Genomic DNA, 54838 nt, shown 5'->3' with positions numbered 1-54838 from the left:
CACTGATACCGAGAAGCAGATCAACGAGTACAACGCTGCTGCCAATCACAATGTCGAGCGATATCAGAAGTACGCTGACCAGGCTAAGACCAATGGTCAGGGGCTGAATAGCAATTACGGTCAGGTTTCCGGGTTCGACGGGCAGAACCTCAAGATCGACTCCGGGGAAGATCGCGGCAAGGGCAAGACCGGGTCGCACGAGAAGGTCTATCGAAAAGGTGGGCAGGATTCTGGTGGGCCTGGGAGTGGGCCGGGGGCCGTTGGCGGGCCCGGGAATGGGCCAGGGACCAGCGGGCCAGGGACCAGTGGGCCGGGAACCAGTGGGCCGGGAACCAGTGGGCCGGGAACCAGTGGGCCTGGGGGTAGTGGGTCTGGGGTTACTGGCGGACCTGGTGGGGTGTCGTACCCGCCTGGAGGTGTCACGGTGCCGCCGGGGTATCGGCCGGGGGATGGTGATGGGACTTCGACAGCTGGGTGGACTCCGCCGTCGGTTGATCGGGGTGGTGGGTCGAGTTGGACTCCGTCGACGCCGACTTCCTGGGGCAACGGCAACGGCAGCGGCACTAGCACCGGCGCCGGCAACAGCGGCGGTAGTACCTGGACGCCGGGCGGGTTTGGGCCGTTCGGTGGAGCAGGCGAAACCGCGGGGCGCAGTGGCGGGATCGCGGCTCGGCTTGGCGGCGGTGCGGGTGCGGGCACAGGCACAGGCGTAGGAGCCGGAGCCGGGGTCGGCGCGGGTGAAGAAGGTGCGGTCCGCGGAGGGGCCGGAGCGGCGGGCAAGGGCGCGGCTGGAGCCAAGGGCGCACCCGGAATGGGTGGCATGGCCGGCGCAGGAAAAGGCAAAGGCGAGGAAGACAAGGAACACCAACGCAAGTACGGAATCGACGACGACTCGGCCTTCTCGCTCGTTGACGAGAACGGCGAGCGGACCCTCGACCCCCGGACCGGGCTGCCTCCTACGCCTCCGACGATTGGTGGTTGAGGGGCTCGATGACGATCATCGACAGACCGCTGCGGATGCCGCGGTCGGTGTTTTTGGCGCTGTGGCACGAGGAAAACCTCGGGAAAGCGCCGGTGGTAGTTGAGGACACCCCGATGTACCTCACCGAGGAGGGCGCGGCCGAGCGGGCGAAGCGGACGCGGGGGCTTCTCGAAGACCTTGGGGAGACGGCGGATGCGTTGCGCGGCACGCTCAAGCTGCTCGCGACGGCGCGGCATGAGGTGTACGGGTGGACTGACTTCGGCACCCATCAAGAGGACAACGGGGCGATTCTCGTCGCGGCGACCAAACCCGACGCCGTTCGGTTGATTACCGACGCGGAGTTCGTTCAGCTGGATCCGGTGTCGCCGGACGAGCTGGCGGCTTGTTTGGTCATGGCGATGCCGGAATGTCCGCCGGCCTCCGTGCGGGCGATGCGGGTCAGCCGGGAGTACTACGAGAACGGGGGAGCGGACCCGCTGGCTGAGGAGGGTGGCGAGGCGGACGAGTTGCGGTATCTGATGCGGGCGCCGCGCGACGCGGTGCATCAGTTGCATGCCGCGGTCCGGGACGGGCGGGGCGAGCGGAGGTACAGCTCGCCGCTCTCGGTGCTTGATCTCAGTGGGCGCGGGCGGGTGTTGAGCTTCCAGACCACCAACGGTGGCGAGGCGCAGATTAGCGTCTACCCGGGAAATCGGGCCTCCTTGATCGATGCGGTGAACCGGGCACTCGTCAGTTTGCGATAAAAACTAGTAACCGCGTTTCCCTTTCTCGTGTTCCGCGTTAACCAAGGCGTCGGGTTCACAGAGAGGTGAAACGGAATGGGCGTACGCGCGTTCGGACGGGGCATGGTCCTCCTGGCAGCGGCGGTGGTCGCGCTCGGCGGGGGCACCGCGGTGGCAGCGACCGGGAAAGAACCGACCGGTCCGGTGCAGCCGAACATCATCGCCGCGGCGATCTACTCGGCCGGGCAGCCGACGATCGCGCCGCCGGGGGCCAACGACTGGAACTGCAAACCTTCCGCGGAGCATCCGAACCCGGTGCTGCTGTCCAACGGCACCACGGCCAACGCGTACGAGAACTGGGCGAACCTCTCCCAGCGGCTCGCCGACGAGGGGTACTGCGTGTTCGCGGGGAACTTCGGCGGGTCGCCGGGGGCGTTCCTGCAGACGGTCGGTCCGGTGGCGGGGACGGCGGGCCAGCTCGCGACCTTCGGGGACAAGATCCTGCAGGCCACGGGGGCCTCGAAGCTCGACGTCGTCGGGCATTCGCAGGGCGGGATGAACCCGCGCTACTGGATCAAGTACCTCGGCGGCGCGAGCAAGATCGGCAAGCTGATCGGGCTGTCTCCGTCCAACTACGGCACCAGCCTGTTCGGCCTGCTCACCGCGATCCAGGCGATCCCGCCCGCGCGCGATCTCGTCGGCGTGGCTTGTGCGGCTTGCAATGAGCAGTCGACCGGGTCGGCGTTCCTCAAGGACCTCAACGCGGGCGGCGACACGGTTCCGGGCGTCGACTACACCGTCATCCAGACCAGGTATGACGACGTTGTCACCCCGTACACCAACGCGTTCCTCAAGCCCGCGCCCAACGTGAAGAACCTCGTCCTCCAGGACGTCTGCGGGCTCGACTACACCGACCACCTCGGCATCACCTACGACCCGATCGCGCAGCGCGAGGTGCTCAACGCGCTCGACCCGCAGCACGCGAAAGAGCCCAACTGCGTGTTCGTGCCCCCGGTGATCAGCTGAGATACCCCCGCCCCGGGGTATAAACGCGAACACTTTCGCCGACTTGGTTGTGCGGACTCCGGCCCCGGTGTCACAGTCGGTGACATGTTCTGGCTGCTCCCCGACACCTGGACGCCGCACGACGAGGCCGAGCTGGTCGCCGGATGGCGGCTCTGGCTCGAGCTGAGCGACCGCGCGTGGCCCACCGCGTCGTGGGACGGCACCCCGTCCGGCGCGGTGGGTCCGTTGCGCGAACTGCTCGACGCGTGCGACGAAATCGAGAGCACGTGCCGGGAAACGGCCGAGCCGTCAGCGGAGTTCGCGGACATCGTTCAGCCGCTGGTGCTGTGCGCGAGCGCGGTCATCTGTCTCTGGTGGGACGACCACGCCCCGCTCGACTCCACCCGCGCGAAGGCGCTCCACGAGGACCTGCGCCGGTTTTCGGCCCTCGCGGAGCGCGTTCTCACGCTGTTGTCCGCCCACGGCGGCTGGACGGAACTCGACCTGGCCCGCCGCCACCCGGCTTGAGCCGGTACTCGGCGAAACTGGTGACCAACGTGCCCTCGCCTTGGGTGAGCGCGGGCAGTGCTTGTTCCAGTTCGTGCGCTGAGACGGCGGGGAGATGACCGTCCACAGTGCACCGGTCGTCGGTGATCACTGGTTCGCCGGGGACTGCGCGTAGCTCGATTAGCTTGCGCAGTACGGCGCTGATCGCGGAAGCCGGAGCCTCCAGTTCGAACGCGTGGACTGGTTCGTACACGCGGGTTCCGGCTTGGCGAAGGGCCTCCTGCAGTACCAACCGTGTCATGCCGCGGAAATCGCCGGCGGTGCTGGCTGGTGGGTAGAACGCGGTGTCGGTGAGGGTGACCACGCAGTCGATCACTTCCCGGCCGTGCAAACCCTCGTGCAGGACCTCGTGGACAGTGTCCTCAATGGCCGTGTGGAAGGAAAGCGGCAGCGAGCCTAGTTCGACTTCCAGCCGGTAGTCGGTACCGGAGCCAGGCGGGCCGGGTTCGACGCGGAGTCCGACGGTTGCCCAGAAGAACACTCGCTCGTCCGGGGCCGGGCGGCGCACGCGATGTCCAGTCCCGTGTAGACGTTCGACCAGCAACGGTCGCGATTCCTCGAATTCGGCGGCGATGCCGAACTCTTCGGCAAGGGTCGTCCGGATGACTTCCTTCTGCACCTCGCCGTACAGGCGGACGGTGATTTCCTGGTCCTGTCGGCGGATGCTGATCAGCGGGTCCTGTTCGGACAGTCGGGTCAGCGCGGTGTACAGCGCACTGGTCTGCTCTGGATCGACCGGGTACACCAGCGTTTCCAGGCTCGGCGGGGCGAAGAACCGGTCCTGAGACAGGTCGGCGCTGTCGCCTAATCGGTCGCCGATCCGGATCTCCGGCAAGCCCCAGACGCGTGCGACATCTCCGGCCAGCGCCTCGCCGGACACGGGGGTCGCGCCGTGCTCGAATACTCGTACTGCGGACGGGCGGCCGACGCCTTCCGCGCCTACGCGGCGGAAGGGTACCGGTCGACGTGCTGCCAGCGTGCCGGAAAACATTCGCACGTAAGCGATTTTCTCGCCCGAGCGGCCGCGTTCGATTTTGAAGACGGTGGCGTCGAGCGGTCCGTCGCCGCGGCGTTCGCGAGATGGCAGCAATTCGTAAACCCCGGCGATGAAGTCGGCGACGCCAGCGCCGGTGGCTGCGGAGCCGAAGAAGACTGGATACACCGAGGCGGTGGATACCTGGCGCACCAATGCTTTTCGGTAATCCACAGGAGACGCTGTACCGGCTACATAGGACTCAAGGAAGACGTCGTCTCCGGCGAGAGCGTCGGCGAGCCGTTCGTCGAGGGGCAGCGGCACTGGGTGTGCGTTAGCGGTGCCGAGCTCTTTTACCGTGCTCATTGCGACACAATGCGGAGAAAGCTTGGTACGCAAGGATTCCAGCAGCGACGCTTCCTGTGCGCCGGTGCGGTCGATCTTGTTCACGAATACCAGCACCGGAATGCCGAGCCGGACGAGCGTGCGCATCAGCACGCGGGTCTGGGCTTGCACTCCTTCCACCGCGGACACCACGAGCACCGCGCCGTCGAGCACGCCGACGGCGCGTTCGACCTCCGCGATGAAATCGGGGTGGCCGGGGGTGTCCACGAGGCTGAGCCGGTGGCCAGGCGTGCTGACCGCCACGACGGCGGACTTGATGGTGATGCCGCGCCTGCGTTCGAGGTCGAGCGAATCGGTCTGGGTGTCGCCGTCGTCGACGCGACCGGCGTGGTCGATCACGCCGGTCTCGAAGAGCAGACGTTCGGTGAGGCTGGTTTTACCTGCGTCGATGTGCGCCAGGATGCCGATGGTCAGTGTTTTCATGCGTGCGGAAGTCCTCAGCTGCGGGAGACAGGCCGAACTGGGGTCGATCGGACTGTCGGCGCATCGGGACTCCTCGCAGGTGGCGAACAACAGCGAACAACACGGCCGCGAGCAGCACACACCCGCGGTTATCGGCACGGTAGCGCCGGGCCGGGCGCGGTGTACAGCGAGTTTTCGGTGCCTGTCGGTTTCCTGTCGATCACTGGCTGACACCCCCGCGGCGGTGTTCAGTGCCCTACCGTGGGCCTGGTCAGTTGAATTTTCACCTATCGGGAGCTGTCTCCATGTTGACTCGAGTCAAGGACGTCGCGCTGCTGCTCGGCCGGATCGGCATCGCGGTGGTGTTCTTCGCCCACGGCCTGCAGAAATGGGACAGCGGCGTCGGGGCGACCGCCGACATGTTCAGCCAGATCGGCATCCCGCTGCCGAGCGTCTCCGCGTTCCTCGTGATCGTGCTCGAACTGCTCGGCTCGATCGCGTTCGTCGTCGGCTTCCTGCTGCCGGTGGTCGCCATCGGCTACGCGATCAACATGGCCGGCGCGCTGATCTCGGTGCACGCGGCGCACGGTCTCACCGGCGAAGGCGGCTACGAACTGGTGCTGGTGCTCGGCCTCACCGCGCTGGCGCTGGGCTTCAACGGCGGACGGCTGTCCCTGGACCACGTGCTGTTCCGGCGTCGCCGCGAAGGGGCGCACGAGCTGCAGAGCGCCTGAGCGCGTCGTGAGTGCTGGTGCCGGTTAGAACCGGCGCCAGCGCTCACGAGGGCAGGTCGGCGGTGGTGCGTTCGGCCTCGCGGCGGGCGGACAGTTTCGCCGGGTCGGCGTTCGTCACCTGGACCAGGTGCGCGCTGGCGGCGAGCGGAACGAGCAGGCCGTCGAGTACGCCGTCCGGCACCGTCCAGTCCATCGTGGACAACACTCGGTCTGCCGCGGTCAGGCCGAGTGTTGCCGCGCGCGCAGTGGCTTCCGCCCACACTTCGTCCACTGTGGAGGAACCGAGCGCGGGGGTGTCGCCGGGCGTCGGCTGCGCCGGGAAGAACTGGTCGCCGGACATCCGGGCCTCGCTGAGGTAGTCGAGCGCTCCGCCGGACGGCGGGGTCGACAGGCCGCGGCCCATCGGGTCGAGCGACACGATCGCGACGGCCGGGGCGTCGATCTCCTCGTCCGGGGTGGTGAACACGACCCGCGCGCCGTCGGGTTCCGCGACCACGCGGGCTCCGCACCACCACGCGCCGAGCAGCACGCCCGCGGTCTGCCAGTGCGCGGGCAGCCGCACCGCGACGGCGTCGCCCTGCTCCACGTCGAACTCGTCGACCAGCCAGTTCGCCGTTTTCGCGGCCCAGTTCTGCATCGTCGCCACGGACAGCTCGACCCGGCTGCCGACCCGGTCGTCGTAGTGCGTGATCAGCGGTTTCGCCGGCGAGGACAGAAGCGGCCGCAGCAGCTGCTCGGTGAGGCTCATGCGCCCGCCTCGCTAGCGCTCGGCGCGGCATGAGCCGAAGGCGCAGTGTTGGATGATTCGCTCGCAAGCTCGCTCATGTCTTCAGGCTAGTCGCGGCGTCAGTCGACGCAGGGCACGCCCGGGATTCCGGAGTCGAGGCTCTGCGAAACCGCACCGGCCGCCGCACCACCGCCCCCGGTGCCGCCGGTGCTGGTGCGTCCGGCCAGTCCCGCGACGAACTTCCGCACCGCCGCCGGATCGACCTCGACGATGCTCTGCCCGTCCTCGCTGCGGCCGTTCGTGGTGATGACCGGGATCGTCGCGAAGGTCAGGTCGCCGGACGCGATGCCCTTGACCTGCTGGGCGAACTCGAGCACGTCGAGGCTGTCGTCGAGGACGAACGACCGGTGCACCGCGTCCATCAGGCTGTTCAGCGTGCCCGGATTGGCGAGCGTGCCCGCGGACAGCACCTTGCGCAGCGCCGAGGACAGGAACGCCTGCTGCCGCTTGATCCGGTCGAGGTCGCCGTTCGGCAGGTTCTTGCGCTGGCGCACGAAGGACAGCGCCTCGCCGCCGCTCACCGTCTGCACGCCGCGGCGGAAGTTCGCGCCGGAGTCCTTGTCCGAGGTCGCGTGGTTGAGGCACACCGGCACGCCGCCGACGGCCTCGGTGATCAGGTAAAACCCGAGCAGGTTGATCTCGGCGTAGTGGTCGATGCGCGCTTGGGTGAGGTCCTGCACGGTCTGCACCAGCGCCCGCCGCCCGGCGGCGTCCGAATCGCGGGCGATCTTCGCCTGGTCGCGCTCGCCCTGCGCGCGTTCCTCCTGTTCGGCGTGCGCCTTGGCGACGCCGTACGCGGAGTTGATCTTCGCCTTGCCGCGGCCGGGCACGTCGACCCAGCTGTCGCGCGGGATCGACACCGCGGACGCCTTGCCGCCGTTCTTCGGGATCCGCAGCAGGATGACGGTGTCGGTGTTGATGCCGGCCTTGTCCTCGGTGCGCAACGACTTCAGCATGCTGGGCGGCAGCGGGTTGCCCTGCTGGTCGGTGCGCGCGTCGCTGCCGACGAGCAGGATGTCCGTGCCGCCGTCGTCGGCGGGCGGGGCCGGGGGCTCGCCCGCGCGCGGGGTGAGGACGTCGGCGGTCGCGACGTTGTCCTGCAGTTTGTCCTTGGTGACGTATGCGTAGCCCGTGCCGCTCAGCGCGAGCAGCGAGACCAGGCCGATCGCGACGCGACGGGTGATCCGGGTGGCCCGGCCCGAGCGGCGCTGCGGTTCCGGCGGCGCTGGGTTCGACGGCTGGGGGAGTTCGACGCGCGGGTGCGGCGAGGGTTTCCACTCGGAAGCGGCAGCGGTGCCCTCGGCGACCGGCTTGGTTTCGTCCTCGGCAGCGTCCTCGGCAGCGGGCTCAGCGGCCACAGACTCTTCGGCAGCTGGCTCAGTGGACGCAGATTCCTCGGCAGCAGGCTCGGCGACCGCGTGCTTCGGCTCCGGCGTTCCGTCGGATCCGCGGTCCGAGGCGTCGGAAACCGCCGGACTGTCGGCGGAATCCGCCGTCCGGTCCGGTTTGTCCTGGTTTTCGCTCACCCCGGTTACCTCCCCGCTCACCAGCGTACGGCCTGCGGCGCACCGGCACGCTGGGTGCTCGACTCTAGTTGACGCAGGGAACATCGCCCGCCGTGATAAGCGGCGCGGGTGAGTTCGACGGGCTGGACGGAGGGGCTCCGGACGGCGTGGACGCGGGCGGTGCCGCAGGAGGTGCCGAGGACGTCGTGGCCGGCGCGCCGGCGGTGTCGCGCGCGTCCTTGCCGAGGATCACCCGGACGTGCCCGGCGGCGACGTCGGCGTCCGGCTCGGCCTGAGCGTTGCTGCCGAGAGCTTGGCGGACCAGATCGGCGGCGGCCTCGTCCGACGGGTGGTAGCGCAACACGGTCGTCGCGCGGGTGGACAGTTTCGTGCTGGTGCCGAGCTGGAAACCCTTGCCCTGCAACAGAGTCTGCACCTGATCGGCGGCGCCCGAGCCGGAGCCGTCGAACAGTTCGACGGTGGTCTGCGCGGCCCCGGGCAACGGCGCGTTGCTGGGGGTCGGGGTGCTGCCGTCGGAGGTCAGCCGGTCGATCTCGGCGCGGACCTTCACCGGATCGACGCGCAGCACGTCAGCGCCGCCCATGACCGCGTTGCCCTCGGTGGGAATGGTGTGGAATTCGACGTTTCCGCCGGTCAGCCCGCGCATCTGGGCGGCGAACTCGGACAGGTCCCAGCCGGCGGACAGCACCACGGACTTCTTCACCGCCTCGATGAGCTGCGCGATCCGCACCGGGTTCGCGAGCACCTCGGACGAGAGCACCTTGCTCGCGAGCCCGGACAGGAACGCCTGCTGGCGCGCGATCCGGTCGAGGTCGCCGTTCTGCAGGCCGTAGCGCTGGCGGACGAACGCGAGCGCCTGGACGCCCTCGATGGTCTGCTTGCCCGCGGGCAGGTCGACGCCCGACTTCTTTTCCTTCACCGGGTTCTTGAGGCACACCTGCACGCCGCCGATGGCCTTCGTGACCTCGTAGAAGCTGGCCAGGTTCACCTCGGCGTAGCGGTCGATCATGCCCGGTTTGCCGATGAACTTCTCGAGCGTCGCGACGAGGTTCTTGCGTCCGGCGAGCTTGGCTTTCTCGTCGACGTCCTTGAGGTCGGCGTTGCCCTTGGCCTGCAGCGTCTTGGCGGTGTCGTTGTAGGCGTAGACGTACGCGCTGTTCAGCTTGTGCTTGCCGAAGCCGCCGGTGATCTCGACGTAGGAGTCGCGCGGGAAGGAGATGGCGATCGCGTGCTCCCCGTTCTGCGGGATGTGCACGAGGATCATCGTGTCGGTCTGCTTTTCGCCGTCGGACTCGCCCGCGTGCAGCATGTCGAGCACCTCGCGGGGCAGCGGATTGCCCTGCGCGTCGGTGCGGCTGTCCTGGCCGACCAGGAGGATGTCGATCGCGCCGTCGAGCGGTTTCGCGTGCGGCTGCTGTTCGCCGAAGATCGCCGTGGTGGAGAAGCCGGACCGCGGGTCGCCGATGAACTGCCAGCCGTACCAGGTCACCGCCAGCACGACCACGGACACGACGGACAGCAGGATCTTCCCGCTTCGCCGCAGCACGACAAGCACGCCGCGACCGCGGTGCGCCGGCAGCGGCGTCCCCGGCCATTCGGCCACTGTTCCTCCCCAGGATGCCCAGCGCTTTTCGCGCTTTGCCGAACTCTACCGAGTCTCAGGTGAGCCACCCGTAGGCTGGTGGCGAGAGTGCCCGGTCGGGCGGAAGGGGTGGATGAGGATGCGGGTCCTGGTCACGGGCGGTGCTGGGTTCATCGGTTCGCATTACGTGCGGCAGGTGCTGTCGGGGGCGTATCCGACACTGTCCGACGCCGAGGTCGTGGTGCTCGACAAGCTCACCTACGCGGGCAGCGAGGCGAACCTCGCCCCGGTCGCCGACAGCCTGCGGCTGCGCTTCGTGCGCGGCGACATCTGCGACACCGCGCAGGTCGCCGAGCTGATGAACGGCATCGACCTGGTCGTGCACTTCGCTGCGGAGTCCCATGTGGACCGCTCGATCCTCGGCTCGGCGGACTTCGTGCTCACCAACGTGCTCGGCACGCAGACCTTGTTGCAGGCGGCGCTGGAGGCGCAGGTCGGGAAGTTCGTGCACGTCTCGACCGACGAGGTGTACGGGTCCATCCAGGACGGTTCGTGGTCGGAAGACCACGTACTGGAGCCGAATTCGCCGTACTCCGCCTCGAAGGCCTCGTCGGATCTGATCGCCCGCTCGTACTTCCGGACGCACGGTTTGCCGGTGTGCGTCACGCGGTGCTCGAACAACTACGGCCCGTACCAGTTCCCGGAAAAGGTCATCCCGCTGTTCGCGACGAACCTGCTGGACGGCAAGAAGGTCCCGCTGTACGGCGACGGCCTGAACGTCCGCGACTGGCTGCACGTGGACGACCACTGTCACGGAATCCAGCTGGTCGCCGACGGCGGCCGTCCCGGCGAGATCTACAACATCGGCGGCGGCACCGAACTGACCAACCGGGACCTGACCGAACGCCTGCTCGCCGCGGTCGGCGTCGGCTGGGAAATGGTCGAACCGGTGGCCGACCGCAAGGGCCACGACCGGCGGTACTCGGTCGACATCGCGAAGATCAGCGGCGAACTCGGTTACGCTCCGCGGGTGTCGTTCGAGGACGGTTTGGCGGAGACGGTGCGCTGGTATGCCGACAACCGCGCGTGGTGGGAGCCGCTGAAGGCCCGCGCCGCGCTCGGCACGTCCTGAAACCCTTTTCGCAGTAGGAGGTACGCCGGTGCGGCTGGCAGTGCTCGTGCCCGGCGGTTCTGGCCAGCTAGGCCGGGACCTGGTGAATTCCGCGGGCCCGGAAACGGAGGTGCTGGCGCCTTCGTCGGCGGAGCTGGACATCACGGCAACCGGCCAGGTGATCGCCGCCGTGGGAGAACTGGCAGAGCGCGCTTCGGCGGCAGGTGCGGTGCCGGTCGTGATCAACGCCGCGGCTTACACGGCGGTTGACGCAGCGGAGTCGGATGAGGCTAGAGCGTTCGCGGTGAACGTCGACGGACCACGGGTACTGGCAGCGGCTTGCACTTCACGGCGAGTGCCGTTGATTCACATCTCTACGGATTATGTATTCCCTGGGGATGGAGATCGGCCGTACGAGGTGGATGACGCTTTGGGGCCCAAGAATGCCTATGGACGGACTAAGGCCGCAGGGGAGGACGCCGTACTCGGGTCAGGAGCGTCGGCCTGGGTAGTGCGGACGAGCTGGGTTTATGGGAAGACCGGAGCCAACTTCGTAGAGACAATCCGGCGGCTGGAATCGGAACGAGACCAGCTGTCGGTGGTAGATGACCAGGTAGGCGCACCGACCTGGTCAGCTGATCTCGCCCAGGGCCTCTGGGAACTGGCAGGAGCGATCGCCGAGGGACGCGGACCTGAAGGAAAGGTCCTGCACTGCACCGGCAGCGGAGAGACGTCGTGGTACGGATTCGCCAGGGCGATCTTCGAAGAAATCGGAGCGAACCCCGAACGAGTAAAGCCGTGCACCACCGAAGAATTCCCCCGCCCAGCACCCCGCCCCGCTTATTCTTTGCTCTCCAACGCGTCTTGGCGAGACGCAGGACTTACCCCACTGAGGGATTGGCGCGAGGCTTTAAACAGCTACATCCACGCCTAAAGAGGAGAAAGGCCCAGCCCCCTCCCTGCGCCCCGAACCGTCAGCACAATTGGGCTTCGGGGCCTTTCTCCGGGCGGGTTTTCTTTTCCGGCTTCGCCGGTTCTTTTTCACCGGCTTCGCCGGTTCTTCCCGGCTTCGCCGGATTCTCGGCTTGTGGCCCCCCACCCCGATCCTTTAATTGTCACTACGGTCTGAGGTGCTTGTCAAGGCTGGAAAGAGTACCTTGACAAGCACCTCAGACCGCGTGCTTGGCGGGGATCGGGGATGCGGGGGTCTGGGTGGTGCCCCTGTTATGCGTTGATGCTGCGGTTTAAAGCTTTTACGCTTCGGTTGCCTGGCGGTATGCGTTTAAGGTGCGTAGTGCGGTGTTGTGCCAGGTGAAGCTTGCCGCGTGAGTTCTGCGGGCGGTGGAGGTGGCTAGGCCGTGGGGGTCTGTTACGGCTTGGCGCAAGGCTTCTGCGAGGCCGTCTACGTCGTCGTACGGGACTAGGGTTGCGCAGTCTCCTGCTACCTCGCGCAGGGCCGGGATGTCGGTGCAGACGACTGGGACATCCGAGGCCATTGCTTCCAGGACCGGCAAGCCGAAGCCTTCATCCCTCGACGGGAGAACCAATGCTGCGGCGCCAGCCACGACCGTGCGGAGGTCCACATCGGACAGATAGCCGGTCTGTCCTGACCTCGGCAACCTGGGGAATGGGCCGGGGCCAGCGAAGACCAGCGGTGGCAGGTCTGGGGCGGCGGCGTGGGCGGCGGCTAGCCAGTCGAGACCCTTGCGTGGTCCGGCGGCGCCGGCGAACAGCAAATACTTCTCTGGCAACCGTAGCTTCGCTCGCACTCCGTCGTCCGGCGGGCGGGCGGTGAACCAGGCTGGGTTCACGCCTAGCGGGGTGGCGATGATCTTCGATCGATCGACATCCAGTTTCTCCGCGACGGAATCCGCGACGGCCTCGGTGGGGGTGCAGATGACATTCGCCCGGTGGGCGCCGCGTCGGACCAATTCCGGGAGGGTTCGGTCGGAGTGGGCGAGTTCCTGGGGGGCGTCGATGAAAGCCAGGTCGTGGATCGTCAGTACTGCTGCGGCACGGAGGCGGCCGGGGAGGACGAAGTTCGTGCCGTGGACTACATCGGTTGGTCCGGCGAAAAGTTCGACGGGGGGTAGCTGGGTGCGTAGCCAGGTGGCTCGCAGCAGCCTTGCGGAGACTGGCATTCCGCGTGCCTGAACGCCGTGCGGCAAGACATGCCGCAGTTTCCGCCAGCCCCGCAGAGTGAACGCGACTGCACGAAGGTCCACTTCGGACATCGAAGCGAGCTCTTCGCTCAACGCGGCGGTATACCGGCCAATGCCCGTCCGGGAACCGAGCAGGGGGGTGCCGTCTAGCAGGACACGCAGCGGACGGTCAGCCACGGCGCAACCGCTCCCGCGCTACCTTCGTGACCCGTCCTGCTGCTCGCTTCGCCAGTTCGCTCGGGCCGCCAGCGGCGAGATATTCCCGTACCAGAGCCAAATCCCGCCGTACCATCGCGGTGCCGCGGACCGGGTCGCTGACGGTGAGGTCGGCGCCGCCGGGCAACCGGTCCGCGGCGGGGCGCGGGTTGCGGCAGAACTCCACCAGGGGTTTCAGCGCTTCCGGCCAGGCGTAGCGCTGCGCGACTACTCGGATCCGTTCGACGCACGCGTCGGCGAATTCCCGGTCGTACAACGACTTTTCCAGAGCGTCTGCCAACGCGCCCGCGTCTTCGGCGGGGACGACGACGCCGAGACCCTCCGCGCGGACGAGGTCGGCGAATGCGTCACCGTCGGTCGTCACGATCGGCAAACCGGCCCACAGGTAGTCGAGAACCCGGGTGCGGAAAGCGAAAGTCGTCTCGACGTGTTCGTAATGCGTGGTGACACCGCAATCGGCGTCGAGAAGCCAGTTCTGGCGGTCCGAATACGGGACCCATTGTTCGTTGAAGAAAACGTTCTTGTCCGTGAGGCCCAGCGAATCCGCCAACCGCACGGTCCGCGCGCCGATGTCCATTTCGGCGACCTCGGGGTTCGGGTGCTTCATGCCGAGGAACACCAGACGGGCGTCGTCGCGGCGGTGGCGGAGGAGGCCGAAGGCGCGGATCAGGGTCAGCGGGTCGAACCAGCTGTAGACGCCGCCTGCCCACAAAACGACCCGGTCGGATTCGCCGATGCCGAGAGCGGAACGCAGACCCGGGCCGGTGCGCGTCGGGGCTTGCGGGGAGAGCCCGAACGGGACGACGGCGAGCAGGGACTGGGTGGTCGGGTCGGCGTCGTAGAGGCGCGGGGACAGGCGGCCGAGCGCGGCGAGGTGGCCCAGCCAGAAGTGGCGCTGGCGTTCGGAGGCGCAGAGGAAGAAATCGGCGCGTTCGAGCTGGGCGTCGAGGACGCGGGTGACGCCGGCCAGGTCGAGCGCGCGCTGGTCGTCGGGAGCGTCCTTGCCCTGTTCCAGCAGCTCCAGGTGCATCGGGTCGTACACGTCGGCGACCACGATCTTGTGCTCGTGCTGCTTCTTCAGCGACGGCGCCAGCTCCAGCACGTGCCCCTGAAGGATCACGACGTCCGCCCATTCGATCGGGCCGTCGAGGTCGCGGTGCTTGCCCGAGCTGACCTGGAAGGCCGCCGGCGGGGGCGAGACCAGCGGGTTGGTGGTCATGAGGTGCACGTCGTGCTCGGCGGACAGCGTCGAGGCGATGTTCCACGCCCGGATCGCCGGGCCGGCCATGCGCTCGGTGATCGAATCGCCGGTCAGCACGAGGATCTTGCGGCGCTGGCCGAACACGTCCTTGATGCCGAACGCTTCGACGAGGATTTCGTGTGCGCGAAGGTAATCCGGCAGCGGGTACGCGGGCTCAAGTGCCTTGCGCAGCAACGGAAGCAGGTCCGCGTCGGTACGCACGCGCGCGGCCTGCTCGACTGCGCGGGACTCCGCCAGCGACGGCATCATCTCCACGAATCGGTCCACTGCCAGCACTCCGGCGAGCGTGGTGCGTGGGACCGCGACCTCCGAGGTGTCGACGGGGCCGACGCCCTTTTCCAGATCAAGCTGGTCCGGGTTGATGCCGCCGCGTGCGGTCGCCCGGCGGACGGCCAGCGCGAGGGCCGCGGGAAGAGCGCGAGCCAGGGATTCGTCGGAGAGGTTCTTGTACAGCGCGGCCAGTGCGTTGCGTTCCAGCAGGAACGTCTCGCGGCCGGTGTCGGGCGCGTCGACGGCTGCCATGGTGCCGTGGTGGCGGTGGTAGGTGAGCGATTCCGGCACGTAGCGGACGCGCCAGCCGCGCAGGTTGAGCCGCCAGCCGAGGTCGACATCCTCGTAGAACATGAAGAAACGCTCGTCGAAACCGCCGAGTTCGGCGAACACCGACGCGCGCACGAACAGCGCCGAGCCGGTGCCGAAGAGGACGTCCTTGGCGACGTCGTGCTCGGCCTCGGGCACGTCCGCGATCGGGCTGCCGGCGTGGCGCTTGTAGCCCATGCCGAACCAAGTCAGACCCGCGTCCACGAAGTCGGTGCCGGTGCCGTCCCAGTCGAGGACCTTGCTCGCCACCGCGGCGACGGTCGGCTGCGCGCGCAGTTCGGCGACGGCCGCGGAGACCCACGCCGGAGCGGGGCGGGCGTCGTTGTTGAGGAAGCCGAGGACGGTGCCGTTCGCGTGCTTCGCGCCCAGATTGCAGCCGCCGGCGAACCCGGTGTTGACCGGCGATTCGATGAGCCGCACGTCGGGCACCTCGGCGCGGATGCGGGCCGCGTCGTCGCCGCCGGAAGCGTTGTCGACGCAGATCAGCTCGACATTCGCGTAATCCAGGTCGGTTCGCAGCGCCCGCAGGCAGGTGATGGTGTCGTCGGCGCCGCGGTAATTCACCACGATCACCGAGACGAGCGGTTGCGGGTCCCCCACTGCCAAGACGAGCTCCTCCGTCGAATTTCCGCCCAGCTTAAAGGCCAGCCCAGGCATCCCAGATCGCGCCTCGGCCCAGCGCCGAGATCCGGCTGACGCGACCGCGTTCCCGCAGCGTGCGGGGGAGCCGGAAGACGATCTCCGCCAGTACCCGCAGCCGCAGCGCGGGGTCGAAGTTCGCCGCGTCCGGACGGCGCCGGCGCAGCGGAAGCAGCGCGGTGATCGCGGCGAAGCGGGCCAATTCCCGGATCGCGACTTTCGTAGGGGCGCAGCGCAGCAGCATGAGCAGGCGGTTGCGTTCGTTCCAGCGGTGAAATTGCGGTGAACCGGGCTTCGTGCTGGCTCCGTGCAGGTGCTGGACCCGCGCTTTCGGCGCGGCGACGACGTGCCAGCCGGCCAGCCGCAGCCGCCACGCGGTGTCGGTGTCCTCGTAGTAACAGAAGAAGCTCGCCGGGACGCCGCCGACCGCGCGCACGGCGTCGGTGCGCAGCAGCGCGGCGCCGCCGCAGAAGCCGAAGACCTCGTCGCTGGGCTCGGTGAGGTCGGCGCCGTGGCCGTCGGCGGTGAGCCGGACGCCGGTCGACTGGGTGCTGCCGTCGGTCAGTTCGAGCCGGGACGTGACGGCGGCGGCGAGCGGCTGGCTGTCGAGGGTGTCTTCGAGGTTGGCGAGCCAGTCCGGTTCAGGGGCGGCGTCGTCGTTGAGCCAGGCGACGCGAGGGGTGCCGATGCGGTCGAGCGCGTGGGCCATCGCACCGGCGTAACCGGTGTTGCGACGCAGCCGGAGGACCTCCGGACGGCTCGGGTGCTCGGCCAGAATCGTTGCGGTGCCGTCGGTTGAGGCGTTGTCCACCACGAGTGTCCGATGTGGACGGTCCTGGGCGGCGAGCGCGTCGAGGCACGCGGCGAGGTGGGCTTCCCCACGCCAGGTCACCACGACGACGGTGGTGCCGGATTCCGCGCTGGTCACCTGGGAGAGAATAGCGGCGTGCCCGAACTGGTCGTGATCGCCGAGCAACTGCTCGCCCCCGTTCCGGGTGGCACCGGCCGGTACACCGCCGAACTGCTGCCCGCGCTCGCCCGCACCGCGCCGCCCGGCTGGACCGTGTCCAGCGTGGTCGCGCGGCACGCGGACGTCTCCGCGGCGCAGGTCGAGGGGGTCGAGGGACCGCGCGTGCTGCCGCTGCCGCCGAGGGCGCTGGTCGCGCTGTGGCAACTGGGCCTGCGCTGGTGGCCGGGCGGTGACGCGGTGCACGCGCCGACCCCGTTCGCGCCGCCCCGTGCCCCGGCTGGGCGAACGCTGACCGTCACCGTGCATGACACGGTGCCGTGGACGCATCCGGAGACCCTGACCGCACGCGGCGTCAGCTGGCACCGGTCGATGATCGCGCGGGCGGCGCGGCGGTCGTCCGGGCTGATCGTGCCGACCCGGGCGGTTGCCGACGAGCTGGCGGTGCTGCTGGACGTGGACGTCCCGGTGCGGGTCGTGCCGCACGGGGTGACCGTGCCGGAGGGGTCCGCCCAGCTTGACCTGCCGTCGCGGTACGTGCTGGCGGTCGGGACGATCGAACCGCGCAAGGGCATGGACGTGCTGGTCGACGCGGTGGCGCAACTCGACGGCACGGACGAGGTCGGCGACGTCGGCCTGGTGCTCGCCGGCCAGCCCGGCTGGGGCGGCATCGACCCGGTGCGGCTGGCGGCCGACCGCGGCCTGAAATCGGTGCGGGTCCTGGGGAAGGTGACCGACGCCCAGTTGGCGACCGCGATGCGCGGCGCGAGCGTGCTGGCGATGCCGAGCCTCGCCGAAGGCTTCGGACTGCCGCTGCTGGAAGCGATGGCGATCGGGGTCCCGGTGGTGCACACGGACGTCCCGGCCCTGGTAGAGGTCTCCGGCGGGGCCGGGCTGGTGGTGCCGCGCGGGGATGCGGACGCGCTGGCGTGGGCGCTGAAAGAGGTGCTGCTGTCGCCGGACAAGGCTGCGGAGCTGTCGAAGCTGGGGCGGGAGCGGGCCCGGACGTTCACTTGGCGAGCGGCGGCTGAGGCGGTGTGGGCGGCTCATCGGCGGGCTAGCTGACGGCTGGTTTGTAGCGGGGTGGCGAGTGCGGCTGCGGCGGGCTGGCTGACGGCTGGTTTGTAGCGGGGTGGCGAGTGCGGCTGCGGCGGGCTGGCTGACGGCTGGTTTGTAGCGGGGTGGCGAGTGCGGCTGCGGCGGGCTGGCTGACGGCTGGTTTGTAGCGGGGTGGCGAGTGCGGCTGCGGCGGCTGGCTGCGGTCGGCGGCGAGTGGGTTCTGACGGCTGCGTCGGCGGTCGGGCTGGCTGACGGCTGGCGGGCTTGCGGCGGGTCGGCAATTGGGCTTTGGCGACTGCGGCGGCGAGCGGCTGGTTTGTAGCGGGAGCGGCGACTGCGGTTGCGTCGGCGGGCGGGCTGCTGTCGGGCTGCTGTGGGGGCTTTGGTGGGCGGGTTGCGGTCGGGGCTTCGGCGGCTGCACCGGCGGCCGTTTGGGTAGCGGCTGGGCAATGGTGGCTGTAGCAGCGGCTTGGCGGGCTGGGCATCGGCGGCCGGGCAGATGGGGCGGGCTGCGGTTGGGCTCAGGGTTGCGGTCGGGCATTGGCGGTTTGGCGGGCCGGGCAGATCGGGCAGGCTGCGGTCGGGTTCGGGTAGCGGCTGGGCATCGGCGGCCGGACTGGCGGCGCGCTCGTCAGCGGAGTCGGCTGTCGGGCTTTGGCGGCTGCACCGGCGGTCGGGGCTGGCCTCTGGCGGCCGGGCTGAGGGGTTCGGGAGGCGGTCGGGTGCTCGCGAAGGTTCCGGTGCTGGTCGAACCGGGGCGGTCGGGCTGGCAGCGCCGCGGCTGCCGAGGGGCGGCGGGGCTGTCGAAGCTCGGCAGGGAGCAGGCGCAGGTGTTCGCGGGGCGCTGCGGCGTCGGCAGTCGTCAGGCTGCCATCGGCCTAACACGGTCGGGTGAACCCGGACGGGTGAGTGCAGGTGGGCGAGGGTGGTGGCGCCTGGAGTCGGCGGCAGTTTGCCGGTTCCTGACCTGTGCGGTGGGTGATCGCCGTACGCTGCACTCGTGACCGGTGATCCCCGTGTGCTGATCGACGCGACCGCGGTGCCCGCGGATCGGGGTGGGGTCGGCCGATACGTGGACTCGCTCGTCGGTGCGCTCGATCAGGACGGGGCGCGGCTGACGGTGGTCTGCCAGCCTCGTGACCTGCCGCTTTACAGTCAGCTCGCGCCTGGTTCCCGGATTGTCGCCGCGTCGCCCGCGACCTCTACGCGCACTGCCCGGCTGACCTGGGAGCAAGCCACCTTGCCCCGGCTCGTGCGCCGGCTCGCTGCGGACGTCGTGCACTCTCCGCACTACACGATGCCGCTCGCCAGCGGGGCCGCTTCGGTGGTCACGCTGCACGACGCGACGTTCTTCACCGACGCGGTCCTCCACTCGTCGGTCAAGGCCCGGTTCTTCCGTGCATGGACCGCTACCGCGCTGCGGCGGGCGACACTCTGCGTAGTTCCCAGTCACGCGACAGCGGTAGAGCTGGCGCGGGTGAGCCCGGTTCGGCACGCGGAGTTGGAGATCATCCATCACGGCGTCGACAGCGAACGGTTCCACCCGCCGTCCCCGGAGGAGATCGCGGCGGCGCGGAAGGCGGTCGGGCTCGGCTCGACGCCGTACATCGCGTTCCTCGGGGCGCTCGAACCGCGGAAAAACGTGCCCGCGCTGATCCGCGGTTACGCCCGCGCGGTCGCTGGGCAGCGAGACGCGCCGGCGCTCGTGCTCGCCGGGCAGCCTGGCTGGGACACCCAGGTGGAGCGCGCGCTGGACGCGGTGCCGCACCGGCTTCGGGTGATCCGCGCGGGGTATCTGCCGTTCGGGACGCTCGCCGGATTCCTCGGCGGCGCGGAACTCGTGGCGTACCCGAGCCTCGGCGAAGGCTTCGGGCTTCCGGTGCTCGAAGCGATGGCCTGCGGAGCCGCGGTACTGACCACGCGCCGCCTCTCCCTGCCGGAAGTCGGCGGCGACGCGGTCGCGTACTGCGGTGTCGGTGCGGGCGATGTCGCCGCGGCGTTGACGGAATTGCTGGCCGATCCGTCGCGTCGCTCAGTACTCGCTTCCGCGGCGCAGCGGCGCGCCAAGGAATTCTCGTGGACGACAACGGCGGATCGGCACCGCGAGGCTTACGGAAAAGCCTGGCATCAGCATTTGCGCAATCGTTAACGGAGACCGTAAAGGGCTTCCGCGTTGGCGTGCGCGATCTTTTCCCGGTCTTCCTCGTCGGGTAAATTCTGCAGGAATTCCGCGACAGCTGTGGATTGGACCCGGTGGAATGGATAATCGCCGGAAAGCAAGATCCGATCGGTGCCGGTGTATTCGAGAGCATTGCGCAGCATTCGCGGGACGAGCATTCCGCTGGTCGCCAGGTGAATGTTGGTGCGGAAATACTCGGAGACGCGACGTTCGAGATGCGTGGCCGTGTGCGACAGGCTGTCGATGCGGTCCAGTGCGAACAGGACCACCTCGCCCCAGTGGCCGAGGACGACTTGGAGATCCGGGTGGCGGTCGAAGGTTCCGCGCAGGATCAGCCGGATGACGGCGAGCCCGGCCTCGTAGTGCCAGCCGAGGCCGTACGTGGCCAGTCCGAGGTCGAGTTCCGGGCCGAAACCGCTGTAGGAAGCCTGGCGGACGGACTCCACCGGGATCTGCGGGTGGACGAAAACCGGCCTGCCGAGCGCGGCGGCCGCGCCGAGCAGTTCGTCGTACGCGGGATCGTCGAGCGGGCGGTCGCCGCTGCGGCCGTACGACATGATCCCGACGTGCGCCGGATCCTTCGCGGTCCGCTGCAGTTCGGCGAGTGCTGCGTCCGGATCGGACATCGGCAGCGTCGTCATGGCGCGGAAGCGGTCGGGATGCTTCGCGACGGCCTCGCTGATCAGGTCGTTCGCCTCGCGGCTCAGCTCGATGCCCTGCGGGGCCGGGCATCCGTGCGTTCCCGGCGGCGCGATCGAGAGGAGCTGGACGTCGATGCCCGCCTCGTCCATCCACGCGACGCGCTGGTCGCCGATGTCGAGCAGGCGCTCGGCGAGATCGCCGCGGTCGTTGTGCGCGATGCTCGGGTCGCCGGATTCGGTGCGCAGCATCCGGTCGATGCCGGAGGTGGTCCAGTGCTCCTCGATGGCGACGGTTTTCATCGGCCCCCTCTTTACGGCTGGTGGTTTCGAGGTTACCAGTTTCAGTTAACGGCACCGGGGCGTTTGCGGACGTGGTGGGCGATGGCGACCGCGACTCCGCTCGCGACGAAGAATGCCGTGACCGCCGGATTCATCGATTTAGACAAACTCGGCGCGCTTTCCGGACTTAACGCCCAAAGTGCGAGCACTCCGAGATAGACCGCGGCCAATCCGGCGGACCACCAGCGCAGCGCGCGCGGCTGGGAATTGCGCAGGCTGGAGACGAGAAGCGCGATCAACGGAATACCGGAGAGCAACGCGAACTGCCCGAGGACGAGAGCCGGGACGGACCAGGCGGTGATCAGGACAGGCAGCGAGGCGCGGGACACGGGCATGACGATTCTCCTTCGCGGGTAAGGGTTCAGCGGTGGCAGTGAGCTTCGGCGGCGGTCTTCAGATCGGCGAGCCAGAGGTCCAGTCCCGGAGCCAGGTACTTGATCGCGGTGGCCGGGTCGGCCTCGATCTGCTGGCCGGTCCAGCTTTCTTCGGTGCGGACGAGGACTCCGCCGCGCACCGGGACGAAGTTCCAGACGTGCGTGCCCTTGTCGATCCGCAGGCCCTGGCCGATCGCCGGGCCGGACCAGCGGATGCACTGGCCGGGTTTGACCTGGTGGACGGTCGACGTGATGACCAGCGTGGTGGCCGGGGTCGACGGCGTGGGCGGAGCGGGTGTGGTCCAGCGGAACCGCGAACCGGGGTGCAGGCGGCCGGGGTCGAGGCGCTTCATGCTCATGACCGGCTTTTGCCAGCGCGGCCAGCTTTCGACGCTGGTGTGCAGTCGCCACACGGTGCTCAGCGGGGCCTTGATGAAGGTCTCCGCGCGGTGGTGGAGGTGGGCGGTCGGGTCGATGCCTTTTCCTTGGCAGGTCAGGGAACTCGGGTGCGGGGCGGCGGCTTGGGCGGGTGCGGCGCCGAGCAGTCCAGCGGCGATCGGAAGGGCCAGCAGTGCGGCGCGCAGGCGCGGCTTGAGGTTCGACAAGGTGAACTCCATTAGTGAGAGTTAATAGACTTAACTTCAGTTAAGACCGTACAAGCTCGCAACCGTGAACGTCAATAGCGGGCGTGAAGGGGCTTAACTACACTGAGCGGAGAGGAACGAAGGGGAACAGCCGATGGCCGAACAGGCACCACGGGAGCGCTACCGCGAACAGGTGCGCGAGGAGATCAAGCAGCACGCGCGGCAGCAGATCGCCGAGGCGGGGCTGCCCGCGCTGTCGCTGACCGCGATCGCCAAGCAGATGGGCATGACCGTGCCCGCGCTGTACCGGTACTACCGCGGCCGGGACGAGCTGATCACCGCGCTGATCCGGGACGCGTTCCGGAGCCTCGCCGACACCGTCCGCGCGGCGGCGGATTCCGGGGCGGACCTGCTGGCACTGGCGCACGTCATCCGGGACTGGGCCAAGGCCGATCCGCAGCGCTACTTCCTCATCTACGGCACGCCGGTGCCCGGCTACCACGCGCCGCCGGACACGACGGCGATCTCCAACGAGGTCATGGAAGTCCTGATCGAGGCGAACGCGGCACTGGGCGAACCGGAGTCGGCGACGACGTTCCACGTGCACCTCGAAACCCATCGCGAGTGGGTGGACAGCGACACCGCCGGCACCGGCGCGGTGCGGCGCGCGCTGTCCTTCTGGACCCGCCTGCACGGGGTCCTGTCGCTCGAACTGGCCGGCCACTTCACCGGGATGAAATTCGACCCGGGCCTGCTGATCGACGACGAACTGGCGGAGCTGAAAGGCGGTCCGGGGAATCACTGCGGGTGACCGGGTCGGTGGGCTGACGTAGCCGTCCGTGAGCAGTGGACAATGGCGCCGTGACTGAGCAGCGCACGTATGGTGACCGCGTCGGCGTCGTGACCGTGACCTACTTCTCCGGCGAAACGCTCGAGAAGTTCCTCGACACGCTCGACAAGGCGACGGACCGCGAAGTGCACGTCGTGGTCGCCGACAACGCGTCCACCGACGGCGCTCCGGAAAAGGCCGCCGAGCGCGAGAACGTGACGCTCGTCAGCATCGGCGAGAACGTCGGCTACGGAACGGCCGCCAACCGCGGCGTCGCGGCGCTCGACGACAGCTACGGCTGGGTCGTCGTGGTCAACCCGGACCTCGAATGGGAGCCGGGCTCGCTCGACGCGCTGATCGAGGTCGCTGGGCGCTGGCCGCGCGGGGCCGCGTTCGGGCCGTTGATCCACGACCTCGACGGAACCGTCTACCCGTCCGCGCGGCTGCTGCCGTCGTTCGGACGCGGGATCGGGCACGCGGTGTTCGGCAAGGTCTGGCCGGGCAACCCGTGGACTCGCGAATACCGCCAGGAAAACGCCGCGCCGGTCGAGCGCACGTCCGGCTGGCTGTCCGGCTCCTGCCAGCTCTTCCGGCGCGAGGCGTTCGACTCCGTCGGCGGCTTCGACACCCGCTACTTCATGTACTTCGAGGACGTCGACCTCGGCGACCGGCTCGCGAAGGCGGGCTGGCAGAACGTCTACGCGCCGTCGTCGAGCGTGATGCACATCGGCGGCCACTCGACCGCGCGCGCGTCGGCGAAGATGCTGCGCGCCCACCACGCGAGCGCCTACCGCTACCTCGCCGACCGGCACCAGGGGCTGCTGTGGAAGCCGGTGCTGGCCGCGGTGAAGCTCGGGCTGGCGCTGCGGGTGAAGCTGGAGACCCGGAAGGGCTGACGGTCCGCAAAGGACGCCCGGGCAACCGGCGTGCCCCCGGGATCGTCCAGATGCTCAGCCGCCGCAACACTTTGCGGTCGTAAAGATCGCTCGCGGGAGACGCGACCTCCCGAACGGGAAGTCTCCCCGGGCAATCCGGGCAGCCCGGGCCCGGGGAGACCCCGCGAGGATCACAGCCCGTCGAGCCGCCGGGACAGGTTGGACCGTCCGCTGTTCTGCTTGATCGTGGGGACCAGGCCGGTCATTTCCTCCTCGGCCGGATCCTTCAGCGGGCTCGCCACCGGCTTCGCCTGCGGGCGCGGGACCAGCGGCGTCGTCTGCGGAGCGGCCGGGCTCGGCACCGTCGGCTGCGGAGCGGTGTTCTGCGCGCCGGGGATTTCGAGCGGCCGCGTCGGCGTCGGCTGGGCCAGCGGATGCGGCGACGGCTGGGTGCGCGTGCCCGCTGCCAGCGGATGGTCGTTCTCTTCGATCAGCGACGCGGGCAGCTGCGTCGTCGTGTCGGGATCCAGCCCGGAGACCACCGCGGCGGAGATCTGCTGAGTGCTGGAGGAATCCATCGGAGACGTCATGTTGTCCGGCGTCACCACGAAGGCGCCGCGGGATCGTGCGCGTGCGAGCAATGCGTCCGCGCGATCGCGGGGGTCCATTCCCCTCGGCCTCCCGACTGACCCGGGGCCTCTAGGGAAAGGCCCGCCTGTTTCCTGTCTAGGGTAGGCCCTCGGGGCCCGCGCCGCCCACGTTTCCCGCGGCTTGTCGCTCAGCGGTGCGTGATACAAAGGAGATTTCTGTGACGTCCGAGGTCGAGGTCGACGCCGTCGTACTGGTCGGCGGCCAGGGCACGCGGCTGCGCCCGCTCACGCTGTCCGCGCCGAAGCCGATGCTGCCGACGGCGGGCACGCCCTATCTGAGCCACCTGTTCTCCCGCATCCGCGCGGCCGGGATCCGGCATGTGGTGCTCGGCACGTCGTACCGGGCCGAGGTGTTCGAGGAGTACTTCGGCGACGGGTCCGCGCACGGTCTGGAGATCGAGTACGTGGTGGAGGAGGAGCCGCTCGACACCGGCGGCGCCATCCGCAACGTCTACGACCGGCTGCGCGCCGACCACGCGATCGTCTTCAACGGCGACATCCTCTCCGGCGCCGACCTGCACGCCCAGCTGCGCACCCACCTCGACTCCGGCGCGGACGTGACCCTGCACCTCCAGCGCGTCCCGGACCCGAGCCGCTTCGGTTCGGTGCCGACCGACTCCGACGGCCGGGTCACCGCCTTCCTGGAGAAGACGCCGAACCCGCCGACCGACCAGATCAACGCCGGCTGCTACGTCTTCCGCCGTCCGGTGATCGAGACCATCCCGGCCGGGCGGCGGGTGTCGGTCGAACGCGAGACGTTCCCCGGGCTCCTCGAAAATGGAGCGCATCTGCACGGATTTGTTGATTCTTCGTACTGGCTCGACGTCGGTACTCCCGAAGCGTTCGTGCGCGGCAGCGCCGATCTGGTCCGCGGCGTCGCGCCGACTTCCGCGCTGGCCGGGCCGACCGGCGATTTTCTGGCGCTGGACGGGGCTTCTGTCTTTACCGGAGCGAAGCTCACCGACGGCACGACGATCGGCGCGCGGGCTGTCGTCGGGAAGGGCGCGACGGTGTCCGGTTCGGTCGTGTTCGACGACGCGGTGATCGGCCCGGACGCGATTGTCGAGAACTCGGTGCTGGGCCGCGGAGCGCAGGTCGGCGAGGGCGCGGTGCTGCGCGGCGTGGTGCTCGGCGACGGCGCGTCGGTGGGGGCTCGCTGCGAACTGCTTGACGGCGTGCGGATCTGGCCCGGCGTTTCGGTGCCGGACGGCGGCATCCGGTTTTCGAGCGACGCGTGATGGAGTGGCGTCCGGGGTTTCCGGTGGATCTGGCGCAGGTGCTGGGTCCGCTGAGCCGTGGGCGCGGGTCGCTGAACTTCCGGCGCGACCGCGGCGTCTGGTGGCTGGCCGCGAACACGCCCGGCGGCAAGGGAACGCTCGCGCTGCTGCACCGGCCGGACGGCGTCGTCGAGGCCGAGGCTTGGGGCGAGGGCGCGGATTTCCTGCTCGCCGGCGTGCCCGCGCTGCTCGGCGCGGACGATGACGACACCGGATTCGTCGCGCACCACGACGTGATCGCCGCCGCCCGCCGCGACACGCCCGGGCTGCGGCTCGGCTCGACCGGGCGGGTGTGGGACGCGCTGGTGCTGGCGATCCTCGAGCAGAAGGTGAGCGGCAAGGAAGCGATCCGGTCGTGGGCGGAGCTGTGCCGATGGTTCGGCACGCGCGCCCCCGGCCCCGGCCCGGACTTCCTGCGGGTGCCGCCGGACCCGGTCGCCATTCGGTCCATTGTGGACTGGAACTGGCACAAGATCGGGGTGGATGTGAAGCGCCGCTCGGCCTTGATCGAGGCGGCCCGGGTCGCTCCGCGGCTCGAAGAAGCGGTGCAGTTGCGCGGGGTTGAGGGACGCGCGTGGCTGCGGAAGGTGCGGGGCATCGGAGTGTGGACGGCGGCGGAGATCGCCCAGCGCGCGTGGGGCGACCCGGACGCGGTCAGCTTCGGCGACTACAACATCCCGGCGGTGGTCGGGCACACGCTGCTCGGGCGGGAGATCGACGACGAGGAGATGGCGCAGGTGCTCGCCCCGTACGCGCCGCAGCGACAGCGGGCGATCCGGTATCTGGGAGCGGCCGGAGCTCGGCGGCCGCGGTTCGGGCCGCGGATTGAGCTGCGGGATTACCGGGCGATGTGAGTGCCTGACCGGCGTGCCGCGGTCTACTGACCGGGGCTTTGCGGCGGGTACGGATACTGCGGGTTCTGCGGCGGGACACCGGGCTGCGGCGGGTACTGGGCGCCGGGCTGCGGCGGATACTGCGGGCCGGGCTGCGGATAGCCGGGGTAGTTCTGGACGGGGTAGCCCTGCTGCGGTCCCGGCGGGGGATAGCTCTGGCCGGGTGGCGGATAGCCCTGCTGCGGCGGGAAGTAGCCCGGCGGCGGGCCTTGCTTCTTTTTGGCCGAAGCGCGCACGATCGCGAATACCACGCCTGCTATCAGCAGCAGGATGATGAGATGCCACGGTTGTACAGCCATGAAGACCCTCCCCTGGTCAAGGCTTTGCCGCAGGACGAAGCGGGTCAGCCCTGCGGATTCTGCGGCGGATATTGCTGCGGCGGGTACTGCTGCGGAGGACCAGGCTGCGGCGGGTACTGGCCCTGCGGCTGCTGACCATACGGCGCACCGGGCCCCTGCTGTCCCGGGTACTGCCCAGGCCCGGCCTGCGGCGGCTGCTTAGGCCGTCCCACCGCGAATTTCAAGACCAGGATGAGGATCAGCAGCAGGATCAGCACGACCGGCAGGACGAATTTCAGCATGAGGTTCCCATCGGGTCGGGCAAGGACAAAACCAGATGCTAATTCCTCGCCGCGATCAACGCAGGGCCGCCGCCGCGATCGCCACGCCTTGTTCGGCCGACAAGCCCAACCCTCGGATCACCTCGGCGTACGTGGCCGCGGCGGCTTGGGCTCGGGACAGCGTCTCGTCGCCGGTCGCGCCGACGAAAGTGCCTGCCCTGCCTCGGGTTTCCAGCAGACCGGCTTCCTCGAGTTCCCGGTACGCACGCGCGACAGTGTTCGGCGCGATGCCCAGTTCCGCGGCCAACCCGCGCACCGTCGGGAGCTTGGTGCCGACCGCCAGGGTGCCGTCGTTGATCTGGTTCGCCAGCGAGGTCCGGACCTGTTCGAACGGCGGGACAGCCGAGGCCGGGTCGTAGCTGATGCTCATTGTTGCCGCCGTTTCCGTCGGATGCTGACCACAATGCCCAGCGCCAGCAGCGCGAACGCTACCGCGAAGCCGATCAGCACCACCCATCCGCTGATGGCCGCGCCGGTGTCGCCCGGGTGCAGGTGCGGTCGCGCCAGGTCCATGCGTCCAGGTTAACGGGCCGCGGCGATCAATTCGGCCAGATCTTCCGAACCCGCGGGCAGTGCGTCGACCGGCCACCAGCGCAGGTCGTCGGATTCCTCGCTGCGCACGGGTTCCGCGCCGGGCGGGGCGTGCACGACGTACCGGACGTCGAAATGCCGGGTCGGGACGCCAAGCGAGCAGGTGATCGGGTGGACGTCCAGGTGCACCGGCGTTTCCCCGATCACCAGGCCGCTCATGCCGGATTCCTCGGTCGCCTCGCGCAGCGCGGCTTCGGCCAGCGACGCGTCGGACGGTTCGCAATGCCCGCCGAGTTGCAGCCAGCGGCCGACGCGCGGGTGCAGGGTCAGCAGGACCTGCGTGCCGGTCGAGTCGAGGACCACCGCGGACGCGGTCAGGTGCCCGGCTTCGCAGGAGCGCTGGCAAGTGTCCGAACGCGACGCCAGGAAACCGAGAAACGCTTGCCGCAGCGACTCTTGTGCCGGTTCGGAGGGCTTCCATTCGGTCAGCGCGGCGACCGCGGAGTCGTGCAGGGTCATCGTTCGATCAGCCAATCGCCGGTGGAAAGCGGTCCGCGCGGGGGAGCGGGTTCGGCCGGGTGCCCGATGGCGACCGCGCCGAGCGGGTGCCACTGGTCGGTCAGGTCCAAAGTGGACCGGACCAGGTCGGCGGCGAAAATGGTCGAGCCGATCCAGCACGAGCCGAGGTCTTCGGCGGCCAGCGCGACCAGCAGGCCCTGCACCGCGGCACCGGCGGCGACGGTGAACATGGTGCGCTCGTGGCGGTTTCGCCGGTCGTCGCGGTAAGTGTGCGCGCCTTCGGGCAGCAGGAACGGGATCACCAGTTCCGGCGCGCGATAAAGAATGTCGCCGCGGGAAAGGCGTTTCGCGATCTGCTCGGGCGTGAAGCCGTCGCTGGTCAGGTCGGCTTCCCAGGACGCGCGCATCGCGTCGAGGAGTTCGCGGCGCAGGCCTTCGTCGCGCAGCCAGATGAACCGCACAGGGTGCGTGTGGTGCGGCGCGGGCGCGGTGAGCGCGGACGCGACCGCGCGACGCATGGCTTCGGGGTCGACCGGCTCGTCGCTGAAGTGCCGGACGGAACGCCGGTGCGGTACCGCTTCCCGGCGGCCCTGCGCGATGGATTCGTTGGTGCCCAAGCGAAAGAGGTCGGTTTCGCCCGGGCGGATCAGGTCCCGCGCGGTGGATCCGTCGTCGTGGATCTGCAGACCGCGTACGACCGCGACCGGCAATCCGCCGAGCTTGCCCTTCACCAGGTCCGCCGCGGCGGCGATCTCGTCCGCGATCGCGATTTCCGTAACGGCCAGCTCGTTTCCCTGCGAATCGACCTGACCGGCGTACCCGTGCAGCACGCGCAGGCCGGACGCGCCGATCGCGGCGTCGGTCTGGCCGACTCGCCAGGCCCGGCCCATGGTGTCGGTGACGACCACGGCCACCTCCACGCCCAGCCGCTCGCGCAAACCGTTGCGCAGAGCCAAAGCGGACGCGTCCGGGTCCGCGGGCAGCAACGCCACCTCGTCGCCGCGCACGTTCGACGCGTCGATCCCGGACGCCGCCTGCACGATGCCCAGGTTGTTCTCGGTGATCAGCGTGCGCGCGATCCGGGCGACCACCCGCACCGATTCTTCCTCGATCAGCTTCCGCCGGGCCGCGTCGCGCGCCTCGGGGTCGCTCGGCACGCGCACCAAGCGGCCCTCGATCTTCGAGAACGCCTTGCTGGTCACCACGACCACGTCGCCGGACCGCAGCCACGGCGCGGCGGACACGATCGCGCCGGTCAGGTCGTCGCCGGGACGGAACTCCGGCAGCCCGGGAACCGGCAGGATCTCGATCTTCTGGGAAGCGTGGTCAAGCTGTGTTGCATCAGACACTGGAGACTCCAGCCACGTCGAGCGCCGCGCGGACCATGTCCGCCGTCGCGTCCACATCGGACATCAGCAGCGGCACCGCGCGCACGTCCACGCCGGGCACCGTGGCCTCGTGATCCTCCGGCGCGACGAGCCAGCCGTCGAGCACGCCGCCTTCCGAACGCGCTCCGTAGTGGCGGCCGACCGCCTCCGCGGAGGTCTCCACGCCGATCGCGGTGAGGCACGCGTCGGCCATGCCGCGCAACGCTTTCCCGCCGATGATCGGCGACACCCCGACGACCTTGGCGCGAGTTTTCCGCAGTGCGTCGCGCACGCCGGGCACCCCGAGCGTCGTGCCGACCGACACGACCGGGTTCGACGGCGCGAACAGCACGACGTCCGCCTCGGCCAGCGCTTCGAGCACCCCCGGACCGGGCTTCGCCTCGTCATTGCCGACCGCCACGATCGAATGTGCGGGCACGCCGGCCCGGTAACGCACCCACCACTCCTGGAAGTGCACGGCCTTCTGCTGCTCCGGCTGGTCCGGATCGTCGATCACGACGTGCGTTTCGACCCGGTCGTCCGACATCGGCAGCAGGCGCACGCCGGGCTGCCAGCGATCGCACAGCGCCTCGGTGACCTGGGACAGCGGATAGCCCGCGCGCAGCATCCGCGACCGGATGAGGTGGGTCGCGATGTCCTTGTCGCCGAGCCCGAACCAGGTCGGCTCCGCGCCGTAGGCGGCGAGTTCCTCCTTCACCGTCCAGGTCTCGCCCGCGTGGCCCCAGCCGCGTTCGGTGTCGATGCCGCCGCCGAGGGTGTACATGCAGGTGTCGAGATCCGGGCAGATGCGCAGGCCGTGCATCCACACGTCGTCGCCGGTGTTCACCAGCGCGGTGATCTCGTGCGGGGACTCGCCCGCGCCGATCGCGGGAAGTCCGAGTGCGGTTTTGACCCCGAGCAGGAAGCGGGCGCCGCCCACCCCGCCTACCAGTACGACGATCTTCACGACTGGCGATCCTCGCACGTCCGCGGCGCCGGGCCCCAGTACCGGTACCTGTGGTGCTCCGAACAGCCCAGCGCGGAATACAACGCGAGCGCGCCGGCGTTGCCCACCGCCACTTGCAGGACCCACTTGTCGGCGCCGTGCGCGCGGCCCCAGTCGGCGAGCGCGTGCAGCACCGTGGTGGCCAGACCGCGGCGGCGAAACTCCGGAGCGACCGCGAGACGGGCGACGTGGAGCCAGTCGTCGACGACGGCCCCGCGCACCGCCCCGGCGGTGACCCCGTCGGCCAGCACGACGCCGTAACCGACCTTTCCGGTGGTCACGACGTGCCGCTGGGCGGAACCCGGCTCGGTGGTGTTCTCGGCCAATTCCCACCATTCCGGCGTCGCCTGGTCGAGGACCTCAGCGTCGGGCGAAGGACCGGACGGCAGCGGACCGGTGAGCACCGACACCCGGTACCCGGCGGCGTGCTCGACCTGCTCGCGCCAGCCCGCGGCGGCCACCGCGCGCTCCAGTTCGCTGTCTTCCAGCACCTGAACCGCGGGCGGAATGCCGCGAGCGTGGGCGAAGTCACATACGGCCGCGAGCGCGTCCGGGACCGGGCAGCCGGGGTCGCCGACCGCGAGTGTGCTGTTCGCGCGCCCGGTGAAGCCGTCCGCCCAGCGCAGAGTCCATTCTCCGAGCGGCTCCTCGACCACCGCCTGCCACGCTTTCGCACACACGATTTCGAGCTTTTCCCGGGAGTTCACGGTTAGATTGTGACGGAGAGAGCTGTCCCGTTCCGCAGGAGAACCCCATGAGTTACGCGCGCAAGGACGACCGGCACAACGATGAGCTTGTCGACGAGATCGCCGACGGGTTCAAGCGGACTCTCGAGGAGAAACGCGAGGACGGCAAGCCCGCCGGACCCGCCTTCACCATTACCGGCGATGCCCGGAACGCGCCGAAACCGCGCCGCCGGGACCGCTGAGCGGCTCGGATCCGCCCCGTTTCCAGGGGTGGGATAAGGGTCGCCTAACCACCACCGGGGGCCAGGGAAGCGCGTAATGTCCGCACCGACCGGCCCAGCAGGAGAAGCCAGGAGTACGCAGTGACCTACGTGATCGCCGAGCCCTGCGTCGACGTGCTCGACAAGGCGTGTATCGACGAGTGCCCCGTGGACTGCATCTACGAGGGCGAGCGGATGTTGTACATCCACCCGGACGAGTGCGTCGACTGCGGCGCCTGCGAGCCGGTCTGCCCGGTCGAGGCCATTTACTACGAGGACGACGTCCCGGACAACTGGTCCGACTACACCAAGGCGAACGTCGACTTCTTCAACGAGCTGGGCTCGCCCGGCGGCGCCTCCAAGGTCGGCAAGACCGCGCACGACCCGGGGTTCATCAAGGCTCTGCCCCCGCAGGGCGAATGACCCGGCTGCCCGACTTCCCCTGGGATTCGCTCGCCGAGGTCAAGGCCCGCGCGCAGGCGCATCCCGGGGGCATCGTCGACCTGTCCGTCGGCACGCCCGTCGACCCGGTGCCGGACTCGATCCGCGCCGCGCTCGCGTCGGTGTCGGAGATCCCCGGCTATCCGGCGACGCACGGCACGCCTGAGCTGCGGGAAACGGCCGTCGCGGCGCTGGAGCGGCGGTACGGGATCACCGGCGTCGAACCGGACGCGGTGCTGCCGACGATCGGTTCGAAAGAGGCCGTGGCCTGGCTGCCGCGGCTGCTCGGCTTCGGGCCGGGCGACCTGGTGGTCATCCCGGAGCTGGCGTATCCGACGTACGAGGTCGGTGCGCTGCTCGCGGGTGCCGAGGTGGTGCGCGCGGACGGGCTGACCCAGCTCGGCCCGCGCCGCCCGGCGATGATCTGGCTGAACTCGCCGTCGAACCCGACCGGCCGCGTGCTCGGCGTCGACCACCTGCGCAAGGTGGTCGAATGGGCGCGCGAACGCGGCACCGTCGTGGTGTCCGACGAGTGTTACCTCTCGCTCGGCTGGGAGGCGGAACCGCTGTCGGTGCTGCATCCGTCCGTCCACGGTGGACAGACGGACGGCCTGCTCGCGGTGCACTCGCTGTCGAAGTCGGCGAACCTCGCGAGCTATCGCGCCGGATTCGTGACGGGTGACCCGAAGCTGGTGAAGACCCTGCTGGAGGTGCGCAAGCACGCCGGCATGATCGTGCCGCGCCCGGTGCAGCAGGCGATGGTGGCCGCGCTTTCCGACGACGAAGCCCTTGCCGGGCAACGCGAACGCTATCGCGCCCGGCGGGTCGTGCTGCGGAAGGCGTTGCAGGACAACGGCTTCGAGATCACTTATTCCGAGGCCGGGCTGTATCTCTGGGCCACGCGCGGGGAATCCGCGCAGGCCACGGTGGAATGGCTCGCCGAGCGCGGCATCCTGGTCGCGCCGGGCACCTTCTACGGGCCCGCGGGCAAGGAACACGTGCGGGTCGCGCTGACGTCAACGGACGAGCGCATCGAGGCGGCCGCGGAACGGCTGGCGCAGGGTTGAGAGCACGGGGTCAGGCGACTGACCCCGTGAAATACCCGGTCGCCGCGACCGCCAGCGCGAGGAAGACCGCCGGGAACGCGATGTTGTGGAACACCTTCGCGCGGATGTGCGCTCCGACCGCGCCGACGAAGAACAGCGTCAGCCCGATCGCCGCGGCCAATCCCAGGCGAGGCCAGCCGAGCAGGCCGGCCACCAGCCCGGCGACGCCCGCGCCTTCCAGGATCGCCAGGTAGGGGATCCATCGCGGGCCGACGCCGACCTCGGTCGAGTTCTGCACCACGAACCGCGCTCGGACGGCTTTGGCCACGACCTCGAAGGCGTTGATCGCGACGCAGACGAAGGTGGCGACGAGAAGTCCGGTTTCCATGGCTGCTCCTTTCCGGTCCCACTTCCCTGACGGGGCGGGGGCCGGAAAGGTGACCGGCCGTCAGTAGTCGCGGCCGGTGAAACCGCGGTAGACGAACCGGGTGAGCGCCTCGATCGCTTCCTCGTCGGAGGGCTGGTTCCACCCTGCTGGCGGCGGCGTGACCAGCCACATCTGCGCGAAGTTGTCGATCAGCTGGTACATCATCGCGATGGTGAGCTGGGTGTTCGCCGGGAGCCGCAAGCCGGCCGCGGTGACGTGCTCGAGGTGGCTCTCGACGTCCGAGGCCTGGGTGGCGCCGAAGTTCGCGTACGCGGCGGCGAAGTCCTCGTTCACCATCGCCGCCTGGCGCAGCGCGAGCATCGTGGGCGCGTTGGCGCGGTAGAAGTCCCAGTACTGCCGCACGTGCCAGCGGACCGCGGCGGGATCGCTGAAATCGGACAGATGGTCCTCGGCCATGGCCTGCTGGTCGCTGTCCTCGGCCAGGTCGGCCAGCAGCGCGATCAGCAGTTCTTCCTTGCCCGCGAAGTGGTTGTAGAACGACCCCGCGGCGCGGCCGGCTTCCCGGGTGATGTCGGTGATCTTCGTGTTCAGGTAGCCCTTGGCCGCGAACACGCGCTTGGCCGCGTCCTTGAGCGCCGTTTCCGTTTCGGCGGCTTTGTCCCGGCGGCTCGTCGCTGTCATCCGGCACCTCCCTTGACGCGAACGCTATCAGCGGGCATGCTGAATCTAAATTCAGTGAATCATAATTCAGTCAGACGGGAGAAGGACATGACGGTGCTGGTGGCGGGGGCGGGCCCGACCGGGCTCACGCTGGCGATCGAGCTGGCGCGGCGCGGGGTCGGCGTGCGGGTGGTGGACAAGGCGGAGCAGTACTTCGTCGGCTCGCGCGGCGACGGGCTGCAGCCGCGCACGATGGAGGTCTTCGAGGATCTGGGCGTGCTGGACGCGGTGCTCGCCGCGGGTGCGCCGCCGCACGAGATGCGCGTGTACCTCGACGGGGAGTTCACGATGGTGCGACGGATGGCCGAGCCGGTCGAGCCGACGCCCGCGGTGCCGTATCCGACCGCCTGGTTCCTCGGCCAGTCGCAGACCGAGGGGATCCTCCGGGACCGGCTGGCCGAGTTCGGCGTGCGGGTGGAGCTGAACACCGCGTTGACCGGCTTCACACAGGACGAGGAGGGCGTCACCGCGGAGCTGTCGACGGGGGAGACGGTGCGCGTGGACTACCTGGTTGGCGCGGACGGCGGGAAGAGCTTCGTGCGCAAGACGCTGGGGATCGCGTTCGAGGGGACCACTGACGAGTCGATCCGGATGCTGCTGGGCGACGTCTCCGCGGAGGGGCTCGACCACGGCTCGGCGTACTGGTTCGCGAAGGCGGACGAGCCGATGTCCGGCGTCGCGTTCACGCCGCTCCCGGGGACGCCGTACTTCCAGTTCGCCTCCCCGCTCGGCGACGGCGACGCGGGCACCTCGCTGAGCGAGTTGCAGGAGCACCTGGACGCGGTGTCCGGCGGCGGGATCCGGCTGCTCGAGCTGGCGTGGTCAACCGTGTGGCGGCCGAACATCCGGCTGGCGGCGGCATTCCGGCAGGGCCGGGTGTTCCTCGCCGGGGACGCCGCGCACGTACACCCGCCGACCGGCGGGCAGGGCTTGAACACCGGGGTGCAGGACGCGTACAACCTGGCCTGGAAGCTCGCCGACGGATCGCCCGCGCTGCTGGACAGCTACGAGGCGGAACGACGCGCGGTCGCGGCGCGGGTTCTGGGGGTGAGCACTGCGTTGCTGGAGAAGTACAAGGAGGGTGCCGAGGACGCGCACGAACGCGGGCCGGAGACGCAGCAACTCGACCTGACCTACCGGGGCGGCCCGCTGTCGCCGGTTGGAGTGGGAGCGTTGCGGCCGGGAGACCGGGCGCCGGACGCGCCGCTCGTGGACGCGAACGGCAAGAGCGTGCGGCTGTTCGAGCTGTTCCAGGGTCCACATGCGACAGAACTGGTCTTCGGCGACGGACCGCTCGGGACGGAGCATCCCGCGTACCGGATCCTGCCGCAGGGTGCGACGGGGGAATTCGTGGACGCGGGCGGGCATGCGTACGCGGCGTACGAGGGGGCACCGGGGAAGCGGGTGCTGGTGCGGCCGGATGGGTACGTGTGGTCGGTTAGCTGACTGCGTGTTCGGCTGCTTCGATGCGGTGCCAGATGTCGAGCCAGGTGGCGCGGGCGTGGGCGCGTTTGGCGAGTTCGTGTTCGACGATTCGTCCGGCGACGAAGCCGATTTCGGCGTCTGCGTTGGGCAGTACTCCGCGCACCTTCTCCGCGGCGAACACCGCGTCCTGGTGATCGCCCAGCACCGTCTGGAATTTGCGCGTCGCCTTGATCAGTTCGGACAGTTTCGCGGCCTGCTTCTTCTTCGCCGCCGATCGGGCCAATTCGGCGGTATAGCGGAGTTTCTTGCCGTGGATGCGCAGTGCGTGCAGGTCGTCGTCCGGGGGATTCGGGGGCAGGGCGGCGACTGCGCGGGCGAGTTTCCGGTACGGCTTTCGTACGTCCGCGGCCAAACTGGGCTTCTCGGCGGGGGTTTCGTCGATCTCGTGCTCGGCGGTGCGGGACAGCTGGGCGATGCCCTGCAGCAGGGTCGCGTACCGGGGGCTCGACAGCGCCCGGTTCAAGCGGCGGCGGGCGGTGGTGCGTTCGGAGACGAAGCGGGACACCAGCCGTCGTCCGGCGGGTTGGTCTCGGACGTCGAAGTCGGCGATCACCTCGCGCAGGTGGCCGATCAGGACGTCGTAGTCGCGGACCTCGCCGAGGACCTGGCCCAGCCAGCCGAGGCCGGCGCGTACCGGTTCCGCGGTGGGGCCGACCAGTGCGCTCGAGGACTTCAGCACGCTTCGCATCCGCCGTTGCGCGACGCGCATCTGGTGCAGTTCTTCCGGATCGGCCCCAGTCCGGGTGCCCGGTTCGCGGGACAGCAGTTCGCGCAGTTCGTGGTCGAGTTTGGCGCGGACGTGCGCGGCGGCCGGTGCCTCGGGGCCCGCCTTCGCCGGTTCGGCGGGGAGCCCGAGAGCGGCCGGCGTCGTCGGTTCCGGAGTACGGCGGCGGCTGGTCGCTTCGGAAGTCACCTGGTTAATGGTAGGTGAGCGACGATCAGATCGAATCCGCCGAAAACGTCGAAAGGGTGCGCTTCCGCTGCGGGAAGCGCACCCTCGTCGAAGAGCTGGATCAGTTGGCGTGCAGTGCTTCGTTCAGCTGGATGCCGACGCCGCCGCGCGGCACGACCTCGACCGCGCCGGTCGCGGAGTTGCGGCGGAACACCGCGCCCGAGATGCCGGACAGCTCGCGTGCCTTGACCGTCTTGCCGTCGACCTCGACCTTGGTGCCCGCGGTGATGTACAGCCCGGCCTCGATCACCGAGTCGTCGCCGAGGGAGATGCCCGCGCCGCCGTTCGCGCCGATCAGGCAGCGTTCGCCGATCGAGATCACCTCGGTGCCGCCGCCGGACAGCGTGCCCATGATGGACGCGCCGCCGCCGACGTCGCTGCCGTCGCCGACCACCACGCCCGCCGAGATGCGGCCCTCGACCATCGATGCGCCGAGCGTGCCCGCGTTGTAGTTCACGAAGCCCTCGTGCATCACGGTGGTGCCGGACGCCAGGTGCGCGCCGAGCCGCACGCGGTCCGCGTCGGCGATGCGGACGCCGGTCGGGAGCACGTAGTCGACCATCCGCGGGAACTTGTCCACGCCGTACACGGAGACCGCGCCGCGCGACCGCAGCCGCAGCCGGGTCTGCTCGAAGCCCTCGACCGGGCATGGGCCGTGGCTCGTCCACACGACGTTGGCCAGCAGGCCGAAGATGCCGTCGAGGCTCTGCACGCGCGGCTGGACCAGCCGGTGCGACAGCAGGTGCAGGCGCAGGTAGACGTCGTGGGCGTCGGCGGGCGCGGTGGCAAGGCTGCCGATCGTGACGCGCACCGCGACGACCTCGACACCGCGGTCGGTGTCCGGGCCGAGCAGCGCGGCCGCGGACTCGCCGAGCAGCTCGGTGGTCTGCTCCGCGGTCAGCCGCTCGGTGCCGCTCGTGCCTGCGTCGACCAGCTTGGGGTGCGGGTACCAGGTGTCCAGCACGGTCCCGTCGGACGTGACGGTGGCCAGCCCGACGCCGACGGCGCCGGTCGTTTCGGGGTCAGGGGTCTGCTCGCTCACGCCGGTCACGGTAGCCGAAGCGGGCCGGATCAACCTGTGGTGGCCAGCTGGTTCACCTTTTGCTTGACCTCGGTCAGCGCGGTCGAGATGGACACGAGCGCCTGCGTGCACGCCCCGCCGGGGGTCGGCACGGTGGTGCAGCCCGCCTGGCGGAACGCGCCGACCGCCTGGTCGAGCGCGGTCGCGTCGCGGTCGAGCGGCTGGTTGACCGTCTTGCCCGCTTTAGCCAGCTTGTGCACCGAACCGGCGGTGTTGCCGACCTCGGTGACGTATTTCTCACAGCCCTTGGGCAGTTGGGTCTGCGGACCGGTGAAGCAAGCGTCGGCCGACAGCGCCTCGAGCTTGGTCGGCAGGGCGTCCGGACCCGGATCGCCGGCTCCCGGACGGGCCTTGGGCCCGGCCTCGTTGCTGCAGCCGGTGAGGACGAGGGCGAGGACGCCGAGAGCGACCAGGGAGCTTCGCGTGCGCACGTCCTCACGGTAGCCCCCGCGCCTGCTGGGTACGGTGCCGGTATGACCTCCCTTGACCTGCGCGCCGACCCGGCCGACCTCACCGCTGCCCTTGTGGATGTGTTCAGCGTCTCCGGGGAGGAGGGCAAGCTCGCGGACCTGGTGCAGGCGGCGCTGGCCGAGCAGGCTCCGCATTTGGAGGTCGTGCGCAATGGGGACGCGGTGCTGGCACGGACTCGGTTGGGGCGGCCTTCGCGGGTGATTCTCGCGGGGCATTTGGACACTGTCCCGGAGAATTCCAACTTGCCTTCTCGGCTTACTGGGGTCGGGGACGATTCCGTGTTGCATGGGCTGGGGTCGGTGGACATGAAGGGCGGGGATGCGGTCTTCTTGCATCTCGCCGCTACATTGCCGGAGCCTCGGCATGATGTGACGTTTGTGTTTTACGACAATGAAGAGGTCGAGGCTGTTCGGAACGGGCTCGGGCGGATCGAGCGGGAGTTGCCTGAGTGGCTTGCCGGGGACCTCGCGATTGTCGGGGAGCCGTCCAATGGGGTGATTGAGGCTGGCTGCCAGGGGACGTTGCGGGTTGAGGTGCGGACTTCCGGGGCTCGGGCGCACACTGCTCGGGCTTGGATGGGGTCGAATGCGATTCACGCGTTGGCGGAGCCGTTGCAGCGGTTGGCTTCTTATTCGCCTCGGGTGGTGGAGATTGACGGGCTGACTTATCGGGAAGGGCTGCAGGCTACTGCTATTTCCGGCGGGGTGGCTGGGAATGTGGTGCCGGATGCTGCCGTTCTGACGGTTAATCATCGGTTCGCGCCTGATCGGGGGGCGGAGGAGGCCGAGGCGCATGTGCGAGGGGTTTTTGATGGGTTTGATGTGACGTTGGTGGATATGTCGCCTGGGGCGTTGCCTGGGTTGTCTGCGCCTGCTGCTGCTGAACTGGTGGCTGCGGCTGGCGGGTCGGCTGCGGCCAAGTTGGGGTGGACGGATGTGGCTCGGTTCGCTGCGTTGGGGATGCCTGCGGTGAATTTCGGGCCTGGGGATCCTACGTTGGCGCATACGCAGCAGGAGTGGGTTCGGGTTGGGGAGATTCGGGGGGTTGCTGAGGTGTTGAGGCGGTTTTTGAGTTGATTCTGTCTCGGCTCGGGCCTCGTCGCCTGGCGGCGACATTGGCCCGTGCGTGCGTGGGGCACCCCGAAGCTTGATTGTGCTGACGGTCTGGGGGTGCTTGTCAAGGCGGGAAAGATGCCTTGACAAGCACCCCCAGACCGCAGGGAGGCTTCGTATCGGGGTGCGGGGGAGGGGCTGGGTGCCTCGCTCGTTGGGTGCACTGGCTGCGGGTGGGGTTGAGTGTCTCGACGGTTGGGTGCGTCGGCTGCCGGTTTTCGGGCGGGGCTTGCGCCCCAATGTGGCATTGGGTGCGTTGGATGCACCCAATGTGGCGTTCGTTGCGTCCCATGCACCCAATGCCGCATTGGGGCGGCATCCCGGCGGCTGCGGGCCGGGCGGGGCGGTCCGTGAAGGGCTCCTTGAGGGAATCTGGGTCCGTGAAGGGGCCCCTCACGTCCGGAGCATGGTCGTGAGGGGAACCCTGCGGGAATCAGCGTCTGTGAGGGTTCCCCTCACGGCAGAAAGGGCCGCCGGGGAGAACCGGCGGCCCGTTGGTTTGTGGGCTGAGGCCGGGGCGGCGCAATGCGCAAGCACCCCGGCCCACAGCAGCTTTTTTTACCGGCCTTGCAGCGATTTCACGTTGTCGCCGAAGGTCCAGCCTTTTGAGCCGTCCCAGTTGATTGACCAGTCCATCAATCCCTTGAGTCCGGGGACGCTCTGGTACGCCTGCGAGACCAGGCCCGGATCCATGTAGCCGCCGCCTGCGCCTGGTTGGGCTGGGAGGCCTGGGACCTGTTTGTCCAGTGGGACGCGGATTGTGGTGCCTTGTACGGTGAGGCCCTTGTCCAGGCATTGCGTCTGCACGGTGAATCCCTGCACGGTCCCGGCTTCGTAGCTGTCGCCGGAGCAGCCGTACATGGAGCCGTTGTAGTACTGCATGTTCAGCCACCACAGTTGGCCGTTGTCGGCGTACTTCTTGATGATGGGGAGGTATGCGCCCCAGATCGAGCCGTAGGTTACCGAGCCGCCCGTTACGTATGCTGTTTCCGGGGCCATGGTCAGGCCGAAGCCAGCGGGCATTTGGGACAGTACGCCGTCGATAATGCGTTCCAGATTTGCTTGCGAGGCGGACAGCGAATTGATGTCGCCGCTGCTCGACAAGCCGGTCTCGATGTCGATGTCGATGCCGTCGAAATTGTACTTCTTCAGGATCGGCACGATGGTGCTGACGAACTTGTCGGCGACCGAGCTGGACGACAGGTCAATGCCCGCTGCCGCGCCGCCGATGGACATCAGGATGGTGGCTCCGGCGTCCTTGGCCGCGCACATCTCGGCGGGCGTGGAGACCTTCACCGTCGAGTCCATGCCGTCTTCCCACTGCACGGTGCCGTCGGAAAGGATCACCGGGAAGGCGGCGTTGATGACGTTGTACCCGTGTGCGGCCATGCTGGGGTCGTTGATCGGCACCCAGCCCATGCCGGGGTGGACGCCGTTCGAGGCTCCGTCCCAGTTTTCCCAATAGCCTTGCAGCACCGAACCGGAGGGTCTCGGTTTTACCGCGCAGGTGTCCGACTGCGGAGCGGCCGCTGAGGCGGGGGCGATTCCCGCGAGCGGCAGTGCGAGCAGGGCCGCCACGGCGGTCCCGAACCAGCGCGATTTCCGTCCGTTCATCACGGCTCCCGTCCCCGGTAACGGTGGTGTCGCAACGGTAAGCGGCGCACCGGGGGATTCCTACCCCCGAACGTATGGTCTAGACAAATTCCAGCAAGGGTGGTCTGGACAAGTGGCTGAACACAGACCAGCCGGGCACGAGGCGCCGTGCCCGGCTGGTCTAAAAGGCCGAGAAACTAGAGTGCGGTTACTGCGTCAGCAGGCCCCGTTGTCGGTCCAGACGGCCCAGGAACCGGGTGCGCCCGGCTCAGCGCCGACGGAGTACCACGTCGAGGTCCACTTGTGGTTGTTGTACGAGACCACGTCGCCCGGACCGTAGAACGTGTTCGAGTCCCACGCCGCGATGCCGCCGCAGCCCGGCGGGGTGCCGCTGCCCACGGTGAGGGTGAAGTCCGAGGTGTGCGTGGCGTTCGCACCGGTCGCGGTGATCGTGACCTTGCTGGTGCCCTTCGGCGTGCTGGCCGTCGTGGCGATGGTGACGGTCGCGGTGGCGCCGGACTGGATGGTCGCCGGGTCGAAGGTCGCGGTCGCGCCCGAGGGCAGGCCGCTCGCGGTCAGCTTGACCGACTGCGCGTTGCCGTTGGTGATCTTGGTGGTCACCGTGGACTTGGCCGACTCACCGGGCTGGACAGTCGCGGTCGCCGGGGACAGCGCGACCGAGAAGTCGTTGCCCGCCGGCGGGTTGCCGGTGCAGGTGGCCTCGCCCGAAACCGCGCCGACCGAAACCGCGTCCCACGCCGCCTTGGTGGCGTTGAACTCGGTGCAGCTGCCCGGGAACAGGTCGACCGCGGCCTGAAGGGTGGCCTTGCGGGCCGCCTTGTGGTTCCAGGACGAGGTCTTGTGCAGCAGGCCGTTGTAGAAGATCTTGCCCGCCTTCTGGATGCCGACGCCGGTGACGCTGCTGTTGTTGCAGGTCGGGCTCGACGGCTGGCCGTCCGAGGGAGAGCTGCCCTCGGCGAGCAGGTAGAACCAGTGGTTCTGCGGGCCCGCGGCGGCGTGCACCTCGGTGTTCGGGATCGACGACGAGTAGCAGTTCGGGTCGCCGATCTGGCCCGGGTTGTACATGTAGCGGATCGGGCCCTGTCCGACCAGGTTGACGCCCTCGCCGACGGTGAAGTCCGGTTTGTCGACCGGGTTGTTCGCGTAGAACTCGGTCAGCGCGCCGAAAATGTCGCCGGTGGACTCGTTGAGCCCGCCGTTCTCGTTGCCCGAACCCGCGCCGCCCGGCGTGTTCTGGAAGATGCCGTGCCCGAACTCGTGGCCGACCACGTCCATCGACGTCGCCTGGCGCTGGTTGTCCTGCGAGTGGCCGAAGTGCGTGGACGAACCGTCCCAGTACGCGTTGACGTCGTTCAGCCCGACCGAGGCGGGGAACCCGCGGCCGTTGCCGTCGATGCCGCTGCGGCCCAGCCAGTCCTTCAGCATGTTCCACTCGGTCTGCACGCTGTAAAGCGTGTCGACGCAACCGGTTTCGAGGTCGGTGCCCTGCCCGTTGCCCCAGTTGTTGCTGGACTTCGTGAACACCGAGCCGTTTTCGCGGCCGCAGCTGATGCCCGACCGGTTCGGGTCGCGCATCGAGTACGAGCTGCCCGACCCGGTGGTGTCGATGCTGACCTGGCCGACGTAGTAGCTGTTGCCGTTGCCCGCCGCGGCGGGGGCCGCGGCGTTCGCGCCGGACTTCGCCGGGCTTTCGGCCTTCACGTCGTCGCGCTGGTCGAGGACCTTGCCGGTGGCGGCGTCTACGAAGACGTGCAGGTTGCTCGGCGCCTTCGCGGTGCGGCCCTTGACGACGACCTCGTAGGCGAGTTTCGGCTGTGCGCCGCCGAGAACGACCAGATCAGGCTTGCTCACCGTGCTCACGGTCGGCAACTGGGCGCGGGCGACCGAGGCCGCGCGCGCCGCGTCGACAGTGGGCTTGGTGCCCACGGTGATGGCCGCGCCCTCGGCGGAGTCGGTGCCGCGCACGCGGCCCGTTCCGTCGGCGACGATCACCGCATCCCCGCCGACGACCCGGAGGCCGTCGTAGGTGCGCTCGTAGGAGTTGTAATACAGCCCGGCGTCGCCCAGGGTGGTGCTGACGCGGTGCAGGCTTTCGGCCGAGCTCTTGCGGAGCCCGACCGCGCCTGCGGCGGCGGCCCGGTCGGCGGCCGCGATCGCGGTGGCCTGCGGGTCTGCGGTGGGGTGGGCGGGGGCCGCGGATGCCGGGGTCACCGGCAGCGCGAGCAGGGAAAGGGCGAGACCGGCGACACTTGCGATGCCGGTGGCGAGCCCTCTTCTGGACGTCATCGACAGTCCTTTCGGGGTACACGATGGGGAAAAGCGCAACGCGTTGAGCTGGGCTGATCAGGCCGCGGACACCGTGAGTAAAAAAGCGCTCACGGGGGCGGTCAATGCGCTGAACGGACCAGCGGGACCTCGGGGGTGATCGGGACTATTCCCCGCAAGTAGCCCCGTAGCAGGGAAAACGCCGGTTTGGGACGGGCCGGACGACTTTCGTAGGTAGTTCCTGACAACCGGCCGTTGGTAGGAGGACCGGAACCCGCTGGTGGTCCGCTTTCCCGCGTTCAGCCGCGGGCAACCGAGCCGTCACGCTCCGGTGCCGCCTCGGGCGCCCGCCGCGGCCGATCGGCCCGTAGGCTTGGCTGGTGAGCGAACAGTCTGAATTTCCCGACGGCCAGTACCCCGAACGTCCGGTGGAGCGGCACAAGGGCCCGGTGGTGCTCCGGCGCGATCGGCGCGACCAGGGCAGCACCACCGATCAGCGGCTGCTCGACTCGCGGGGGCCGAGCGACTGGGTGCACACCGACCCGTGGCGGGTGCTGCGGATCCAGGCCGAGTTCGTCGAGGGATTCGGCGCGCTGGCCGAGGTTCCGCGCGCGGTGACCGTGTTCGGTTCGGCGCGCACCAAACGCGACCACCCGGAGTACGAACTGGGCCGCAAGATCGGGGCCGCGCTCGCCGACGCCGGGTTCGCGGTGATGACCGGCGGCGGTCCCGGCGCGATGGAAGCGGTGAACCGCGGCGCGAACGAGGCGGGCGGGTTCTCCGTCGGGCTCGGCATCGAGCTGCCGTTCGAGCAGGGCCTGAACCCGTGGGTCGACCTCGGCGTGAACTTCCGTTACTTCTTCGCGCGCAAGACCATGTTCGTCAAGTACTCGCAGGCGTTCATCTGCCTTCCCGGCGGATTCGGGACGCTCGACGAACTGTTCGAGGCGCTCACGCTGGTCCAGACCAAGAAGGTCACGAAGTTCCCGGTGGTGCTGTTCGGCACCGAATACTGGGGCGGGCTGTACGACTGGATCGCGAAATCCGTGCTCGACGGCGGGAAAATCGGCGAGAAGGACCTCGATCTGCTGCACTTGACCGACGACATCGACGACGCGGTGCGCGTCGTGCAGGAGTCTTATCAGGCTTGGGAGGACACGCACTGATGCGGATCTGTGTGTTCTGCGGTTCGGCGCAGGGTTTTTCGCCGGAGTATGCCGAAGCGGCGGCCGGCGTCGGGAAACTGTTGGCGCAGCGGGGAATCGGCCTCGTCTACGGCGGCGCGAGCGTCGGCACCATGGGCGTGGTGGCGAACGCCGCGCTCGCCGCGGGCGGCGAAGTGATCGGCGTGATCCCGGAAGTGCTGTCGAACGTGGAAATCGCGCACGGCGGTCTCACCGAATTGCACGTGGTCGCCGACATGCACCAGCGCAAAGCGAAAATGGCCGCGCTGTCGGACGCGTTCGTCGCGCTGCCCGGCGGGGTCGGCACCCTCGAGGAATTGTTCGAGGTGTGGACGTGGGCGCAGCTCGGCATTCACCGCAAGCCGATCGGGCTGCTCGACGTGGCCGGGTATTACTCGCCGCTGGTGGCGTTCGCCGATCAGATGCTGGAGAAGGGATTCCTGCGGCCGGAAACGCGGGAGCTGATCAGCGTCGCGTCCGACGCGGACAAGCTGGTCGACATCATGAGCCGCTCGGTCGGATAAGGCGCCTACGACGCTTTTTCGTCCGGTCGCTTGTGATAGGTGTCGACGTATTCCTGCCCGGACAGTTCCAGGATCGCGTACATGATCTCGTCGGTGACCGAGCGGCGGATCGCCGAGGACGAGTCCTGGCCCTCGTAGCGCGCGAAGTCCAGCGGTTCGCCGAAGCGGACCTTGATCTTGGCGAGCCGCGGGATTTTCGCGCCGTTCGGCTGGATGCCCTCGGTGCCGAACAACGCGACCGGGACCACCTTCGCCCCGGTGGACAGCGCGAGCGCGGCGACGCCGGTGTGCCCGCGGTGCAGCCGTCCGTCGAGCGAGCGGGTGCCCTCGGGGTAGATCGCGAAGACGCCGCCGTCGGTGAGCACCTTCCGGCCCGCTTCGAGCGCGGCGAGCCCGGCCTGTGCGTTGCCGCGTTCGACCGGGACGTACCCGAGCGCGTCGAGCGATTTCGCGATGAACCGGCCCTTGACGCCCTTGCCCGTGAAGTACTCGGCCTTGCCGAGGAACCGGACCTGCCGCGGGGTGGTGAACGTGATCACACCCGTGTCCAGCGCCGCCCGGTGGTTGGAGGCGAGCAGCACCGGACCGTCCTCGGGGATGTTCTCGACCCCCTCGACCTGGGGCCGGTAAAGCGCGCGGACCAGCGGTCCGAGCACGAAACGGACGAGCAGCGACAGCAAGGGTTCTCCCTCCGGAGGATCGGGCACCGGCTCCAGCATGGCACGATCGCCTCCATGAGCTGGTTTCACCGTCGCACCTGGCAGGAGCCCGGGTGGAGCGCCGCGGACATCCTCGCCGCCAAACGCGGCCGGACCGTGTCGGTCGTGCTGCCGGCGCTGAACGAGGAGGAAACGGTCGCCGCGGTGGTCGCCTCGGTGCGCCCGCTGCTCGGCGGAGTGGTCGACGAGCTGGTGGTCGTCGACTCCGGCTCCACCGACGCGACCGTCGAGGTCGCCGCGGCCGCCGGGGCTCGCGTGGTGCGCCGCGAGGACGTCGTGCCGGAGCTGCCGCCGCGTCCGGGCAAGGGCGAGGTGCTGTGGCGCTCACTTGCCGCGACGACCGGCGACGTCGTGGTCTTCCTCGACTCCGACCTGGTCGACCCGGACCCGGCGTTCGTGCCGTCGCTGCTCGGCCCGCTGCTCACCGAGGACGGCGTGCACCTGGTCAAGGGCTTCTACCGCCGCCCGCTGCGGCTGGAGAGCACCGGCGGCGGCCGGGTCACCGAGCTGCTGGCGCGCCCGGTGCTGTCCGCGCTGCGCCCGGCCCTCGGCGAGCTGGTGCAGCCGCTGGGCGGCGAGTACGCGGGCACGCGCGAGTTCCTGGAGTCGGTGCCGTTCGCCGGGGGATACGGCGTCGAGATCGGCCTGCTGCTCGACGCCGAGGAGCGCTACGGCCTCGACGGGTTGGCGCAGGTCAACCTCGGCGTGCGCAAACACCGCAACCGGTCGCTGCTGCAACTCGGCGTGATGGCCCGGCAGATCCTCGGCACCGCGCTGGCCCGCTGCGGGATGCCGGGCGCGGAGGCGGCGCGGTTCACGCAGTTCGTGCAGGTGTCCGAGGAATGGGTGCCCGACGTGACGGAGGTGCCGGTGGCGGATCGGCCGCCGATGCGCGAGGTGCTGGCCGCCCGGCGGGAATGACCCTCTGTCTACAGTGGACAGAACGCGGCTTCATCGAGATGTCATCGCCGCGCGCTATGTTCCGGAGCCGATCCGATTCGAGCAGCGGGGGCGATGGACGTGGCCAAAGACCGACTGGATCCTTCGAGCGCGCGCCGGCTGGAACTGCGCGATCTGGTTTTTCGGCAGCCGGACCGGAACACCGTGCGGGTCTACGCGGACGACGGCAGCAGGGACGGGTTCCTGGTCGGCTGGGCCGAACTGGCTCCGCATCCTTTTCACCGGCGGCCCGCGTGGCAGACGGTTTACCGGAGCGTGCCCGGCGACGACTCCAGTTACTGGCGCGGCGGAATTGCCCGCCAGGCCGGGTACACGGCGTTGGATTACGGGGGAAGCGACGAGATCCGGCTGGCGATCGACGAGATCCTCTCGCTCGCCCGGTGGGGCGACGTCCTGGCCGCCCGCGCCGGCCGGACCGGGACTTACACCGCCACGATGCACCCGGTGCAGGCCGAGTGGCTGGCCGGTCTCGCCGAGCCGAAGGGGATCACTCATCTCGGCGGCGGCCGAGTCCGGCTCACCGCTGTCGTCGTCGCGCTGTTCCGCGGATCGCCGGAATCGCAGCCGTACGTTGACGCCAACGACCTGTTCCACCTCGATCCGATGGACCCGCCGATCCAGCTCATCCGGGAACAGTGAGCGCTGGCCGACCGTCTTCGACCATGAGGATCTGGTCGAACCCGGCGACGTGCTCTGGTCGGTGCGTCACCAGCACGACGGTTCCCTTCGCCTGAGCGAGAACCCTCGCCAGGACCTCGTCGCCGTGCGCCGGGTCGAGGCCTTCCACCGGTTCGTCGAGGACCAGGACCGGCGGTGCGGCGAGTACCGCGCGGGCGAGGATCAGCCGTTGCCGTTGACCGCCGGAGAGGGCGTCGCCGTCTTGGCCGGTGTCCCGGTCCAGCGGGAGGTCGAATCCGGCGGTTTCGCAGGCGGCGCGCAGGTCGTCGTCGGTGGCCTCCGGGTTGGCGAGCAGCAGGTTTTCGCGGACGCTCGTGGCGAAGACATGTGCGTCGGAGAGGGCACCGGAGATCACCGCGGGGTGGGGTCCGGTCACGGGGCGGCCGTCGACGGTGATCGAACCGGACGTGGGGGAGACGAAGCCGAGCAGGACGTGCAGCAGGGTCGTTTTTCCGGCGCCTGAGGGGCCGAGGATGCCTAGCCGGGTGCCGGGCGGCAGGTCGAGGTCGATGCCTTCGAGCGCGGCGCAGCGGCCGGGATGCTGCACACCGACTTTGGTCAGCCGGAAATGCCCTGGTCCGGGAATCGGTTCCGGGGTTGGGTCCGGCGCGGCGAGGACGGCACGGACCCGGCTCAGCGAGGCGCGGATTTCGGGAATTCGCTCGGCGGCGGGGAGCAGCGGAAGGACCAGTTCGAACAGGGCCATCGTGGTCAGGGTGAGGGCGGCGGTGACCGGGATGCTCGCGGGGCTGAGCAGCGCGACCGCGGCGGTGGTCGCGAACTGCACGGCCACTCCGGCGGCAGTGGTCAGGGCAAGGCGGCGGCCGGTGCGGCGGGATTCTGCGGCCAGCTTGTCGATGACCGTGGTGGCACGGGTTTTTTCTCGTTGTTCCCAGCCGTAGGCGATGAGTTCGTGGCGGCCGAGGACGAGTTCCACGGTGCGTTCGGCGAGTTCCTGCCGTGGCTCGGGGGCTTTGCTTCGGGGGATTAACAGAAGTCCGGTTGCGAGCAGTCCGATGAGGACAACCCCGGCGAGCGGAAGGCTTACCAGCCCGGCGAAGATCACTACCGCGAGACCGACAGTGCCTGCGACCACGGCCGGTAGCGCTAGCCGGAGGATGGCGTCTTGCACGGCGTCCACATCGGACACCAGGCGGGTGACCAGGTCCGCGCCGGAGTGTTCGGCGACGCGACGGGGGAGCAGGGCCTGGTACACCCGGGTCCGGAGGGAGCCGAGGTAGCGGAGGACAACGTCGTGTCCGGCAAGGCGTTCGGCGTAACGGAGTCCGCCGCGCGCCAAGGCGAAGACGCGCACGGCGACGATCGCGAGGGTGAGCGCGGCGAGCGGAGGCTGCTCGGCGGCACGCATGAGCAGCCAGGCCGCGGTGCCGGTCAGGCCGAGTCCGGCGAGTTCCGCACCGACGGCGAGGAGGGTCGCGCGGACGAGTTTCATACCGTCACCCCATGCTTGAGTTCGACCGTCCGCGACGCGAGTGCCGCCAGCGCGGGTCGGTGCGCGACCAGGACCGCGGTGCGGCCGGGCAGCAGTTCCTTGGCACCGGCCAGCACGGTCGCTTCCGTGCGGGCGTCGAGGCGGGCGGTGGGTTCGTCCAGCAGGACGAGTCCGGCTTTGGTGCGGGACAAGGCTCGGGCCAGCCCGACGCGTTGGCGTTGCCCGGCGGACAGTCCGGCGCCCAGTTCGCCGATCTGCGTCGCGTAGCCGTCGGGGAGGTCGGTGACGATGTCGTCAACGCGGCGTCCGCCGGTGTTTTCCTTGAGGGTGCCGCGAAAGAGCGTCGGACGTTGCGGTAGCCACGCAGTGTCGCGCAGCCAGGACGAGTGGTCGAGGGTGCGCAGGTCGACGCCGTCGACGAGCACTCGCCCGGCGGTCGGCTCGACGAAACCCAGCAGAACGGCGAGCAGGGTGGATTTGCCGGAACCGCTCGGTCCGACCAAGGCGAGGTGTTCGCCGGGTTGAATCGTTAGGTCTACTTCGGACAGTGCGCAAGTTTCGCCGTAATGCACGGATATGTGGTCGAATACCACTTCCGGCGGACCGAGGCGACGTGTCCGCGTACCGGACCGGCGGATTGTCGTTGGTGCGCTGAGGATTTCTTTCCATGCGGTGAGTCCTTCCGCGGCGGCGTGGAACTTCGCTCCGGCGGCGCGCAGCGGCAGGTACGCCTCCGGGGCGAGGACCAGGACAAGCATCGCGGTGTGCGCGGTCATCGAGCCGGACAGCAGGCGGAACCCGATGGGTACTGCGACAAGCGCGATCGACAGGGTGGCGACGAGTTCCAGCACCAGCGCGGACAGGAAGGCGACTTTCAACGTCCGGATGGTGGCGTCGGCGTGCGCGTCGGCCATTTCGCGCACGATCCGGGTCTGGGCTTGCGCGCGGCCGAACAGTTTGAGCGTCGGCAAGCCTCGGACGACGTCGAGGAAGTGTCCGCCCAGTCGCGTTAGGAGTGTCCACTGTGTACGAGCTCTTGTGTGCGCACCAATCAACGCGCCGAAGAGCGGGATCAACGGGACGGTGGCGGTGACGATCAAGGCGGAGGTCAGGTCGGCAGTGAAAAGCCTTGCCAGTACTGCGATCGGGACCACGACCGACAGCACCATCGCTGGTAAGTAGCCCGTGAGGTAGGTGGCGGTGGCATCGACGCCTTTGGTGATGCGGGTGGCGGTCACGCCGGGGTCGCCGGTCGCGTCTAGCAACCGACGACGCAGGCCTGCTTGTGCCGATGCCGCGAAGTGGCTGGTGAGCAGGCCCTGCGCGACGACGAGCAGAAGCCTCGCCCCGACGGCGACGCACAGGGCAACCGAAACGCCGCCGCCAGTGAGCAGGGTCGCGAGCCCGTCCGCCTGGACGAGGACGGTGACAGCGGTGCCGACGCCCAGCACGGCGAGCGCTGTCAGGTAACCGCGAAGACCAGGCATGGTGAGACTCCTTTTAATAGTGCAGCAACGACTTCTCGTCGACCGGACGTCGGTGCGCCCGCCAGGTCAGCCACTGCACGACGACCAGCACGAGGAGCGTGGGCGCGGCGAACCAGCCGAGCACCGCGGCCATGTCCGGCGTGGTGGCGGCTTGGTCGACGGTCAGCTGGTAGCCCGCGTTAGAGGACAGGACGACCGGGAACCGCAGCACGCCGACCAGCAGCGCGGGGCACGCGCTCAGCAGCATGATGGCGGGGAGCGCCAACCGTGGTCGCCGGAGTCCGAAAAGGACTGTCAGGTAGGCGGCGAAGGCGACCGCTACTACCGCCAGTGCGGCCCAAGAACCACCGGAGAAAGCTCCCCAAACCGTCGCTGTCACCAGGAAAACGCCCACCGGAAGCAGGAACGACCGAGTCAGCCGACGAACCCGTCCGGCAATTTCCGCCGGGCCACGTACTGCGAGGAAAACCAAGCCCTGCAAGCAGAACAGGGCGACAAACCCGAGTCCCCACAAGACCGCGTACGGGTTGAACAACGCCAGAACGTCGTCGACCGGGCGGCCCTGCGCGTCGAGCGGAAGCCCGCGCACGAGGTTGCCGAGGAACAATCCCCACGAGACCGCGGTGACCAGCGCACCCGCGGTAATGGCGAACGTCCACCCGCGCCGGTTGCCCTCCGGATGCCGGCTCCGCAATTGCACTGCCGCGGTGAACGTGACCAAGCCCAGCAGCAACAGCACAATCAGCACGTAAGCCCCGGCGAACACCCGCCCTTCCAGATGCGGGAACGCGCCGAACAGCACGCCGACCGCCGCGACCAGCCACACCTCGTTCGCCAGGAAGAACGGGCCGACCGCGCCGAGCACGCGCCGCTGTCCAGCCTCGTCGCGGGAGAGCGCGGGCAGGAGCATCCCGACGCCGTAGTCGTAGCCTGCCAGCGCGAAGTAGCCGCCCAGCAGCAAACCGAGCACACCCCACCAGATCGTCACCACGGGTCACACTCCACTCAGGACAGGAAGTTCGGTTTCCGCCGCGGCGACGGCCGGACCGCGTTTGGCGATCCGGGCGAGCAGCACCCAGTCGGCGACGGCCAGCACGGCGAACAACAGCGTGAAAGCGATGAAGGAGAACAGGATCTGCCCGCCGCTGACGTCGGCGACGGCGTCCGCGGTGCGCAGCTTGCCCCACACCAGCCAAGGCTGACGGCCGATCTCGCGGACCAGCCAGCCCAGGATCGCCGCGATGAACGGCACGGCGATCCCCGGCACCATCAGGATGAGCACCGGCCGTGCCCGGAGCAGCCGGTCGCGGAACAACAGCAGCGTGCCGACTAACGCCGCGAAGAACGCGAAGAAGCCGATATTGATCATCATTCCGAGCGGCAGCCCGACGGCGACCGAACCCTTGAACTTGTCCGGCTGATACCCGGCGACCTCGGCGAACTGCGCGAACCCGGCCTGGACCACCAGCACGCTGCCGATCAGCGACGTCACCACCCCGATCCGCAGCGACCGGCGGAAGAAGTCGATCTCGCTGGTGCGTTTGAGGAAGTGGTACGCGCTGACGCCGGTCACGAAGAAGCCGCCGGTCAGCAACGCGGCCCCGATAACGTGCGGCAGCGACGCGACGAGCGCCGGGTTGGCGAACAACGCGCCGAAGTCGTCCAGCCGCAGCACGCCGTTCTCCATCCGCGAACCGACCGGGTTCTGCAGGAACGAGTTGGCGACCATGATGAAGAGCGCGGAGGCGTACGCGGTGAGCGTGACCAGCCATAACACCGCCAGGTGCAGCCACTTGTTCATGCGGCCGCGGCCGAAGATCCACACGCCGAGGAACGTCGATTCCAGGAAGAACGCCACCAGCGTCTCGATCGCGAGCGGCGCGCCGAAAACGTCCCCGGCGAACGCGGACAGCTCGGTCCAGGTCATCCCGAACTGGAATTCCATCACGATTCCGGTGACGATTCCGAGTGCGTAGTTGACCACGTACAGGCGGCCCCAGAACGCGGTCATCCGGTGCAGCTGCTCGCCGCCGCGCAGCGTCGCGCGGGTCTGCATGATCGCCACCATGGTCACTAAACCCAGGGTGAGCAGCACAAACAGGAAGTGGAACGTGGTCGTGGTCGCGAACTGGAGTCGCGCTATCGGCAGTGGGTCCATGCCGACGGAGCCTATACGTAGCGCCGCTACATGTAGCGGCAAAACCCATGAGATCGGGGGTGATCTCAGGGTTTTTCCCGGACGGTTCGGGGAGGCGCGGAGATTAGCCTGCCAGGGTCAAGATGAGTAGACTGCCGACCTATGAAAGCGGACACGTTGCGCGGACACCTCGACGCGTTGCTGCTCGCCGTACTCGACGGCCGCAAGCTGCACGGATACGCGATCATCGAGGCTTTGGCGCTGCGCAGCGACGGAGCGCTCGACCTGCCCACCGGCACGGTGTACCCGGCGTTGCGCCGGCTCGAGCGCGCCGGCTGGCTTGCCAGCGAGTGGGACGTGGTGTCCGGCCGCAAGCGGCGCACCTACCGGCTCACTCGCGCCGGGCAGCAGGCGCTGGCCGCGGAACGGGTGCAGTGGCGGGAGTTCACCACGGTGATCGGTGGAGTGCTGGAACCATGACCACGACAAGCCAGACCGCGGCAAGCCCCATCGAGGCCTACCTGGCCGAACTGGACCGCGCGCTGATCGGCCGCCGCGGCACGAAAGCGGACCTGCTCGCCGAAGCCCGCGACGGTCTGCGCGACGCGGCCGAGGCGCACCGCGAGGGCGGCTGGAGCGAGGTCGAGGCGCAACGCCGCGCGGTGGCGGATTTCGGTCAGGTCCGCGAGATCGCCGGTGACTACCAAGCGGAACTGAGCATGCACAACGGCGTACGGACGCTGTGGCTGCTCGTGCTCGGCGTGCCCGCGATGCAGACGTCGTGGGAGGTGGCGCGCATCTTCACCTACGGCTCCTGGTCGCGGCTGACCACGCCGAACCCCGGCTGGTATCCGTACGTCACGCAGTTCACCCACGCCGCGATCTACGCCGTGCCGGTGCTCGGCCTGCTCGCGCTGCTGGGCACGCGGTTCCTCAGCCGCCGGTTCGACGGCGTCCGCACGGCCCGGGTCAGCCGGACGCTCGGCGCGATCGCGGTGGGCCTCAACCTGTTCTCCGTGCTGCTCCTGATCGGAGCGACCGGGGTGGTCGACGCGGCGCGGCTGTTCCTGAGCGGTCCGTGCGGCGTGCTGATGGTCGCCTGGGTGGTCCTGTCGTTCCGACTTGTCGTGCTAGCGCGACGTTCCTGGCGGCGGTGTGCCACGATCGTCGCGTGACGACCGCGCTGATCTACCTCGTAGTCATGCTGCTGGTGGCCGCCGTGGTGTTCCTCCTGGCCGCTGTGGTGTTCGGCCGGGGCGAGGAACTGGCGCCGCTGCCGCCGGGCAGCTCGCCCACTCGTCTGCCCGCCGAGGACATCACCGGCGAGGACGTCCGCCAGGTACGCTTCCAGCTGGTGTTCCGCGGGTACAAGATGTCCGAAGTGGACTGGGTGCTGCGCAGGACCGGCGTGGAACTGGACGAACTGCGCGAACGGGTCGCCCGGCTCGAGGCCGCGCAACAGCCCCGCGAAGCAGCGCACCGGAGGCCGACGGGTGAGTGACCTGGTGCTGTCGGTAGACGTCGCGGCACCGGCTGGCACGACCTGGCTCGCACTCACCGACTGGGCCCGCCAAGGCGAGTGGATGCTCGGCACGCAGGTACGGGTCGTCGAGGGCAACGGCCGCAGCGTCGGCTCGAAACTCGCGGCCTTCACCGGCTTCGGAGGCATCGGTTTCACCGACACGATGGAGATCACGACCTGGGAACCGCCCCTGCGCTGCACGGTGCGCCACCTGGGCAGCCTGGTGCAGGGAACGGGCGTGTTCCAGGTGCTGTCGAAGGGCGCCGGCCACTGCACCTTCGTGTGGGCCGAACACCTCAAACTGCCCTTCGGCCTGCTAGGCCGCGCAGGCTGGCCCCTGGCGCGCCCCGCGTTCGCCCTCGGCGTACGCCATTCACTGCGGCAGTTCGCGAGGTTCGCGGAAAATTATTCAATGGGGGAACAATGACGGAACTACTGGGCGAAGACGGCATCGCCCGCTGCAGCTGGGGCAACTCAGCCCCCGATTACGCGACGTACCACGACGAGGAATGGGGCGTCCCGCTCCACGGCGAGGCCGAGCTGTACGAACGCCTGTGCCTGGAATCGTTTCAGTCCGGACTGTCCTGGATCACCATCCTCCGCAAACGCGAGAACTTCCGGAAAGCTTTCCGAGGCTTCGCACCGGAGAAGGTCGCCCGCTTCAGCGAAAAGGACGTCAACCGCCTCATGCAAGACGCGGGAATCGTCCGCAACCGCGCGAAGATCGAGGCAGCCGTGAAGAACGCCCGCGCTGTCGCAGACCTGGACATCCCACTGGACAAGCTGCTGTGGTCCTTCGCCCCCGCGAAACACCGCCGCCCCCGCACCATGGCCGACGTCCCGGCGATCACCGACGAGTCGAAGGCAATGGCGAAGGACCTGAAGAAGCGCGGCTTCGCCTTCCTGGGCCCGACCACCTGCTACGCGCTGATGCAAGCCACCGGCATGGTCGACGACCACGTAAAAGGCTGCTTCCGCGCAACGTGAAGTACGTGAGGGGAACCCTCACGTACACAGATTCCCCCAGGGTGGCCCTCACGACCGGCCGCTCGTTCGGTGAGGGGCCCCTTCACGGACGTAGATTCCCTCAAGGAGCCCTTCACGGACCACCCGGCCGCTGCCCGCCCCGCCCGCCACCCGGGATGCGCCCCCAATGCGGCATTGGGTGCGTCAGATGCACCCAATGTGGCGTTCGGTGCATCCAACGCACCCAATGCCACATTGGGGCGCTAACTGTGATGTCCAGGGAGGTTGGTCAGCCGGGTGACGG

The 54838-nt window shown here is 69.0% G+C and carries 58 protein-coding genes (1 of these 58 cut by a window edge); 27 read left to right on the top strand and 31 right to left on the bottom strand.

Going from position 1 to position 54838, the window contains the following annotated elements:
• The 4 genes from EIZ44_RS37045 to EIZ44_RS37030 all read left to right on the top strand — a co-directional run.
• Positions 1-982 carry the 3' portion of a hypothetical protein gene (locus EIZ44_RS37045; protein ID WP_134733793.1) on the top strand. Its footprint begins 497 nt before the window's first position, so the window shows 982 of its 1479 coding nt (coding positions 498-1479); its start codon lies beyond the left edge, outside the window; it ends in the stop codon at positions 980-982.
• Positions 983-990: 8 nt separating this feature from the next.
• The gene (locus tag EIZ44_RS37040) at positions 991-1725 is read left to right on the top strand and encodes an ESX secretion-associated protein EspG (protein ID WP_134733792.1); all 735 of its coding nucleotides are present in this window, start codon (positions 991-993) and stop codon (positions 1723-1725) included.
• A gap of 75 nt (positions 1726-1800) precedes the next feature.
• The gene (locus EIZ44_RS37035; RefSeq protein WP_205673419.1) at positions 1801-2730 is read left to right on the top strand and encodes an esterase/lipase family protein; all 930 of its coding nucleotides are present in this window, start codon (positions 1801-1803) and stop codon (positions 2728-2730) included.
• Between the two features lie 84 nt (positions 2731-2814).
• Positions 2815-3237, top strand: coding sequence for a hypothetical protein (locus tag EIZ44_RS37030; protein WP_037815990.1), 423 nt, complete (start codon positions 2815-2817; stop codon positions 3235-3237).
• Here the strand turns inward: EIZ44_RS37030 and EIZ44_RS37025 are convergent.
• Positions 3173-5077, bottom strand: coding sequence for an elongation factor G (locus tag EIZ44_RS37025; protein ID WP_134733791.1), 1905 nt, complete (start codon positions 5075-5077; stop codon positions 3173-3175). The genes EIZ44_RS37030 and EIZ44_RS37025 overlap by 65 nt on opposite strands.
• A 284-nt stretch (positions 5078-5361) precedes the next feature.
• On the opposite strand from EIZ44_RS37025, the gene EIZ44_RS37020 reads away from it, so the two are divergent.
• Positions 5362-5790 (top strand): DoxX family protein, encoded by a 429-nt coding sequence (locus EIZ44_RS37020; protein WP_037815987.1) that lies wholly within the window; start codon positions 5362-5364, stop codon positions 5788-5790.
• Between the two features lie 43 nt (positions 5791-5833).
• Here the strand turns inward: EIZ44_RS37020 and EIZ44_RS37015 are convergent, their stop codons facing one another.
• The 3 genes from EIZ44_RS37015 to EIZ44_RS37005 all read right to left on the bottom strand — a co-directional run bounded on the left by EIZ44_RS37015 (position 5834) and on the right by EIZ44_RS37005 (position 9706).
• The gene (locus EIZ44_RS37015) at positions 5834-6538 is read right to left on the bottom strand and encodes a TIGR03089 family protein (protein WP_134733790.1); all 705 of its coding nucleotides are present in this window, start codon (positions 6536-6538) and stop codon (positions 5834-5836) included.
• A 98-nt stretch (positions 6539-6636) separates the two neighbouring features.
• Positions 6637-8103: an LCP family protein gene (locus tag EIZ44_RS37010; protein ID WP_240691520.1), complete on the bottom strand. Its 1467-nt coding sequence runs from the start codon at positions 8101-8103 to the stop codon at positions 6637-6639.
• Positions 8104-8167: 64 nt separating this feature from the next.
• Positions 8168-9706, bottom strand: a complete 1539-nt coding sequence (locus EIZ44_RS37005) for an LCP family protein (protein ID WP_037815984.1) — start codon at positions 9704-9706, stop codon at positions 8168-8170.
• Positions 9707-9824: 118 nt separating this feature from the next.
• On the opposite strand from EIZ44_RS37005, the gene rfbB reads away from it, so the two are divergent.
• Complete coding sequence (gene rfbB / locus EIZ44_RS37000; protein ID WP_037815982.1) at positions 9825-10817, top strand: dTDP-glucose 4,6-dehydratase; 993 nt, start codon at positions 9825-9827, stop codon at positions 10815-10817.
• A 28-nt stretch (positions 10818-10845) separates the two neighbouring features.
• Entirely contained in the window at positions 10846-11730 is an 885-nt protein-coding gene (gene rfbD, locus EIZ44_RS36995) for a dTDP-4-dehydrorhamnose reductase (RefSeq protein ID WP_134733789.1), read from the top strand.
• 319 nt (positions 11731-12049) lie between these two features.
• Here the strand turns inward: rfbD and EIZ44_RS36990 are convergent, their stop codons facing one another.
• The 3 genes from EIZ44_RS36990 to EIZ44_RS36980 are packed head-to-tail and all read right to left on the bottom strand — an operon-like array spanning position 12050 to position 16602.
• Entirely contained in the window at positions 12050-13135 is a 1086-nt protein-coding gene (locus tag EIZ44_RS36990) for a glycosyltransferase family 4 protein (protein ID WP_134668790.1), read from the bottom strand.
• Entirely contained in the window at positions 13128-15641 is a 2514-nt protein-coding gene (locus EIZ44_RS36985; protein WP_134733788.1) for a glycosyltransferase, read from the bottom strand. The genes EIZ44_RS36990 and EIZ44_RS36985 overlap by 8 nt, the downstream gene beginning before the upstream one ends.
• 31 nt (positions 15642-15672) lie before the next feature.
• Positions 15673-16602: a glycosyltransferase family 2 protein gene (locus EIZ44_RS36980; RefSeq protein ID WP_134733787.1), complete on the bottom strand. Its 930-nt coding sequence runs from the start codon at positions 16600-16602 to the stop codon at positions 15673-15675.
• Between the two features lie 18 nt (positions 16603-16620).
• Here EIZ44_RS36980 and EIZ44_RS36975 point away from each other — a divergent pair, with 18 nt between their 5' ends.
• Positions 16621-17706, top strand: a complete 1086-nt coding sequence (locus tag EIZ44_RS36975; protein WP_134668796.1) for a glycosyltransferase family 4 protein — start codon at positions 16621-16623, stop codon at positions 17704-17706.
• 1012 nt (positions 17707-18718) lie between these two features.
• Positions 18719-19849, top strand: a complete 1131-nt coding sequence (locus EIZ44_RS36970; protein ID WP_134733810.1) for a glycosyltransferase family 4 protein — start codon at positions 18719-18721, stop codon at positions 19847-19849.
• Here EIZ44_RS36970 and EIZ44_RS36965 read toward each other — a convergent pair.
• From EIZ44_RS36965 to EIZ44_RS36955, 3 genes are read right to left on the bottom strand one after another with little or no spacing between them, the layout of a single operon-like run.
• The gene (locus tag EIZ44_RS36965) at positions 19846-20820 is read right to left on the bottom strand and encodes an amidohydrolase family protein (protein ID WP_134733786.1); all 975 of its coding nucleotides are present in this window, start codon (positions 20818-20820) and stop codon (positions 19846-19848) included. The genes EIZ44_RS36970 and EIZ44_RS36965 overlap by 4 nt on opposite strands.
• A gap of 41 nt (positions 20821-20861) precedes the next feature.
• On the bottom strand, positions 20862-21194 hold the full coding sequence (locus EIZ44_RS36960; protein WP_037815974.1) for a hypothetical protein: 333 nt from the start codon (positions 21192-21194) through the stop codon (positions 20862-20864).
• A gap of 26 nt (positions 21195-21220) precedes the next feature.
• Positions 21221-21850, bottom strand: a complete 630-nt coding sequence (locus EIZ44_RS36955) for an SRPBCC family protein (RefSeq protein ID WP_037815973.1) — start codon at positions 21848-21850, stop codon at positions 21221-21223.
• A 121-nt stretch (positions 21851-21971) separates the two neighbouring features.
• Here EIZ44_RS36955 and EIZ44_RS36950 point away from each other — a divergent pair, with 121 nt between their 5' ends.
• Positions 21972-22628 (top strand): TetR/AcrR family transcriptional regulator, encoded by a 657-nt coding sequence (locus EIZ44_RS36950; RefSeq protein WP_037815971.1) that lies wholly within the window; start codon positions 21972-21974, stop codon positions 22626-22628.
• Positions 22629-22678: 50 nt separating this feature from the next.
• Entirely contained in the window at positions 22679-23542 is an 864-nt protein-coding gene (locus EIZ44_RS36945) for a glycosyltransferase family 2 protein (RefSeq protein ID WP_205673417.1), read from the top strand.
• Positions 23543-23712: 170 nt separating this feature from the next.
• Here the strand turns inward: EIZ44_RS36945 and EIZ44_RS36940 are convergent, their stop codons facing one another.
• Positions 23713-24189 carry a hypothetical protein gene (locus EIZ44_RS36940; RefSeq protein WP_134733784.1) on the bottom strand — a complete coding sequence of 159 codons (477 nt, stop codon included), beginning with the start codon at positions 24187-24189 and terminating at the stop codon, positions 23713-23715.
• Positions 24190-24329: 140 nt separating this feature from the next.
• Between EIZ44_RS36940 and manB the strand changes: the two genes are divergently transcribed.
• Positions 24330-25409, top strand: a complete 1080-nt coding sequence (gene manB, locus EIZ44_RS36935) for a mannose-1-phosphate guanylyltransferase (protein WP_037815969.1) — start codon at positions 24330-24332, stop codon at positions 25407-25409.
• Positions 25409-26302: a DNA-3-methyladenine glycosylase family protein gene (locus tag EIZ44_RS36930; protein WP_134733782.1), complete on the top strand. Its 894-nt coding sequence runs from the start codon at positions 25409-25411 to the stop codon at positions 26300-26302. Before manB ends, EIZ44_RS36930 begins: the two co-directional genes overlap by 1 nt.
• 23 nt (positions 26303-26325) lie before the next feature.
• Here the strand turns inward: EIZ44_RS36930 and EIZ44_RS36925 are convergent, their stop codons facing one another.
• Genes EIZ44_RS36925 through EIZ44_RS36890 form a run of 8 tightly spaced genes read right to left on the bottom strand, consistent with a single transcriptional unit; the run spans position 26326 to position 31090 of the window.
• The gene (locus EIZ44_RS36925; RefSeq protein WP_134733780.1) at positions 26326-26640 is read right to left on the bottom strand and encodes a hypothetical protein; all 315 of its coding nucleotides are present in this window, start codon (positions 26638-26640) and stop codon (positions 26326-26328) included.
• Between the two features lie 44 nt (positions 26641-26684).
• Complete coding sequence (locus EIZ44_RS36920) at positions 26685-26921, bottom strand: hypothetical protein (RefSeq protein WP_134733778.1); 237 nt, start codon at positions 26919-26921, stop codon at positions 26685-26687.
• A gap of 55 nt (positions 26922-26976) precedes the next feature.
• On the bottom strand, positions 26977-27330 hold the full coding sequence (locus EIZ44_RS36915) for a GntR family transcriptional regulator (protein ID WP_037815963.1): 354 nt from the start codon (positions 27328-27330) through the stop codon (positions 26977-26979).
• Positions 27327-27473, bottom strand: a complete 147-nt coding sequence (locus EIZ44_RS36910; protein WP_134733776.1) for an LPXTG cell wall anchor domain-containing protein — start codon at positions 27471-27473, stop codon at positions 27327-27329. The genes EIZ44_RS36915 and EIZ44_RS36910 overlap by 4 nt, the downstream gene beginning before the upstream one ends.
• A gap of 9 nt (positions 27474-27482) precedes the next feature.
• Entirely contained in the window at positions 27483-28010 is a 528-nt protein-coding gene (locus EIZ44_RS36905; RefSeq protein WP_134733774.1) for an NUDIX hydrolase, read from the bottom strand.
• Positions 28007-29416: a coenzyme F420-0:L-glutamate ligase gene (locus EIZ44_RS36900; protein ID WP_240691519.1), complete on the bottom strand. Its 1410-nt coding sequence runs from the start codon at positions 29414-29416 to the stop codon at positions 28007-28009. The genes EIZ44_RS36905 and EIZ44_RS36900 overlap by 4 nt, the downstream gene beginning before the upstream one ends.
• Positions 29352-30344, bottom strand: a complete 993-nt coding sequence (gene cofD, locus EIZ44_RS36895; RefSeq protein ID WP_134733770.1) for a 2-phospho-L-lactate transferase — start codon at positions 30342-30344, stop codon at positions 29352-29354. The genes EIZ44_RS36900 and cofD overlap by 65 nt, the downstream gene beginning before the upstream one ends.
• Complete coding sequence (locus tag EIZ44_RS36890; RefSeq protein WP_037815958.1) at positions 30341-31090, bottom strand: GNAT family N-acetyltransferase; 750 nt, start codon at positions 31088-31090, stop codon at positions 30341-30343. Before EIZ44_RS36890 ends, cofD begins: the two co-directional genes overlap by 4 nt.
• Before the next feature lie 47 nt (positions 31091-31137).
• On the opposite strand from EIZ44_RS36890, the gene EIZ44_RS44965 reads away from it, so the two are divergent.
• The 3 genes from EIZ44_RS44965 to dapC all read left to right on the top strand — a co-directional run bounded on the left by EIZ44_RS44965 (position 31138) and on the right by dapC (position 32837).
• The gene (locus EIZ44_RS44965) at positions 31138-31311 is read left to right on the top strand and encodes a hypothetical protein (RefSeq protein WP_093575832.1); all 174 of its coding nucleotides are present in this window, start codon (positions 31138-31140) and stop codon (positions 31309-31311) included.
• Positions 31312-31431: 120 nt separating this feature from the next.
• Complete coding sequence (gene fdxA, locus EIZ44_RS36885; protein WP_009072848.1) at positions 31432-31752, top strand: ferredoxin; 321 nt, start codon at positions 31432-31434, stop codon at positions 31750-31752.
• A complete protein-coding gene (gene dapC / locus EIZ44_RS36880; protein ID WP_037815957.1) occupies positions 31749-32837 on the top strand; it encodes a succinyldiaminopimelate transaminase in 1089 nt (362 codons plus the stop codon). Before fdxA ends, dapC begins: the two co-directional genes overlap by 4 nt.
• Before the next feature lie 10 nt (positions 32838-32847).
• Here dapC and EIZ44_RS36875 read toward each other — a convergent pair whose 3' ends face one another.
• Positions 32848-33204, bottom strand: coding sequence for a DoxX family protein (locus tag EIZ44_RS36875; RefSeq protein WP_037815955.1), 357 nt, complete (start codon positions 33202-33204; stop codon positions 32848-32850).
• 60 nt (positions 33205-33264) lie between these two features.
• Entirely contained in the window at positions 33265-33885 is a 621-nt protein-coding gene (locus EIZ44_RS36870; protein WP_037815954.1) for a TetR/AcrR family transcriptional regulator, read from the bottom strand.
• Positions 33886-33972: 87 nt separating this feature from the next.
• Between EIZ44_RS36870 and EIZ44_RS36865 the strand changes: the two genes are divergently transcribed.
• Positions 33973-35370 carry an FAD-dependent monooxygenase gene (locus EIZ44_RS36865; RefSeq protein WP_134733768.1) on the top strand — a complete coding sequence of 466 codons (1398 nt, stop codon included), beginning with the start codon at positions 33973-33975 and terminating at the stop codon, positions 35368-35370.
• Here EIZ44_RS36865 and EIZ44_RS36860 read toward each other — a convergent pair.
• The 3 genes from EIZ44_RS36860 to EIZ44_RS36850 all read right to left on the bottom strand — a co-directional run bounded on the left by EIZ44_RS36860 (position 35363) and on the right by EIZ44_RS36850 (position 37873).
• Positions 35363-36322, bottom strand: coding sequence for a CHAD domain-containing protein (locus tag EIZ44_RS36860; RefSeq protein WP_134668827.1), 960 nt, complete (start codon positions 36320-36322; stop codon positions 35363-35365). The two genes, EIZ44_RS36865 and EIZ44_RS36860, sit on opposite strands and share 8 nt — an antisense overlap.
• Before the next feature lie 100 nt (positions 36323-36422).
• Positions 36423-37403 carry a 2,3,4,5-tetrahydropyridine-2,6-dicarboxylate N-succinyltransferase gene (gene dapD / locus EIZ44_RS36855; protein WP_037816400.1) on the bottom strand — a complete coding sequence of 327 codons (981 nt, stop codon included), beginning with the start codon at positions 37401-37403 and terminating at the stop codon, positions 36423-36425.
• Positions 37404-37432: 29 nt separating this feature from the next.
• Positions 37433-37873, bottom strand: coding sequence for a hypothetical protein (locus tag EIZ44_RS36850; protein ID WP_037816399.1), 441 nt, complete (start codon positions 37871-37873; stop codon positions 37433-37435).
• A 42-nt stretch (positions 37874-37915) separates the two neighbouring features.
• Between EIZ44_RS36850 and dapE the strand changes: the two genes are divergently transcribed.
• Positions 37916-38989, top strand: coding sequence for a succinyl-diaminopimelate desuccinylase (dapE, locus tag EIZ44_RS36845; protein WP_134733765.1), 1074 nt, complete (start codon positions 37916-37918; stop codon positions 38987-38989).
• A gap of 594 nt (positions 38990-39583) precedes the next feature.
• Here the strand turns inward: dapE and EIZ44_RS36840 are convergent.
• Positions 39584-40639 carry a chitinase gene (locus tag EIZ44_RS36840; protein WP_037815951.1) on the bottom strand — a complete coding sequence of 352 codons (1056 nt, stop codon included), beginning with the start codon at positions 40637-40639 and terminating at the stop codon, positions 39584-39586.
• A gap of 195 nt (positions 40640-40834) precedes the next feature.
• The gene (locus EIZ44_RS36835) at positions 40835-42925 is read right to left on the bottom strand and encodes a M4 family metallopeptidase (protein WP_134733763.1); all 2091 of its coding nucleotides are present in this window, start codon (positions 42923-42925) and stop codon (positions 40835-40837) included.
• A gap of 359 nt (positions 42926-43284) precedes the next feature.
• Here EIZ44_RS36835 and EIZ44_RS36830 point away from each other — a divergent pair, with 359 nt between their 5' ends.
• On the top strand, positions 43285-44070 hold the full coding sequence (locus EIZ44_RS36830) for an LOG family protein (RefSeq protein ID WP_043831975.1): 786 nt from the start codon (positions 43285-43287) through the stop codon (positions 44068-44070).
• Positions 44070-44612: an LOG family protein gene (locus EIZ44_RS36825; protein ID WP_200864309.1), complete on the top strand. Its 543-nt coding sequence runs from the start codon at positions 44070-44072 to the stop codon at positions 44610-44612. Before EIZ44_RS36830 ends, EIZ44_RS36825 begins: the two co-directional genes overlap by 1 nt.
• 5 nt (positions 44613-44617) lie before the next feature.
• Here the strand turns inward: EIZ44_RS36825 and EIZ44_RS36820 are convergent, their stop codons facing one another.
• Complete coding sequence (locus EIZ44_RS36820) at positions 44618-45292, bottom strand: lysophospholipid acyltransferase family protein (RefSeq protein WP_134668882.1); 675 nt, start codon at positions 45290-45292, stop codon at positions 44618-44620.
• Between the two features lie 54 nt (positions 45293-45346).
• Here EIZ44_RS36820 and EIZ44_RS36815 point away from each other — a divergent pair, with 54 nt between their 5' ends.
• Entirely contained in the window at positions 45347-46252 is a 906-nt protein-coding gene (locus EIZ44_RS36815; RefSeq protein ID WP_134733761.1) for a glucosyl-3-phosphoglycerate synthase, read from the top strand.
• A 93-nt stretch (positions 46253-46345) separates the two neighbouring features.
• The gene (locus EIZ44_RS36810) at positions 46346-46930 is read left to right on the top strand and encodes a hypothetical protein (protein WP_134733759.1); all 585 of its coding nucleotides are present in this window, start codon (positions 46346-46348) and stop codon (positions 46928-46930) included.
• On the opposite strand, the gene cydC is transcribed toward EIZ44_RS36810, so the two are convergent.
• Genes cydC through EIZ44_RS36790 form a run of 4 tightly spaced genes read right to left on the bottom strand, consistent with a single transcriptional unit; the run spans position 46914 to position 52067 of the window.
• The gene (cydC, locus tag EIZ44_RS36805) at positions 46914-48422 is read right to left on the bottom strand and encodes a thiol reductant ABC exporter subunit CydC (RefSeq protein WP_134733758.1); all 1509 of its coding nucleotides are present in this window, start codon (positions 48420-48422) and stop codon (positions 46914-46916) included. The two genes, EIZ44_RS36810 and cydC, sit on opposite strands and share 17 nt — an antisense overlap.
• A complete protein-coding gene (gene cydD / locus EIZ44_RS36800; protein ID WP_134733756.1) occupies positions 48419-49909 on the bottom strand; it encodes a thiol reductant ABC exporter subunit CydD in 1491 nt (496 codons plus the stop codon). The genes cydC and cydD overlap by 4 nt, the downstream gene beginning before the upstream one ends.
• A gap of 13 nt (positions 49910-49922) precedes the next feature.
• Entirely contained in the window at positions 49923-50900 is a 978-nt protein-coding gene (cydB, locus tag EIZ44_RS36795) for a cytochrome d ubiquinol oxidase subunit II (RefSeq protein ID WP_134733753.1), read from the bottom strand.
• Between the two features lie 3 nt (positions 50901-50903).
• Entirely contained in the window at positions 50904-52067 is a 1164-nt protein-coding gene (locus EIZ44_RS36790; protein WP_134668842.1) for a cytochrome ubiquinol oxidase subunit I, read from the bottom strand.
• Positions 52068-52208: 141 nt separating this feature from the next.
• On the opposite strand from EIZ44_RS36790, the gene EIZ44_RS36785 reads away from it, so the two are divergent.
• Genes EIZ44_RS36785 through EIZ44_RS36765 form a run of 5 tightly spaced genes read left to right on the top strand, consistent with a single transcriptional unit; the run spans position 52209 to position 54555 of the window.
• On the top strand, positions 52209-52526 hold the full coding sequence (locus EIZ44_RS36785; protein ID WP_037815937.1) for a helix-turn-helix transcriptional regulator: 318 nt from the start codon (positions 52209-52211) through the stop codon (positions 52524-52526).
• Positions 52523-53221: a permease prefix domain 1-containing protein gene (locus tag EIZ44_RS36780; protein WP_134733751.1), complete on the top strand. Its 699-nt coding sequence runs from the start codon at positions 52523-52525 to the stop codon at positions 53219-53221. Before EIZ44_RS36785 ends, EIZ44_RS36780 begins: the two co-directional genes overlap by 4 nt.
• On the top strand, positions 53218-53547 hold the full coding sequence (locus EIZ44_RS36775) for a DivIVA domain-containing protein (RefSeq protein WP_037815935.1): 330 nt from the start codon (positions 53218-53220) through the stop codon (positions 53545-53547). Before EIZ44_RS36780 ends, EIZ44_RS36775 begins: the two co-directional genes overlap by 4 nt.
• On the top strand, positions 53540-53995 hold the full coding sequence (locus EIZ44_RS36770) for an SRPBCC family protein (RefSeq protein ID WP_037815932.1): 456 nt from the start codon (positions 53540-53542) through the stop codon (positions 53993-53995). The genes EIZ44_RS36775 and EIZ44_RS36770 overlap by 8 nt, the downstream gene beginning before the upstream one ends.
• A complete protein-coding gene (locus EIZ44_RS36765; RefSeq protein WP_134668847.1) occupies positions 53992-54555 on the top strand; it encodes a DNA-3-methyladenine glycosylase I in 564 nt (187 codons plus the stop codon). The genes EIZ44_RS36770 and EIZ44_RS36765 overlap by 4 nt, the downstream gene beginning before the upstream one ends.
• Positions 54556-54838 lie beyond the last annotated feature (283 nt).

Source organism: Amycolatopsis nivea, from assembly GCF_004522235.1.
In the GTDB taxonomy this organism is placed as follows: domain Bacteria; phylum Actinomycetota; class Actinomycetes; order Mycobacteriales; family Pseudonocardiaceae; genus Amycolatopsis; species Amycolatopsis nivea.
The sequence above is the reverse complement of the archived record's forward strand: the minus strand, read 5'-3'. Positions and strand labels throughout refer to the sequence as shown.

Bases quoted from the DNA above. Each gene is read 5' to 3' on its own strand.
- EIZ44_RS37040 (WP_134733792.1), top strand. From the start codon at position 991: ATGACGATCATCGACAGACCGCTGCGGATGCCGCGGTCGGTGTTTTTG.
- EIZ44_RS37035 (WP_205673419.1), top strand. From the start codon at position 1,801: ATGGGCGTACGCGCGTTCGGACGGGGCATGGTCCTCCTGGCAGCGGCG.
- EIZ44_RS37030 (WP_037815990.1), top strand. From the start codon at position 2,815: ATGTTCTGGCTGCTCCCCGACACCTGGACGCCGCACGACGAGGCCGAG.
- EIZ44_RS37025 (WP_134733791.1), bottom strand. From the start codon at position 5,077: ATGAAAACACTGACCATCGGCATCCTGGCGCACATCGACGCAGGTAAA.
- EIZ44_RS37020 (WP_037815987.1), top strand. From the start codon at position 5,362: ATGTTGACTCGAGTCAAGGACGTCGCGCTGCTGCTCGGCCGGATCGGC.
- EIZ44_RS37015 (WP_134733790.1), bottom strand. From the start codon at position 6,538: ATGAGCCTCACCGAGCAGCTGCTGCGGCCGCTTCTGTCCTCGCCGGCG.
- rfbB (WP_037815982.1), top strand. From the start codon at position 9,825: ATGCGGGTCCTGGTCACGGGCGGTGCTGGGTTCATCGGTTCGCATTAC.
- EIZ44_RS36965 (WP_134733786.1), bottom strand. From the start codon at position 20,820: ATGAAAACCGTCGCCATCGAGGAGCACTGGACCACCTCCGGCATCGAC.
- EIZ44_RS36960 (WP_037815974.1), bottom strand. From the start codon at position 21,194: ATGCCCGTGTCCCGCGCCTCGCTGCCTGTCCTGATCACCGCCTGGTCC.
- EIZ44_RS36955 (WP_037815973.1), bottom strand. From the start codon at position 21,850: ATGGAGTTCACCTTGTCGAACCTCAAGCCGCGCCTGCGCGCCGCACTG.
- EIZ44_RS36950 (WP_037815971.1), top strand. From the start codon at position 21,972: ATGGCCGAACAGGCACCACGGGAGCGCTACCGCGAACAGGTGCGCGAG.
- EIZ44_RS36940 (WP_134733784.1), bottom strand. From the start codon at position 24,189: ATGGACCCCCGCGATCGCGCGGACGCATTGCTCGCACGCGCACGATCC.
- EIZ44_RS36930 (WP_134733782.1), top strand. From the start codon at position 25,409: ATGGAGTGGCGTCCGGGGTTTCCGGTGGATCTGGCGCAGGTGCTGGGT.
- EIZ44_RS36925 (WP_134733780.1), bottom strand. From the start codon at position 26,640: ATGGCTGTACAACCGTGGCATCTCATCATCCTGCTGCTGATAGCAGGC.
- EIZ44_RS36920 (WP_134733778.1), bottom strand. From the start codon at position 26,921: ATGCTGAAATTCGTCCTGCCGGTCGTGCTGATCCTGCTGCTGATCCTC.
- EIZ44_RS36915 (WP_037815963.1), bottom strand. From the start codon at position 27,330: ATGAGCATCAGCTACGACCCGGCCTCGGCTGTCCCGCCGTTCGAACAG.
- EIZ44_RS36910 (WP_134733776.1), bottom strand. From the start codon at position 27,473: ATGGACCTGGCGCGACCGCACCTGCACCCGGGCGACACCGGCGCGGCC.
- EIZ44_RS36905 (WP_134733774.1), bottom strand. From the start codon at position 28,010: ATGACCCTGCACGACTCCGCGGTCGCCGCGCTGACCGAATGGAAGCCC.
- EIZ44_RS36900 (WP_240691519.1), bottom strand. From the start codon at position 29,416: ATGTGGACGCGACGGCGGACATGGTCCGCGCGGCGCTCGACGTGGCTG.
- EIZ44_RS44965 (WP_093575832.1), top strand. From the start codon at position 31,138: ATGAGTTACGCGCGCAAGGACGACCGGCACAACGATGAGCTTGTCGAC.
- dapC (WP_037815957.1), top strand. From the start codon at position 31,749: ATGACCCGGCTGCCCGACTTCCCCTGGGATTCGCTCGCCGAGGTCAAG.
- EIZ44_RS36875 (WP_037815955.1), bottom strand. From the start codon at position 33,204: ATGGAAACCGGACTTCTCGTCGCCACCTTCGTCTGCGTCGCGATCAAC.
- EIZ44_RS36870 (WP_037815954.1), bottom strand. From the start codon at position 33,885: ATGACAGCGACGAGCCGCCGGGACAAAGCCGCCGAAACGGAAACGGCG.
- EIZ44_RS36865 (WP_134733768.1), top strand. From the start codon at position 33,973: ATGACGGTGCTGGTGGCGGGGGCGGGCCCGACCGGGCTCACGCTGGCG.
- dapE (WP_134733765.1), top strand. From the start codon at position 37,916: ATGACCTCCCTTGACCTGCGCGCCGACCCGGCCGACCTCACCGCTGCC.
- EIZ44_RS36840 (WP_037815951.1), bottom strand. From the start codon at position 40,639: ATGAACGGACGGAAATCGCGCTGGTTCGGGACCGCCGTGGCGGCCCTG.
- EIZ44_RS36835 (WP_134733763.1), bottom strand. From the start codon at position 42,925: ATGACGTCCAGAAGAGGGCTCGCCACCGGCATCGCAAGTGTCGCCGGT.
- EIZ44_RS36825 (WP_200864309.1), top strand. From the start codon at position 44,070: ATGCGGATCTGTGTGTTCTGCGGTTCGGCGCAGGGTTTTTCGCCGGAG.
- EIZ44_RS36815 (WP_134733761.1), top strand. From the start codon at position 45,347: ATGAGCTGGTTTCACCGTCGCACCTGGCAGGAGCCCGGGTGGAGCGCC.
- EIZ44_RS36810 (WP_134733759.1), top strand. From the start codon at position 46,346: ATGGACGTGGCCAAAGACCGACTGGATCCTTCGAGCGCGCGCCGGCTG.
- cydC (WP_134733758.1), bottom strand. From the start codon at position 48,422: ATGAAACTCGTCCGCGCGACCCTCCTCGCCGTCGGTGCGGAACTCGCC.
- cydD (WP_134733756.1), bottom strand. From the start codon at position 49,909: ATGCCTGGTCTTCGCGGTTACCTGACAGCGCTCGCCGTGCTGGGCGTC.
- EIZ44_RS36790 (WP_134668842.1), bottom strand. From the start codon at position 52,067: ATGGACCCACTGCCGATAGCGCGACTCCAGTTCGCGACCACGACCACG.
- EIZ44_RS36785 (WP_037815937.1), top strand. From the start codon at position 52,209: ATGAAAGCGGACACGTTGCGCGGACACCTCGACGCGTTGCTGCTCGCC.
- EIZ44_RS36780 (WP_134733751.1), top strand. From the start codon at position 52,523: ATGACCACGACAAGCCAGACCGCGGCAAGCCCCATCGAGGCCTACCTG.
- EIZ44_RS36765 (WP_134668847.1), top strand. From the start codon at position 53,992: ATGACGGAACTACTGGGCGAAGACGGCATCGCCCGCTGCAGCTGGGGC.